Source organism: Aporhodopirellula rubra, from assembly GCF_014192335.1.
GTDB lineage: Bacteria > Planctomycetota > Planctomycetia > Pirellulales > Pirellulaceae > Rhodopirellula > Rhodopirellula rubra.
In genome coordinates, this window is sequence record NZ_JACHXU010000012.1 from 193,998 (window position 1) to 251,668 (window position 57,671).

The 57,671-nt window shown below is 56.1% G+C and carries 38 protein-coding genes (2 of these 38 cut by a window edge); 10 read left to right on the plus strand and 28 right to left on the minus strand.

Features of this window, described 5'->3' with window-relative positions; translation table 11 throughout:
- From FHS27_RS17290 to FHS27_RS17330, 9 genes are all read right to left on the minus strand, one after another.
- Positions 1–603: the 5' portion of an NADH:ubiquinone reductase (Na(+)-transporting) subunit D gene (locus FHS27_RS17290; protein WP_184306135.1), read on the minus strand. It extends 21 nt beyond the left edge of the window; 603 of the gene's 624 nt are visible here — the first part of the coding sequence; its start codon is at positions 601–603; the stop codon falls past the left edge of the window.
- Positions 604–606: 3 nt separating this feature from the next.
- Positions 607–1,476, minus strand: coding sequence for a Na(+)-translocating NADH-quinone reductase subunit C (locus FHS27_RS17295; RefSeq protein WP_184306136.1), 870 nt, complete (start codon positions 1,474–1,476; stop codon positions 607–609).
- Positions 1,466–2,722 (minus strand): NADH:ubiquinone reductase (Na(+)-transporting) subunit B, encoded by a 1,257-nt coding sequence (locus FHS27_RS17300; protein ID WP_184306137.1) that lies wholly within the window; start codon positions 2,720–2,722, stop codon positions 1,466–1,468. Before FHS27_RS17300 ends, FHS27_RS17295 begins: the two co-directional genes overlap by 11 nt.
- Positions 2,723–2,728: 6 nt before the next feature.
- Positions 2,729–4,093, minus strand: coding sequence for a Na(+)-translocating NADH-quinone reductase subunit A (locus FHS27_RS17305; protein ID WP_173405361.1), 1,365 nt, complete (start codon positions 4,091–4,093; stop codon positions 2,729–2,731).
- A gap of 382 nt (positions 4,094–4,475) precedes the next feature.
- The gene (locus tag FHS27_RS17310; protein WP_315854601.1) at positions 4,476–5,903 is read right to left on the minus strand and encodes a glycosyltransferase; all 1,428 of its coding nucleotides are present in this window, start codon (positions 5,901–5,903) and stop codon (positions 4,476–4,478) included.
- Complete coding sequence (locus FHS27_RS17315; RefSeq protein ID WP_184306138.1) at positions 5,900–7,711, minus strand: sigma 54-interacting transcriptional regulator; 1,812 nt, start codon at positions 7,709–7,711, stop codon at positions 5,900–5,902. The genes FHS27_RS17310 and FHS27_RS17315 overlap by 4 nt, the downstream gene beginning before the upstream one ends.
- Positions 7,711–8,883 carry a hypothetical protein gene (locus FHS27_RS17320; RefSeq protein ID WP_184306139.1) on the minus strand — a complete coding sequence of 391 codons (1,173 nt, stop codon included), beginning with the start codon at positions 8,881–8,883 and terminating at the stop codon, positions 7,711–7,713. The genes FHS27_RS17315 and FHS27_RS17320 overlap by 1 nt, the downstream gene beginning before the upstream one ends.
- On the minus strand, positions 8,880–9,308 hold the full coding sequence (gene aroH / locus FHS27_RS17325; protein ID WP_184306175.1) for a chorismate mutase: 429 nt from the start codon (positions 9,306–9,308) through the stop codon (positions 8,880–8,882). The genes FHS27_RS17320 and aroH overlap by 4 nt, the downstream gene beginning before the upstream one ends.
- A gap of 248 nt (positions 9,309–9,556) precedes the next feature.
- On the minus strand, positions 9,557–11,554 hold the full coding sequence (locus tag FHS27_RS17330) for a GGDEF domain-containing protein (protein ID WP_315854602.1): 1,998 nt from the start codon (positions 11,552–11,554) through the stop codon (positions 9,557–9,559).
- Between the two features lie 259 nt (positions 11,555–11,813).
- Between FHS27_RS17330 and FHS27_RS31155 the strand changes: the two genes are divergently transcribed.
- On the plus strand, positions 11,814–12,224 hold the full coding sequence (locus tag FHS27_RS31155; protein ID WP_246419976.1) for a BON domain-containing protein: 411 nt from the start codon (positions 11,814–11,816) through the stop codon (positions 12,222–12,224).
- Between the two features lie 325 nt (positions 12,225–12,549).
- On the opposite strand, the gene xylB is transcribed toward FHS27_RS31155, so the two are convergent.
- Positions 12,550–14,070 (minus strand): xylulokinase, encoded by a 1,521-nt coding sequence (gene xylB, locus FHS27_RS17340; protein WP_184306140.1) that lies wholly within the window; start codon positions 14,068–14,070, stop codon positions 12,550–12,552.
- A 136-nt stretch (positions 14,071–14,206) separates the two neighbouring features.
- Here xylB and FHS27_RS17345 point away from each other — a divergent pair, with 136 nt between their 5' ends.
- Complete coding sequence (locus FHS27_RS17345) at positions 14,207–15,700, plus strand: ABC transporter substrate-binding protein (protein ID WP_184306141.1); 1,494 nt, start codon at positions 14,207–14,209, stop codon at positions 15,698–15,700.
- Positions 15,701–15,918: 218 nt separating this feature from the next.
- Positions 15,919–16,842, plus strand: a complete 924-nt coding sequence (locus tag FHS27_RS17350) for an SHD1 domain-containing protein (RefSeq protein WP_246419979.1) — start codon at positions 15,919–15,921, stop codon at positions 16,840–16,842.
- A 96-nt stretch (positions 16,843–16,938) separates the two neighbouring features.
- On the opposite strand, the gene FHS27_RS17355 is transcribed toward FHS27_RS17350, so the two are convergent.
- Both FHS27_RS17355 and FHS27_RS17360 read right to left on the minus strand, forming a co-directional pair.
- The gene (locus tag FHS27_RS17355; RefSeq protein ID WP_246419981.1) at positions 16,939–18,582 is read right to left on the minus strand and encodes a hypothetical protein; all 1,644 of its coding nucleotides are present in this window, start codon (positions 18,580–18,582) and stop codon (positions 16,939–16,941) included.
- A 482-nt stretch (positions 18,583–19,064) separates the two neighbouring features.
- Positions 19,065–19,694 carry a PAS and helix-turn-helix domain-containing protein gene (locus tag FHS27_RS17360; RefSeq protein WP_009102395.1) on the minus strand — a complete coding sequence of 210 codons (630 nt, stop codon included), beginning with the start codon at positions 19,692–19,694 and terminating at the stop codon, positions 19,065–19,067.
- A 616-nt stretch (positions 19,695–20,310) separates the two neighbouring features.
- Between FHS27_RS17360 and FHS27_RS17365 the strand changes: the two genes are divergently transcribed.
- The 3 genes from FHS27_RS17365 (at position 20,311) to FHS27_RS17375 (ending at position 26,537) form a co-directional block, all read left to right on the plus strand.
- The gene (locus FHS27_RS17365) at positions 20,311–21,474 is read left to right on the plus strand and encodes an efflux RND transporter periplasmic adaptor subunit (protein WP_221225173.1); all 1,164 of its coding nucleotides are present in this window, start codon (positions 20,311–20,313) and stop codon (positions 21,472–21,474) included.
- 76 nt (positions 21,475–21,550) lie between these two features.
- Positions 21,551–24,841 (plus strand): efflux RND transporter permease subunit, encoded by a 3,291-nt coding sequence (locus FHS27_RS17370; protein ID WP_184306144.1) that lies wholly within the window; start codon positions 21,551–21,553, stop codon positions 24,839–24,841.
- Position 24,842: 1 nt separating this feature from the next.
- Positions 24,843–26,537, plus strand: coding sequence for an alpha/beta hydrolase (locus tag FHS27_RS17375; RefSeq protein WP_184306145.1), 1,695 nt, complete (start codon positions 24,843–24,845; stop codon positions 26,535–26,537).
- Between the two features lie 37 nt (positions 26,538–26,574).
- Here the strand turns inward: FHS27_RS17375 and FHS27_RS17380 are convergent, their stop codons facing one another.
- The 8 genes from FHS27_RS17380 to FHS27_RS17415 all read right to left on the minus strand — a co-directional run bounded on the left by FHS27_RS17380 (position 26,575) and on the right by FHS27_RS17415 (position 35,626).
- A complete protein-coding gene (locus FHS27_RS17380; protein WP_246419983.1) occupies positions 26,575–29,034 on the minus strand; it encodes a family 78 glycoside hydrolase catalytic domain in 2,460 nt (819 codons plus the stop codon).
- Positions 29,035–29,393: 359 nt separating this feature from the next.
- The gene (locus FHS27_RS17385) at positions 29,394–29,597 is read right to left on the minus strand and encodes a hypothetical protein (RefSeq protein WP_184306146.1); all 204 of its coding nucleotides are present in this window, start codon (positions 29,595–29,597) and stop codon (positions 29,394–29,396) included.
- An 88-nt stretch (positions 29,598–29,685) separates the two neighbouring features.
- Positions 29,686–30,921, minus strand: coding sequence for a DUF1559 domain-containing protein (locus FHS27_RS17390; RefSeq protein ID WP_184306147.1), 1,236 nt, complete (start codon positions 30,919–30,921; stop codon positions 29,686–29,688).
- Between the two features lie 105 nt (positions 30,922–31,026).
- Positions 31,027–32,652: a LamG-like jellyroll fold domain-containing protein gene (locus FHS27_RS17395; protein WP_184306148.1), complete on the minus strand. Its 1,626-nt coding sequence runs from the start codon at positions 32,650–32,652 to the stop codon at positions 31,027–31,029.
- Positions 32,645–33,154 (minus strand): sigma-70 family RNA polymerase sigma factor, encoded by a 510-nt coding sequence (locus tag FHS27_RS17400; protein ID WP_246419984.1) that lies wholly within the window; start codon positions 33,152–33,154, stop codon positions 32,645–32,647. The genes FHS27_RS17395 and FHS27_RS17400 overlap by 8 nt, the downstream gene beginning before the upstream one ends.
- A gap of 572 nt (positions 33,155–33,726) precedes the next feature.
- On the minus strand, positions 33,727–34,005 hold the full coding sequence (locus FHS27_RS30820) for a hypothetical protein (RefSeq protein WP_221225175.1): 279 nt from the start codon (positions 34,003–34,005) through the stop codon (positions 33,727–33,729).
- 647 nt (positions 34,006–34,652) lie between these two features.
- Positions 34,653–34,886 carry a hypothetical protein gene (locus tag FHS27_RS17410; RefSeq protein ID WP_184306150.1) on the minus strand — a complete coding sequence of 78 codons (234 nt, stop codon included), beginning with the start codon at positions 34,884–34,886 and terminating at the stop codon, positions 34,653–34,655.
- Positions 34,887–35,380: 494 nt separating this feature from the next.
- The gene (locus FHS27_RS17415) at positions 35,381–35,626 is read right to left on the minus strand and encodes a hypothetical protein (protein WP_184306151.1); all 246 of its coding nucleotides are present in this window, start codon (positions 35,624–35,626) and stop codon (positions 35,381–35,383) included.
- Positions 35,627–36,548: 922 nt separating this feature from the next.
- On the opposite strand from FHS27_RS17415, the gene FHS27_RS17420 reads away from it, so the two are divergent.
- Positions 36,549–38,096 (plus strand): sensor domain-containing diguanylate cyclase, encoded by a 1,548-nt coding sequence (locus FHS27_RS17420; protein WP_184306152.1) that lies wholly within the window; start codon positions 36,549–36,551, stop codon positions 38,094–38,096.
- A 320-nt stretch (positions 38,097–38,416) separates the two neighbouring features.
- On the opposite strand, the gene FHS27_RS17425 is transcribed toward FHS27_RS17420, so the two are convergent.
- The 4 genes from FHS27_RS17425 to FHS27_RS17440 all read right to left on the minus strand — a co-directional run bounded on the left by FHS27_RS17425 (position 38,417) and on the right by FHS27_RS17440 (position 42,230).
- Positions 38,417–38,557, minus strand: a complete 141-nt coding sequence (locus FHS27_RS17425) for a hypothetical protein (protein WP_184306153.1) — start codon at positions 38,555–38,557, stop codon at positions 38,417–38,419.
- Between the two features lie 587 nt (positions 38,558–39,144).
- Entirely contained in the window at positions 39,145–40,560 is a 1,416-nt protein-coding gene (locus FHS27_RS17430) for a hypothetical protein (protein WP_184306154.1), read from the minus strand.
- A gap of 468 nt (positions 40,561–41,028) precedes the next feature.
- Positions 41,029–41,232, minus strand: a complete 204-nt coding sequence (thiS, locus tag FHS27_RS17435) for a sulfur carrier protein ThiS (protein WP_009094900.1) — start codon at positions 41,230–41,232, stop codon at positions 41,029–41,031.
- A complete protein-coding gene (locus FHS27_RS17440; RefSeq protein ID WP_044251760.1) occupies positions 41,229–42,230 on the minus strand; it encodes a sugar phosphate isomerase/epimerase family protein in 1,002 nt (333 codons plus the stop codon). The genes thiS and FHS27_RS17440 overlap by 4 nt, the downstream gene beginning before the upstream one ends.
- A gap of 178 nt (positions 42,231–42,408) precedes the next feature.
- On the opposite strand from FHS27_RS17440, the gene FHS27_RS17445 reads away from it, so the two are divergent.
- Both FHS27_RS17445 and FHS27_RS17450 read left to right on the plus strand, forming a co-directional pair.
- Positions 42,409–42,552, plus strand: coding sequence for a hypothetical protein (locus tag FHS27_RS17445; RefSeq protein WP_184306155.1), 144 nt, complete (start codon positions 42,409–42,411; stop codon positions 42,550–42,552).
- 163 nt (positions 42,553–42,715) lie between these two features.
- Positions 42,716–43,099: a hypothetical protein gene (locus tag FHS27_RS17450; RefSeq protein ID WP_184306156.1), complete on the plus strand. Its 384-nt coding sequence runs from the start codon at positions 42,716–42,718 to the stop codon at positions 43,097–43,099.
- A gap of 233 nt (positions 43,100–43,332) precedes the next feature.
- Here the strand turns inward: FHS27_RS17450 and FHS27_RS17455 are convergent, their stop codons facing one another.
- The 4 genes from FHS27_RS17455 to FHS27_RS17470 all read right to left on the minus strand — a co-directional run bounded on the left by FHS27_RS17455 (position 43,333) and on the right by FHS27_RS17470 (position 50,467).
- On the minus strand, positions 43,333–45,795 hold the full coding sequence (locus FHS27_RS17455) for a site-2 protease family protein (RefSeq protein ID WP_184306157.1): 2,463 nt from the start codon (positions 45,793–45,795) through the stop codon (positions 43,333–43,335).
- On the minus strand, positions 45,795–47,399 hold the full coding sequence (locus tag FHS27_RS17460; RefSeq protein ID WP_184306180.1) for an efflux RND transporter periplasmic adaptor subunit: 1,605 nt from the start codon (positions 47,397–47,399) through the stop codon (positions 45,795–45,797). Before FHS27_RS17460 ends, FHS27_RS17455 begins: the two co-directional genes overlap by 1 nt.
- A 144-nt stretch (positions 47,400–47,543) precedes the next feature.
- The gene (locus FHS27_RS17465; protein WP_184306158.1) at positions 47,544–48,443 is read right to left on the minus strand and encodes an efflux RND transporter periplasmic adaptor subunit; all 900 of its coding nucleotides are present in this window, start codon (positions 48,441–48,443) and stop codon (positions 47,544–47,546) included.
- Between the two features lie 47 nt (positions 48,444–48,490).
- Positions 48,491–50,467 (minus strand): TolC family protein, encoded by a 1,977-nt coding sequence (locus FHS27_RS17470; protein WP_315854605.1) that lies wholly within the window; start codon positions 50,465–50,467, stop codon positions 48,491–48,493.
- 584 nt (positions 50,468–51,051) lie between these two features.
- Between FHS27_RS17470 and FHS27_RS17475 the strand changes: the two genes are divergently transcribed.
- Positions 51,052–57,671 carry part of the coding region annotated (locus tag FHS27_RS17475) for a VCBS domain-containing protein (RefSeq protein ID WP_184306160.1) on the plus strand (this coding region is incomplete at its 3' end). 9,018 nt of the annotated region lie beyond the right edge of the window, so 6,620 of the 15,638 annotated nt are shown.

Consider the following 57,671-nt stretch of genomic DNA (forward strand, 5'->3'; position numbering starts at 1 on the left):
AGGTTTGTTAAGTCGGATCACCCAAATCATGAATCCGATAATAAAGAAGGCACTCGGCGGCAGTAGCATCAAACCGTTGGGAGCGTACCAACCACCGTTGCGGTTGAGTTCCAAGATGGTTTGACCGAACAGCGATCCGCTGCCGAAGAGTTCTCGGAAGAACGCAACGACCACCAACACGAATCCGTATCCGAGTCCGTTACCGACCCCGTCGAGGAAACTGATCCCTGCGGAGTTCTTCATCGCGAAACCTTCCGCACGTCCCATCACGATACAGTTCGTGATGATCAGACCGACGAAAACGGACAACTGCTTGCTGATATCAAACAGAAACGCTTTCAGGAACTGGTCGACGACGATCACGAGCGATGCGATCACGGTCATCTGCACGATGATCCGGATGCTGCTCGGGATGTACGACCGAATCGCACTCACGGCGAGGTTACTGAACGCGGTCACTGCCATCACAGCGAGTGCCATGACCAACGATGTTTCCATCTTGGTCGTCACCGCGAGAGCCGAACAAATCCCGAGGATCTGCAAGGCGATCGGGTTGTTGTTGACAACAGGATCGACGAGTACGTCGATTGGTTTTTTGGACATTGGTTATGCTCCAACCTTCTTCGTCGAGTTACCGGGCTTCGAGGCCGCAGCGGTGTCACCCGCGGTCGATTCTTGTTTGATCTTGGAACCGAGTTTCTTCAAAAACGGTCCGTATCCCTGGTCGCTGGCCCAGTACTGGACGAGCGCCGTGACGCCGCGGCTGGTGATCGTCGCACCCGAGAGCCCGTCGACACTGTACGGGTCGGTTTCGGGAGCAGGTCCCTTGGCGACTTGCGCGGCCGGTTCACCGTTCTCGTCGTAAAGCTTCAACCCGTTCCACTGTTCCTTCCAGGACGGATTGTCGACTTCACCACCGAGACCCGGCGTTTCTTTGTGCTGATAGAACGTGATCCCTTGGATCGTCTCGAGATCGCTCTTGAGAGCCAAGTAACCGTACAGCGTTCCCCAAAGTCCCTTGCCGTAGATCGGCAAAACGACTTGGCGGATCGGACCTTCGCCGCCACGACGAACGAAGTAAACCTTCATCGTGTTCGGACGGCGGTCTTCGCCGGGATCATAAGGATCGGGAACAATCTCGGTGCTCAACGTCGGGTCCGTTGCGGATTCCACCAGGTCGAAATCAGCAGGATCCATTTCCTCGTTGAATTCACCGGTGTCGAGATCAACCATTTGCTCGCTCACCCAAGTGTAAAGATTGTCGATCTCTTTCTTGGACAACTGCGACGCTGGCTTTCCGAATTCATCGGTGGGCAAACCTGCCGCATCGAGAATGTTCTTTTGCTGGTCGAGCACTTCGTTGGCGAGCTGGTACGGCCGCAGTGCCACCGCGGCGGCACTCACCGCGAGTGAACACACGACACACAACAGCGTCGCGATCAGGATCGTTCCTGTAACAGAATCTTTAGCTGGCATAGCGGGCGACCCTCCGGCGGACGTTGGCTTGGACGACGAAATAATCAATCAACGGAGCGAACACGTTGCCGAACAAAATCGCCAACATGATCCCTTCCGGGAACGCGGGGTTGATCACGCGAATCAGAACGGTCATGAAACCGATCAGAGCGCCGTAGATCCACTTGCCCTTCTCGGTCATCGATGCACTAACGGGGTCCGTCGCCATGAAGACCAACCCGAAGGCGAGCCCGCCGATCACGAGGTGCCAGTAAAACGGAACTTCGAACATTGCGTTGGTTTCACTGCCGACGGCGTTGAGCAAAAGACTCGTCGCGATCACGCCACCGATGACGCCGGCCATGATTCGCCATGATCCGATTCCGGTCGCAATCAAGATGATCGCACCGACCAGACAAAGCAGAGCACTGGTTTCACCAACGCATCCTTGAATCGTGCCGAGGAACGCACTCATCCAGCTGATCTCGCCGGTCGCTCCCCAAACGTATTGAACTTGGCTGAGCGATTCGATCGCTCCATTTTCGACAACCGCCATCTGACCGAGTGCCGTCGCGCCGCTGAACCCGTCAACCGCAGTCCAAACCTTGTCCCCGCTGATATCGCCGGCGTAGGAGAAATACAGGAAGGCTCGCGAAGTCAGAGCAACGTTCAGGAAGTTACGCCCCGTACCGCCGAAGACCTCTTTGGCAACGATCACACCGAACGCGATCCCCACGGCGACCTGCCACAGCGGAATCGAAGCGGGCAACGTCAGCGGAAACAACAACCCCGTGACCAAGAACCCTTCGTTGATTTCGTGGCCTCGCAACACCGAGAAAACCATCTCGACGTGACCGCCCACGAACATGCAAACGGCATAGATCGGGATGAAGAAGATCGCGCCATAGACGAAGTTATCAACGAAACTGTTCGGGTTATGCCCCAGACCGATCGCGGTATGCACGGTGTTGTGCCAATCGTACTCAACCGGCACGCCGGCCTCATTCATTTGCACGATCGCCGAGTTCGCCTGATAGCCCGTGTTCCACATTCCGAACAACGTCACCGGGATCAACGCCACGACGACCATGATCATCATGCGTTTCAAATCGATGCCATCGCGAACGTGAGTCCGGCCTTCGGTGGTTTCACCGGGCGTGAACAAAAACGTGTCGATTGATTCGTAAACGGGGTAGGCTTTCTCTAAGATTCCCCCCTTCGCGAATAAGGGGTGAACGCGGTCGAAAGCGTCACGCAGTGGTTTCATATTGATTTAGCCTTCACGTTCGATCGTGGTCAAATTTTGTCGCAACAGCGATCCGTATTCGTATTTGCCTGGGCACACAAACGTGCACAATGCGAGATCTTCTTCTTCGAGTTCCAACACACCGAGCGACTGTGCCGAATCGGTATCGCGGACGATCAACGCACGCAGCAACTGGGTCGGCAGGATATCCATCGGCATCACTTTCTCGTACGTGCCCAGTGGCACCATCGCACGCTCACTGCCACCCGTTGACGACGTGAACGCGAACTTCTGAGACGGATTCATCGCCGACGCGAACACGCGTGTGATCGAGTACTTGTCAAACCCAGGCTTTTGCCAGCCCAAGAATTCTCGGTGGTCGCCCTCTTCGATCACCGACACCTGCTGGTGATAGCGGCCGAGATAGTTGTGAGGAACCTTTGCGGTGTGCCCGTTCAAGACCGAACCGGAGATCGGACGCAACTTGCACTCCGTATCGACGGCACCTTCGATCAAATCGTCGATGCACGCACCGAGTCGAGTTTCGATCAAACGAGGCTGAGTCACCTTCGGTCCGGCCAACGAGATCACGCGACGCGGGTCGAGTCGTCCGGTCTGGAATAATGAACCGATGGCGATGACGTCTTGATAACCTACATACCAAACTGTCTTGTTCGGACCGACCGGATCCAAGAAATGAATGTGTGTGCCCGGAAGGCCTGCGGGGTGCGGTCCAGCGAACTCGGCGAACGTCACGCCGGAAACCTCTTCGCCCGGCACCGAAGCGCCGTCGGCCTTGCAAACGTAAACGTTGCCGGCACCGAGTTGCGTGAGGGCCTGCAAGCCGAGAACGAACTGGTCTTTCCGCTCGCTCATAACGACGGCGGGGTCCGCCGCCAATGGATTGGTATCGATCGCCGTGACGAAAATCGAACTCGGCGTCGAAGCGATTTCAGGCACCCTGCCAAACGGACGCGTACGGAGCGATGTCCACAATCCACTTTCGACGAGTACCGATCGGACGGCGTCGCCACCGATCGCAACGGGATCTTTCTCGCGAGCGTTTTCGAACACAACCGCGTCATCACCATCGACGGCAATCGTGATCGCTTCGAACTTTCGCTTCGTTCCACGAACGACGTCGGTGATGGTCCCGGCGGCAGGCGAGGTATAGACTACGCCTGGAGTCTTTTTGTCTTCAAAAAGCGGCTGACCCAACGACACTCGATCGCCAACGGCAACCAACATGGTGGGCTTCATCCCGACGTAATCGTCACCCAACAAAGCCACACTGCGGACCATCGGCCCCGCTTCGACTCGCTGCTCGGGACAACCGAGAATGGGTAGATCAAGGCCTTGTTTGATGACCGTGCGGTGTTGGGTAGCGGGCATGAACGCAAACACTTTGTGAAAAATGTAACAAAGTCAGATTTGGGGAAAGCTCACCGAAGTGAGCTTTGTGCGACACTATTACACAGCAGGCGAAATTTGACAACGGCATATAACACCCCTTCGTAAAGTGATTCGGTGTGCGTCATCGCGAGGGTCAGTTGCCCGTCAATAACGGCTTCAATGGGTACTCCAGTTCACCATCGAAGGGCCAATAGCAGCCCCGAACGCAGGATTAATTTCCTGCTTCAAATTGCGCCTCATGACGGCGAAATCCCCCTTGCCAGCACAGACCACCTAAGCCCCCAACTCGTGCCAAACTCGCAACGGTTCCCGCGGCTATCACGAAAGCGCCACAACTGAATTCGCCGCATCGACGGGCAACTCAACTCAGCAAACTCGCGATCAACCGGGCCGCCCGCCGGACCGCAGGCTCACGCCGATTTGATGCCTCCCGATCCGATATCCCACGGGGCTCATCCACTCGGCACAAAACCTCGGGAACGCTCAGCGGGTCATCGCCCATTGCTAACAACGCGGCAATCGCCGAAGCGAGACCGCTGTCGCTCCGCAACGACACCCCCAACCCGAATCGTTCGACGCGTGCCGCGTTGTCAAACTGGTCGAACGCCATCGGCCGAATCAACTGAGGCACCTTCGCGTCGATCGCGCGGCTGGTCGTGCCGATCCCACCGTGATGCACGATCCCGCGGCAATGCGGCAACCATTGCCCCAGAGGCACGTAGCCGACGCTGCGAATATTGCGATGCACGACCCCACCGGGATTCGAAGGACAACACCACACAACCCCGACACCCGCGGACTCGCAAAGATCAGCGATTCGAATCACCAACGACTCATCGCCATGGTGCGCCGAACCGGTAGTGACCAACAACGGACGATCCAAAGGCAGCGACTCAGCACCGGCACTCTGATCTTGCCCGCCGCCGTGACCGCCAGCCTCAACCTCGTTGTTGACAGGCCCAACACCGTCATCGAGAGGAAACCCAACGCACTGCAGCGGCGCCGCGGTTCCGGATCGAACGGAATACTTTTCGAATATCTCGGGTGCAAACCAGGCCGGATACAAACCGAGCACTTGATCGGGCGATCGCCACCACTGCTGCATCAACCGCCGTTGAGGAGCGAGCCCCGCCCGACGTTTCCGCTCGGCGTTGACTGGACCACCGATCACCCGATCGAGAAACATGATGTCGGCCAAGAAATACGTCATCCGGTTCAGTCGGTTCCAACCTTCCGGCAACACCCCACGCGTCCACCCGCGATCGGGCAGCAAACGAGGTGGCGTCACGCTATGACGTAACATCGCCGGCGCGAGATGCACACTCGACAGACGGCACGCAGATGCCGCTGCTTGATCGGATGACGCGTCTTGAGAAACACGCGTTGCCTTCGCGACTTGGGTTTCCTGAAAGACCAGCGATGCGAAATCGAGCGGATGGGCGACCAACACAGTCTCGCCGGGCACGAACATCTGGTCGATGAACTGCAAATGCGGATGGAAGAATTTTTCGGCGACCTCCGTGAGCACGCGGCGCGCTCCCGTCCAAGGTTTCCAAAACTGAGTCTGCGAAACGACACGGTGGAACGACTCACTGTCGATCACGACATTGGCATGCAGCCCCGCCTTTTCGACCACATCGACATACGGTTCCGCGACGCTGACGTGACACTCAAACCCGATCGCGTCGAGTTCGCGGCCGATCGCGACCATCGGATTGACATCCCCGCGCGAGCCCGGTGCAGACAGAATCGCCCGAGGACGACTGCGGCGCGCGCGTGGATCGCTCACGTCCGATCGATATCGTATTCGGTAATCTTCCGATACGCCGTCGCTCGGCTGATCCCCAGCAACTTGGCCGCTTCAGGAACACCGCCGCTGGTTCGATTGAGTGCTTTTTCGATCAACCGTTTTTCCCAAACATCGATCCGAAGAGTGTCGATGTTGGACAGCCCCGCGTCACGGAGCCCCAAATCTTCTGCGACGATCTCCGGTTCATCGGCCATCACGACGGCACTGTCGATGACGTTTCGCAACTGGCGCACGTTCCCGGGCCATGCATACGTCAGCAACCGTTCTCGTGCATCCGTCGACAAGCTCAACTGCGGACGCCCATGTTGTTTCAGAAAATGCACGACAAAGTGGTCAACCAAGATTCCAATGTCTTCACCACGATCACGCAGCGGTGGCACCGGCAATTCAAAAACACTCAGCCGGTAATAAAGGTCTTCGCGGAAACGTCCGTCTCGCACGAACTCGGTGAGGTCACGGTTGGTCGCCGCGATCACGCGGACATCCACGTTCACTTGCTTGCTCGCGCCCACGGGAAGGAACGGATGTCCCTCCAAGATACGCAACAGTTTGGCTTGTCCCTCCAAACTCATTTCACCGATTTCGTCGAGGAACAACGTTCCTTGGTCGGCCTGTTCAAACAATCCTGTGTGATCACTGTCGGCGCCGGTGAACGAACCACGCTTGTGCCCGAACAACTGACTCTCGAGCAGATCGCGAGGGATCGCCGCGCAGTTCACCGTCAACATCGGCCGATCATTACGATTGCTCGCGCGATGAACGGCACGTGCAACGAGTTCTTTGCCCGAGCCACTTTCGCCGCGGATCAACACCGATCCGTTGGCGCGCCCGACACGTGCGATTCGCTCTTTCAGCTTTCGCATCACTTTACTGTCGCCGACCAATTCACCTTGGTCAGCGTTTCGGTCCGCGATGCGTTGATTCTCGACGCGAAGGTTTTCCGTCACCGTCGATTGGGTCAGCCCCATCGCGAGCAAACCGGCCGCACCGACCGCTAAATCCACGATCGAGTCCGAGTAGGCCTGCCCCTTACGATGAAAGATCAGAACGCCGAGCGATTTGTCTTCGTCAACGATCGGCACGATCAAACAATGCGTCGGCATCCCGCCGCTTTCGACCGTTCCAGGATGCTCGCTCAGATAAACCTCGCCTCCCTTGGCGACGCGTTTCAGTTGAGCGCGATCGAATTTGACCGGAGTGCTTTTTTGCGGAAACTGCCGCCGTACTTTCCAACGCCCGTCACCGCCGTCAACGGCCAACGAGATCGTCCCCGAACTGGTGCGATCGAGCAACAACTCCAACGTCGTGTCGATCACCTCGCCGGGTTTCTGACCGTTGAGCAACGAGAGGCTGAGTTGGTAGAGATCGAGCAAATGCTGTGGCTGAGAAACCAACTCACCCGCTTCACGTACGACATCCGACTCGCGTGCCTTCCAGTGATCGATGTCATGATAGAGCGTTTGCGACAGAGCTTCCGCACCGGCAGGGTCATCTGCAGTGGTGACAAGTTGCAATGAAGTCTTGCCGATCACGATTTTGGTTTGGTCGATCAAGCGTGCGTCATCAACGCGTTGACCGTTGACCAACGTGCCATTGCGGCTGTTCGTATCACGCAAATGCCAAGCGTGATCTTCGTAGTAGACGACCGCGTGAAATCGACTGCTATTGGGATCCGACAACATGATATCGCACCCGATCGCTCGTCCGATATGCATCGGACGATCGGGGTCGAGCGGATATTGAATCCCTTTTTCTTGACCGGTCTGTACGGCAAGGTACGCAGCCATCAACGCCCCTTCTGGTCGGCGGGTAGTGCAAGCATTTTTGCGAGTTGTTTTAGCGCGATCGGAAACGCCTTGGTATCACGACCGTGGACGGTCCACCATTGTTGCAGGACCTCCGCAACCTCATCGATTCCTCGGCCTAAGGTCACGTCGCACGACGACGCAGCCACGGCCGACTGCATAAACGTTTCTTCGGACTCCCACCAAAGCCCGAGCGTCTCGGCAATCGGCAACGACTCTCCTGACATCAATCCCGCCTCGGCGGCCTGGTTTAAGATCAACGGAATGCTGCCCAGAGACCACGGCAACTCGACGCTCGGCTTCGCATCGCCTCCGGATGTACCATCACCTGCACCCGAAGACGCATGACCGCTCGGCCCTTTGAAACCCGCGGACGCCGTCGACGCGCTCGAGCTCTTCGCCGTCAATCCGGACGATCCACCCGACAACGACGCGGACACCCCCGATAGATGCGTTCGCGTGTGCGTGTCAATCGCGACCTGGGTTAGTTGGTGAATCAACCGTAACCACTCCGGCACGTTGGGCGACATGTCCGTTAAGACGGCTTCGATCCAAACGCAGGACTGATAACTGCTCCGCCCCGCTGCCCCGGTGCGCAGCGGCTGAACCGCGTGGACGGTGACTCGCGTCGGCCACCAATTTTTCGGCGGCGAACCGCTCCAAATCTGCTTCCCGATCGATCGCACCATGCCGGGGCCGTATGCCTCATACGACTGTTTCAGCGGCGCGTATCGCAAACGCAGTTGATCGACAAACCGAGGCGAATCGGTCATTAACAAACGTCGACAATTATCGATCGACCGGTGAATCGCAGCCGCCGTTTGATCGGACTGCAATTGAGAATGCCCCGACCGCAGTAACGCGACTTCGCACAATTGTGGCGTGATCGGGGCGTCGTTGCCCGACGACACCAACTCGTCACGCAGATGATCCCAAAAGATCCGTTCCGAAACCGCCGCGGAGATCAGCCGTTCGCTAACACGCTCGGCTTCGCTGACGAATTGGGACATTGCCTGCGGGTCTTTGAGGATGAAGCCACCCGACGACTTCCGCCCACCCGCACTCCCCGTAGGAGCGTGGAAATTCGGTGCGGCGCATGATTGCACAGCCCGCACCAAACTCAGTGACGCCGATGCGATCCAGTGAAGTTTCAACAGTCATCTCGCAAATGTTCCTGGATCCACTGCTCGAGCTCCTCGAAATCAACCGAGGGCACCACGTTCAAATCAGGACGCAGCTTCACCGCATCACGGATATAAACATGGTGAATTTCGGACTGGGATCGATCCGTATTCCAGTGCAACAGGATCCGAATGCATCGAGGCAACGACCGCTCGACCGAAACCTCGTAACTGCACAACAAGGGCACCTCCAGCCACCCGAGCTGACGTGCCGCCAACGCGGGGAACTCGCTCTGCAAGTCCTTCGTCACTGTGAAAATGGCACTCGCGACGTCCACGGTCTGGATGTCGTTACGACGAATCATCAGCGCAAGCAACTGCGTCGTCGCTTTCAAAATTTCATCACGGTCATCAGTGTCGACTGTCGTCGCACCGCGAACACCCCGGCATACCGTCATCGTCAATGCAAGCCATTCAGGAATCAAAGCGGAAGCATGGAAACCATTTTCTCGCCCGACTGCGATGCACAACACATTTGATTCGCGGGCATCGGTGCCGCGTAAAACTCAGGCGACAGCATTCGGTTCGAGACAGGCCATGGTTGGAGAAAGATTCACCAACGACGCCAGAATACCGTCGATCTCAATTTGCGACTAGCGGTATTTTCTCATTTTGCGACATGCCGTTGCCGGCAGCATACGTGCGTTCAGGAGCCCTGAGCGACTCCCGCGGGAACGCTGTTGAGTAAGCACGGACGCGATAAGATCGGTGATTTGCCGTCCGAACCGCTGCCGCCGACGCGGGCACCGAGCATCGCGACGGCCTGAACCTGAGCGATCGCGTGATTAATCATCGCCGAATTCAGAACGGATCGCTGGCCCGTTTTCGCCGCCGAATCATCGCCGTTCTGTTCCAGTCCTAGGATTCCGATTGACAGCCGTTCGCCGCTCTGGTTTTTCTCCGCCGACGCGAGGGTCAAACCGACCGATGACGCCGCACCGCAGATCTGCTCCGCCCGCAGCAACGCTTCGCTCTCGTCACACTCTGGCATGGAAATCAGCAACGTGGAGTGATTCAGACACCCGATCCGGTCCTGGCTCCTCATCGCCGCTCGAACCAACTGCAACAACGAACGCATCGTCGAACCACCGGGTTGCCCCGACAGAGTCACCGCCATCAAACGGTTCGTCCGCTTCGGTGCCGTCTGGCTAGCCAAAACATCGACGATCCCGTCAATCATCGTCTCGCGGTCGGGCAAATACGTGAGCCCCTTGGGGCGTTCGGTATCACCGCCCTCACGAAGAGTGTCAGCCAACTTGCTGAGTTGTTTCGCTTCCACATCCTCGACTTCGCCTGACCTGGTTCGATCGACCGCACCAGCGACACTTGCTTCCACGTCCAATGCGTCCGAAGCGATTGCCGCGACGATCGGATCCTCCTCCGCACTCGATCTTCGAATCGGCGTCGGTTCGTCCGTAACGGCGCCGGCAGTTTTGCCCGCTCGCTTTCCTGCACCCGCTGGAGCAGCGGCCAATCCACTGGTCTTTAATTTGATTGCATTCGATCCGTCGGCGATCGACGCGTCGGTGCTTGATGCCGAGATGCCGGTTGTCGAGGCGTTATCAGAAACGGCGTTTGATGAATTCGTGCTCGCCTGATCGGCAATCGCGGGCAGATCCATCGGGTTTGGTTCCGTGATCGCTCCAACGCGAACGATTCGGTCGGCGTCGATATAGTGAGCACAATTCCGGCCGGCTTCCTTGGATTGGTACAACGCATCGTCGACGCGTTGCAGCCATTCGTCGGAGGACTGGTTCGGTTGCAGCACACCGATTCCAACGCTCATCGAGACTTTAAGACGTTTTCCTTCAAAGCGGATTTCGCGGCTACTGACGGCGACACGCGTCCGTTCGATCAAATCGATTGCTTCGGCATAGTCGACGTTATCGATCATCACACAGAATTCTTCGCCGCCGAACCTCGCGACCAACCCGTAGGGCTGCAACCGCGCTTCCAACATGCTCGCCACCGATCGCAACACTTCGTCGCCGATTCGGTGCCCATGTTCGTCGTTGAATTTCTTGAAGAAATCAATGTCCAAAATCGCCAACACGCCCGCACCGGAACATCCCTTGGCGTATTGCTCGTCGAGCCGTTTGTCGAACGCACCACGATTGCTGAGCTGGGTCAACGCGTCGGTCTCGGCACGCTGTTCGGCGGATTCCAATTGTTTTGTCTGTTCGCGCAGTCGTTTCTGCGATTCCTCGAGTTGCGAACGCATCGTCTCGTTTGCGGCGAGCAACTGTTCGACGGCAACCACGATTTCGGTAGGCGCCCCCGACAGATCACTCGCACTGAGCACGCCATTGACCGCGTCAACTTTAGTCTGATGCTCATCGACGTTGGCGGCCACGGTCGACGCGAATGAGCGAATTCGGTCTGCAACGGTCGCGACCTTTTCAGGCGTCAGAACCTCGCCGTCGGCGTTTTTAATGACATTTTTGCCGGAGGCGGAGCTGGCTTCACGCGACGTGCCGTCCCTGGAATCGATCGATCCGCCGTCCGAGAGTTCACCATCTTCATACCGAGTCTGCTCCGAATTGGACGACGACGGTCCACCCGCTCGGTGCAATGCGTGCATCACCCAGCCGCAACAGATCCCTGCGCCGCCACAACTACCCGCAATGATGATGTCAAGTATCACGAAACCTAATCCTGCCTAAGCAAACCACATGTGCCGTAACAAACGCCTAGTGATGTATAGCTCGCCCGGGCAGGCAGTCAAAAAGAAAGCTGAAGCTGAAACCGCAAGAATACCCAATGCTCCTATTCAACCTGTTTTAAGGGTCATTTTGTCCAACTCGCAAAAATATGTAGGTTTTGAGATGGCCAAACCCTGATTTATCTCAAATACTTGTGCGTACAAGGTTACTGGTTAACGTTCCCGCAAGGATTGGGTTTTTATGTCAACTTTTACACCAATGGCCCCTGGCAAATTTCCGGGCCATCCCGCCGACTCTCCTCCCGCCGACTCTCCTCCCGCCGATACACTGTCGACCGCAAAGAACATCTCGAACGGATCGACGGACTCCCGTGTTCGAAGTCTCGCCGCTCAAGACTGCACCCTCCGACTCGACCCCGCCGAACCGGCGACTGCAGAACCTGAACTCGCTTTAGAAACTGCAATCTCTGTGCTGGCACAAAGCTCAGTCGCCGAATTACGTTTTCTTCGAGTCGACGAAAATGAAGACACGATTCATCTGAGTGGAAGCGTCCGCAGCTATTACCACAAACAGCTCGCTCAAGAGACGATTCGCCCAATCGCCGCGGGACGACAAGTCGTCAACCGCGTCAACGTTCGCGAGCACGCCTAAATCGCAGGACGCCCGTTCGCGGAAATTTTGGGGCGCCGAAATTTTGGGTCGCCGAATTCTTCCGGTCTGACGAATGAGCGGTCTGTCAATTGAAAGTTTGCCGAGTAGAAATCGGTCGACACGCGGATTGAAGAACAGCAGATTGAAGAACACTCGCTCGCTCCCAGCCAGCCCGCGTCCCCCGATGCGGAAACCGCGCCACCCGAAACGCGGTCAGTGCTCTTACCATCTCACCGCGTCGACGAATAGCAAGACCGCCGCGACCGCGTCACATCGAACGACCGCGTCACATCAAGCGACCGAACCGGACTGAGAACACTCGCCACTACTGCATTTCAGCGAGCGTGTGCATCGACTCTTTCAGGTTGCTGTATAGATCCTGGTAAACAGGGAACAACCGGTTGTACGCAGCCTTCGCTTTCGCATCGGGTTTGGTTTCAGCAGCGACTTCGATCGTGGCCGAACACGCTGTCGTGATCGAGCGGTAAGCACCATCACCGACGGCAGCCAGCAACGCGACGCCGTACGCGGCGCCCTGCTCGACTCGTAGCGTCGTGATCTTTTTGCCGAACACGTCCGCCTGCATTTGACGCCACAACGTGTTCTTGCTGCCGCCACCGGATGCTCGCACCTGACGGACGGGCACGCCGAGCGATTCGATGATCTCGAGACTGTCACGCAAGGCGAACGTGATCCCTTCCATCACACTGCGGGTCATCGCACCACGATCGTGGGTCAGGTTCATTCCGACAAACGCGCCTCGTGCTTGCGGGTCCGCGTGTGGTGTGCGTTCACCGTTGAGATACGGAAGGAACAACAACGAACCGCTGCCGGCCGGCGCCGCGGCAGCTTCCCGAGTCGCCGCTTCATATGATTTCGCAGCGGGGACGCCTGCGAGTCCCTGCAACACGTTCTCGACCCACCACTGCAACGATCCGCCGCTGGTCAGGTTCACACCCATCATGTGCCACTTGCCGCGAACCGCGTGGCAGAACGTATGCAACCGGCCCGCCGTGTCGATACTCGGTTCATCACTGTGAACGAACATCACGCCACTGGTCCCGATCGACGTACTGAGCAAACCTTTCTTAACGATCCCGTTACCGATCGCACCGGCGGCGCAGTCACCCGCACCCCCGACGACTTTGCAGTCCGTCGTCAGCCCGAGCTTCTTCGCCGCCGCAGTCGTTAATGTCCCGGTAACTTCTTCGGACTCAACAACACGTGGCAACAGGTCCGAATCGAGATCGAGCTTACCGAGCAATTGCGACGACCACTCACGCTTTTTGACATCGAGCAACAACGTGCCGCTGGCGTCGCTGACCTCGGTAACGTAGTCCCCGATCAGACGACGACGGATTTCGTCCTTGGGCAACAAGACTTTCGCGAGCCGGTCGAAGGCACGTTTTTCGTTGTCGCGGAGCCACAAAATCTTGGGAGCTTGGAATCCCGTCAACGCGGGGTTGGCGACCATGCCGATCAATTTTTCGCGCGAGCCCGCCGCCGACGTGATCGCATCGCATTGCTCGGACGTGCGTTGGTCATTCCACAGGATCGCCGGGCGGATGACTTCATCGTTGGCGTCGAGGAAAACCGATCCGTGCATCTGGCCGGACAGCCCGATCGCTTTGACCTCCGATTTGTCGACTTTGGATTGACGCATGACCGCTTTGACGGTCTTCACGGTCGCCTTCCACCAATCTTCGGGATCCTGCTGCGTCCAACCCGGTCGAGGCTGTTCCATCGGGTAGGTGGCGTCGGATTCGGCAAGCACTTTGCCTGATTCATCGATGAGCAGAGTTTTCGTGCCGCTGGTGCCAACATCGATTCCGAGATAGTAAGACATGCGTGGGGGATCACTGGAAAATAGAAGGAGCTAAACAGGTTTGAACAAGGCAGCACTATAACGCGTAGCACGCTCGCTTTGTATGTGGGCCCCCGTCTCCCCGCAACTTTTCTCTCCGTCGATCCCTTACTTTTTCATGCGTTGCCCAGACCGCTCCGGTGAACGTTCTCGCCGATCAACATCGCCTGCCGTCCTGCCCCGCCGCGAATGGTTGGCCGGTGCGGTCTCGGTCATCTCGCTCGCCGGTTGCCGATCGCAGGAAGACGCCGAAACCTCCGCGGCACGACGTCGCAGGACCGACGTTCCGCTGCGAGTGGTCTGGGTCGGCAGCGACGCGGACGCCGAAATTCTTACCCGTGCCTGGTCCTCCATCAGCGAGCAACCGCTCGATGTCCGCGTCGTCGAACCACCTCGTCCGATCGCGGATTCGTCATCCGATCAATCGGCCGAGCCCCCCGAACTGAACGTCAACAGTGACCTGTTCGCGAAAGCCTCCGCAGCGGACGTGCTGATCTATCCGATCGCGATGATGTCGCAACTCGTCTCGCAAAAAAGTGTGATGCCGTTGCTCAATCAATCGTCCAACGCCGACACGCCTGCCGAGATCGGCGAGGAAGGCGAAAACGTTTTCGCCAGCGAAGACCGCACGACGATCCCCGTTGCGCTGCGAATCGCAACCACGTTTTCGAGCGAACGACTCGCGACCCCCATGGGCGGCTACCTCCCCGCGGTTCTGTTGGGCGAAGAGTCCAGTGGCGTTTCGCTCAGCGATTGGGATTCATACGAAGCGTTCGTCAAATCCTCCGACGGAAAATGCTGCGAACCGACCGCTCCGACTTGGGCCGGCGCCATGTACCTGTGGCGACTGGCGAGCAGTCTGACCGCGACGTGGCTCTTCGAGCGTGAATCACTTCGGCCGCTCTTTACCGAGCCCGAATACGTCGCCGTTCTCGAACAAATGCGTCGTGCCGTCAAAGCCTCCGTCGACGCAGAGAGCGGACGCACGCCCGGCGAAATCTACACCGCCGTCGCCAACGGCAAACTGCGAGGCGGGATCGGATTCCCTCAACGCAACCGAGCCTTCGCGACCGACGATGCCGATACCGGCGAAACGGGCGGCCCCATCACACTGGCATCGCTGCCGACCGGATCGAGCAGCCGACGCGCCGAACAAACTCAACTCGGCCTCCGATTGGACCCGAGTCGCGGAATGGTCGATCCCTTCATGTTGGTCGGATCAATGGCCTCATCGTGTCGCCAAACCGCCGCCGCCGATACCTTCATCAACTGGCTCGCCGGCGGCGAAGGCAGCGAACCGCTGTATCGCGGCATCGGCGAATTCGTCGACACCAAGACAGTCCCGAGCGAATCGTCCAACGACCCCTTTGAGAACTATCGCAGTTGGCTGAGCAAACAGTTGTCCGACGCGAGTTTCGTTCCGACGCTGCAACTGATCGGCGCCACCGAGTATTACGCGGCCCTCGACAAATCCGTGCGGGAATGCGTCCACGGTGACCAACCCGCTAAAGATGCCTGCCAAGAAATCACCGACCGTTGGGCACGACTGCATCGCAAATTCGACCTGCCGTCGCAGCAACGCAATTGGCGGCGAGCCCAAGGGATTTCATAAAATTCACGCAAACCGTCGAATCCCAGTTCGCACGTCAATCGCACCGGTTCGCACGCCGAATCGCCCCAGCTACTGATCCCCGAACTTTCGCACACGGAACAATGCGTTGCGACGTTGGCTACAATAGCCGAGCCATCGACTCGGCTCGTGACTTCGCGAGCCCCGTCAGACTCAGGCATCGCGATACAAATTCAAACATCTCTTCAGACGATTCTTTCATGCGTACTTTTCTTTGCAGATCCCTTTGTCTCGGGCTAACTCTTTGCATGGCCGCGGCGACGCAGGCTCGAGAATGGTCCTCGCCCAACGGATATTTCCGCGTCGAAGCCGAAGCAATCGCCTTTGACGACAAGACCGTGGTTCTGAAAAAACCGACCGGCGAATTGATCGCCGCCGAATTGGCCGAACTTAGCGAAGCGGATCAGGAATACGTTCAATCCCGCGAAGCCAAAGAGGCGTACGCGAAATCCGTCGACCAAATGCAAACCTGGACCGCCGCCGACGGCATGAAGGTCCGCGGCCGTGTCTTGGCGTATGGAAAAAAAGACCTCACCGTTCGCCGGCAACTCGGCAAAATGATCGTCGATGACAAGCGGTTCGCCGCCATGGATCCGCTCCATCAAAAATTGACGCTCAAGATCATTTCCAAAATCGTCGGCCAAGAAATCACAGACGAAAAATCGGTTGAGGAATGGGGCAAAACCCTCCGTGCCGACACTCGCACGTTTCCTCTCGAAGGCGTTCTGATGGAACTCGAAAGCGGTGACGAGATCGGCGTGCCATTCTTCCTCTTCGCCAAAGAGGAACAGGAACTCCTTCAACCAGGCTGGAAGGCGTGGCTCGAAAATGAATCAAACACAGAAGCTCAACAGCGAGAAAGTTTGATGATGCAAACGCAAGCGATGGAATACCAACGCGACCGCGAGAACCGCAACCAAATCGAGGCCGTCAAACTCGGACTCCTCGCCACGGCGACGGGAGTCATTTCCATTTGGGAGGTCATCCTCGAACCGGCCCAAGGCAACTACTATCGCCGAACCAGCGTCATGGTACCGGCGCAGAACAGCCAGGCGGCCGAACAAATGGTGATGCAGAAGTATCCCGGATTCCGAGTCGTCGGCGTTCGTCGCGCGAGTCGATAGACACACGCCAGACTTCTCTCGCCCGCGCTGTTGTCACCGGCACAATCGCAACTGGGCAACCGTCGTCATGCATCTGCTGACGACGATGACGGATCGTTAGTCGAGAATGCTCTCGATATCGCGGATCATTCTCGCTCGCTCGGTTTCCGGCAGCGCGTGCAGCCCGTCGTATTCGATCCAACCATTGGACACCCCAACCCCGGCCCCGACCTGACGGGCGAGTTTCATCTGCGGCTCCCACATGTGCCGAAAATGCCACGCACACGGCCGCCATGCTTTATCGCCAAGGGCCGCGAGATAACGCACCGGTGCTTGGCTGTACAACGGATTGCCGAGCGATGTCCCATAAGCGTGGTCGCCGACGTCGCCATCCCCCCAAAGACAGAACGCGGATCGAGAACAGTCACTCGTGAACACCGCTTTGTCGTTCCCGAACGAGCGAACGAGAGCCCGCAGGTCTCGGAAGAACTCGATCGCGTATGACGAAAGTGGGCCGTATCGGTCGGCGGCCTCGTCGTACCCGATTCCCGCGAACGTCTCGTCAACACAAATGGCGTCGGGCTCGAGAATCTCCATCATCCACCGGGCCTGCTGCAGCAGGTGATCCCGCCACGGTTTATACGCGATCGACATCCACCAACATTGCCCCTCGACGTCCGGCCCGGTCCACGGAAAACGCATCGGCTTCCCATCCGTTCCGACGCGGCGTCCTTCCGCAAACCGCGGAAACAACTCCGATGCATCGTCGATCAGAGTCAAATGCATGTAGATCGCCGCTTTAGCACCCGCGTCGCGAGTGTCTTTGATCCGCCGCCGCATGATCTCGGTCGACATCGAGGCTGGCCCCTGCTTCGAACCCGGCATCGCATTCCACGTCGCGCGATCAGGCCGAATGAAATCGCCGAGGTGCGGGTAGTACCCATGTTGCGTTGCCATGCCGACATGGAATTCGGCAAAATGTTTGCTATCGGCGTCATAGCCATTGCCGCGAACACCGTTTTCACCTTCCGCCGACGACAAAAAATCGTAGTAGTGAACCTTGAATTGTCGCGTCCAATCGATCGGCTCGAACTCCTCCTCGTGACCGAATTCGTGAAATGCCTTCCACGCTTTCGATGCATCACCCTGATGCAACACGAGCCAGCATGACTCGGTAATCGATTGACCGGGTGCTAACTCAATCACTCGCCCGGCCGTCCAAGCTCGCTGGCCGTCGGATCCAACCGTTGACCGGAATCGCATCGGAGAATCCGACGCTGAAAACAGCCCCACGTGCCATGACGAAGACGCCGCCGAAATGTCAACGACCGGCACCAACAGCAACGCCCTCGTTTGGCGTTCGTTCGGAAAACTTGCCATCGGTTCGAGATAATGGCAATCGAAATCCTGCCCGTCCAATTCAACGTTGCAGTCACCGAGAAACTCGCTCATCCCCAACGACGAGAACCGCTTGTCATGAGCGAACCCCGCCACGTTCAGCGGCAAATAGAGGTATTGATGGCGAGTCGAAGGATCAGGAGAAGCCGATGTTGAAAACGACACTTCAACGGACTGAACTTCCGCAGACGTGTTCTGAATCTCGAGCGATGCCTCTAACACATTCGCCTGCGTTTCCGATGGACTCTGGTGCAAATGATGGCGATGATGAAAACGAACGGGTCCGGCCTGACCTAACAACGATGGTTGTTCCGCTTCTTCTTGATCCGTCTTTTCAAACAAACGGACACGAGCTGAAATCAATGGACTTCCATCACTTGGATGCAACAAAGACCTTCCGTCACAAGACACCGAAGTGTATTGATTACTAACCGGATCCAGCGTCCACTTAATCACTCCATCTTTAGGTGATTTCGCACCAAAGACAGGTGTTGTAAGCATCGATCCAGAGACACTCGATGCGCATGCAGAAATTAAAAAGTCGCGGCGTTTCATGGGCGGGTTCCTTTGCACACAAACGCCCGCAGTGCTGACGTTTGAAAAGGTCGATTAAGGTGGGTCGAGACAAGTGAAATGCTCATCCACACCCAACGACTTAGCAACCCCGTGCGACAAAATCATCACCGAAGCACACGCCCAAAACAAATCCCAAACCTCAAAACACTCTATACGTTCACCAACCCCAAAAACCAACAAAGGGCCACAGACAAACTCAACTGTCACCTACACCTCCCCACTTCGATCTCTCCGAGATACGCTCGTGAGTCATGGGTAATCAATAAGGTTCAACACCCAGGCAATCGACGCAACTTCGTCGCATCAAGATCCAACCCCATTTCCGTGATCATGGCCACCAGTTCCGATTGCCCGCGCAATTTTAACTTTTGCGTAATCGACGATTTGTGACGTTCGATCGTCTTCGGACTGCGAAACAACAACTTCGCCACCCGCGGAACACTCAGTCCGTGCCCCAACAACACCGCAACCTCGAGTTCACGCCGGGTCAAAACGTCCAACGCCCCCAGGCCGATGTATTCCGAATGGACTTCCTCGATCGGTTCCTGTGTTTCGATTTCGTCGTGCCCCGTGCTCGTCCGCGAAATCACAATCACTCGGTTATACGGTGGTGTTTTATCGCGAATGGGCCAAACGTTGGAATGGATCCGCTTGCCGTGATAAACGTGCGTGATCGACAGCGGTTTGCCTTCGTCGAGCACTCGGCCGATCATCGCCATCCGCTCGGCGGCGTACTCGGGCGAATGAAAATCACTGATTTTCTTGCCTTGATAATCAATACCCGTGCATTGCGAAAACAACACCATTGCGGTGTCATTGACGAACAACAACCTTCCCTCCGCATCCGTGATACTGATCCCCACACCTGCCGTTCGCGTCACCGCGGCCCATAACGACATGGGATCAATTTGGGGAGGATCAATTCGGTCCTGTCGGGCCGAATGATCAGACACGGTGCGATGCGATGACGTCTCGGACATAGAACCAGGACCGATCGTATAAAATATGAAAAAGCGACAAGAGATGAGGCGATCGACTCATAGATTACCCCGGCCAGCCCCCCAATACTACAGATTCGTTGAGTTCACCAGGACGACTCTTCTCGCGTTTTTGGGATCACGGGTCTGCGCACCGAAACAATCGTTACTTTGTTTCGGTATCAGCCCGCGTCCAACACGACCAACCGATTGCATACGACAGTTACGGCGAAAACCGTCGGTCGCCGCATCGGCTGAACTCGATCAGCCTAGGCATGCTCATAAAAACAGTGTGCCAGAACGATCGATTTGAGGATCGCGTCCTCATCGTGGCCGGAGTTGCCCTGGTTGGCTCACGACCTGGCTAATCATGGAGGGAACAACCGAGCCACGGAAGGCACTTTTTTTCAGCGGGGCCACCCGATCCGTCACCTTCTTGGCGTCGCCCCACTCGAAGGCGTCCGCAGATCACACTATCTTCTCTACAGGTAATCCCGGGCGTCTTCGATGAGTGACGTCATACGTAATGTAGAGATCGATGATGAAATCGGACCACCTCCTAACCTGGACGCTCTTGTTCAGCCTCCCTTTACTGAGTGCATGCGGCGGATCCAAGAACACCGACGCCGCCGCAGAACGACCACCGCAAAAAGTTTCGTACGCGGTCGCGACGCAAGACGAGGTCACCGATTACGTTGAACTCGTCGGGCGACTCTCCGCGGACGAAAGCGTCGTGATCCAGTCGCGAGTTTCAGGCTTCCTCCTCAAGACGCACTTTGTCGACGGTCAACGTGTCAAAGAAGGCGACCTGCTGTTCTCGATCGAACCTGACGAATACGAAGCGATCTACAATCAGGCACAAGCACAGATTTCGGTTGCGGAAACACGTCTCGAACTGGCTCGAAAAAAATTCGCCCGTTCGCAAAAGCTGATCGATGGCGATGCGATCTCTCGTGAAGAGTATGACGAAGATCAAGCCGCCGTGGCTGAGGCAGCCGCCCGCGTCATCGCCAGCAAAGCCGACGCGGCCCGTGTCAAACTCGATGTCGGTTACACCAAAATCGTTTCACCGATTACCGGACGTGTTGACCGCGCATTACTCGACGACGGCAACTTCGTCACCGGTGGGTTGGCCGGCGGCACGGTTCTCACCACGGTGGTGAAAGATCACCCGATCAAAGCGATCGCGAACCTCGACGAAAACGTCCGATTGAAATTCATGCGTCGACAACGTGAACTCGCAGGCGACGATTTCAAAGAAGCCAACAAACTCGATGAGTTGCACATACCGTGCTACTTGCAACTGCAAGACGAAAAGGGGTTCCCACACGAAGGCACGCTCGAGTACTCGGAGATCCAAGTCAACGAACGCACCGGCACGTCACAAATCCGCGGCGTCTTTGACAACCAAAACGGACTGCTGACGCCTGGCATGTTTGTGCGTTTGAAAGTCCCGGCGTCCGACGCACACCCGGCCGTTCTGATTCCGGACACCGCCGTTGGAAATGACCAGGCGACAAAATTCGTCTATGTGATCAACGAAAAAGACGAAATCGAACATCGCACCGTCGAGATCGGTGACCGACGCGATAACCTGCGAGTGATCTTGTCCGGCGTCAAATCGGAAGAGTCCGTCGTGGTCGCGGGAATGCAGTTGGTGCAACCCGGGATGAAAGTCACTCCCGTCCTGCAGGGCCAATAGAGGCTGCAGTCAAGTGTTCTCGGGATCGCACCGAGAACGAATCACGTCCGATGGCCCTTCCGACTCCAATACGATCATGTCACAGTTCTTTATCCATCGCCCGATCTTTGCCTGCGTCATTTCGGTATTGATCGTCCTGGCCGGCGGTATTTTTGTTTGGACCCTGCCGATCGCGCAGTACCCGGACATCACTCCACCGTCGGTATTGGTGACCACGAAGTATCCCGGTGCGAGCAGCGAGGTCGTCGCCGAAACGGTCGCCGCACCGATCGAACAACAGGTCACGGGCGTGGAAAACATGCTCTACATGTCCAGCCAATCGACCAACGATGGCGGCTATTCGTTGACCGTGACGTTCGAAGTCGGCGCCGATTTGGACATGTCTCAGGTGCTCGTGCAAAACCGCGTGAACCTGGCCACGCCGGTTCTGCCTGCCGAGGTAAAAAGCATCGGCGTCTCGGTGGTGAAAGCATCGGCCAGCTCGCTGTTGGCCGTGTCTTTTTTCTCGCCCGACCAATCTCGTGACCAGTTGTACCTGAGCAACTTTGCAACCATCCGCGTCAAAGACGAACTCGCTCGACTCTCCGGCGTGGGGAACATCTCGATCATCGGCCAACGCGACTACAGCATGCGGGTTTGGTTGGATCCCGATCGCATGGCCGCACTCGGCCTGGCCGCGAGTGACGTGATCGCGTCTCTGAAAGAACAAAACATTCAAGTCGCCGCCGGGGCTCTCGGCAGACCACCAGTTCCGACGGGCCAAGATTTTCAATACACCCTTAAAACGCTCGGCCGTTTGTCGACCGCCGATGAGTTCGCCGACATCGTTGTCAAAACGGGCGATGACGGGCAGATCGTCCGGCTCAGCGAATTGGTTACCGAGAAACGCACCGATGAAAACGGCAAAGAGTTCGGCGGCATCGGTTTCGGCTCCGGTTTCGAAGACACCAAGTGCAACCTCGACGGCGTCCCTGCCTCGGGACTGATGATCTATCAATTGCCGGGATCCAACGCGCTCGACACCGCGAACCTGGTACGGGCAAAGATGGAGGAACTGCGTGCGACGTTCCCGTCGGGTGTCGATTATTCGATCAGCTATGACACGACGCCGTTCATCAGCGAATCGATCATGGAAGTCTTCAAATCGCTGCGGGACGCGATCCTGTTGGTGGCGATCGTCGTCCTGGTGTTCCTGCAATCCTGGCGTGCGGCAATCATCCCTTTGATCGCGGTTCCCGTTGCGATCATCGGCACGTTTGCGGTGATGGCGGGCATCGGCTTCAGCCTCAACAACCTGTCGCTCTTCGGGTTGGTGCTGGCGATCGGGATCGTGGTCGATGATGCAATCGTGGTGGTCGAAGCGATCGAACATAAACTCGAACATGGCGCCGGTCCGGTCGAGGCGGCCGAGCAAGCGATGCGTGAAGTGACCGCCCCGATCATCGCGATCTCGTTGGTTCTGATGTGTGTGTTCATTCCGTGTTTGTTCATCTCCGGAATCACCGGGCAGTTCTTTCAACAGTTCGCGGCGACGATTGCGGTCTCGACGTTCTTCAGTGCCGTCAATTCTCTCACGCTCAGCCCGGCGCTGAGTGCGTTGCTGCTGCGTCCGAAATCGGAACAGAACGATTGGCTCTCTCGCGGGATGAACTTCTTGTTCGGTTGGTTCTTCAACCTGTTCAATCGCTTCTTCGGCGCCGTCTCGGAGATCTACGCCACCGCGGCCGGTTGGCTCGTTCGCCTGTCGCTCGTCGTGATGCTGATCTACGCTGGCCTGTTGTGGGGAACGTACAAAGGGATGACCACCGTGCCGACGGGTTTTGTTCCGGCACAGGACAAAGGGTATCTGCTCGTCGACATTCAACTGCCCGACTCGGCCTCGCTCGAACGAACCGATCGCGTCGTGAAAATCCTCAGCCAAGCGTTGCTGGGTGATCGCAGTGGCGACAGCGGTCAGTTGGCCCAAACCGTCGCCAATGACCGAGCGAGCGATGGCGAACACGGGCACGAACCGTCCGACGAAGCACACGCAGGTAATTCGGGTTCGATGCCGGGCGTCGATCACACGCTCGAGATCGTGGGACAATCCTTCGTTCAGAATGCCGTCGGATCGAACTTCGCATCGGTGTTCGTGATCCTCGATCCGTTCCACGAACGTGAAGACGATTCGCTGTATTCCGAACAAATCGCGACGCGGGTTCGCCAGGCGGCGGCAAAGGAAATTATCGACGCGCGAGTAGCCGTGTTCGGTCCGCCCCCGGTCGACGGCCTCGGCAGCGGTGGTGGATTCAAAATCATGGTCCGCGACATCGGACAAATGGGACTGTCCGAACTCGAAAGAGTCACGACGGCGGTCTCAGTCGCCGGAACAAAGGAACCGGAAATCATGGGAATGCAAACCGGATTCCGCGCCGACACGCCGCAAATGTTTGTCGACGTGGACCGCGCCAAATGCAAGGCCATGGACATCTCCCTGAGCGAAGTCTTCACGACCCTGCAAACGTATCTCGGCGGATATTACGTCAACGACTTCAACGCATTCGGACGGACCTGGCAGGTGAACTTGCAGGCCGACCCGATGTATCGCCTCACGCCGCAGCAGATCACCGATCTCTATGTCCGTAGCAACAACGGCGACATGGTTCCGCTCGGCACGTTGGCGAAGGTCACCGACACGACCGGCCCCGCCGCCGTGCAGCGTTACAACGGCTTTTCCGCGGCCGCGATTAACGGTGTGGCCATGCCCGGCGTCAGTTCAGGTGACTCGATTAAGACGGTCGAAAAAGTGGTCGCCGAGACCCTGCCTTTCGGATTCGACACACAGTGGACCGAACTGACGTACCTGCAAATTCAAGCCGGCAATACCACGTTAGTCGTGTTCGCGTTGGCTGTCGTGCTCGTTTACCTGGTGCTGGCGGCCCAGTACGAGAGCTTAAAATTGCCGCTGGCCGTCGTGATGGTCGTTCCGATGTGCTTGCTTTGTTCGGTCATCGGCGTGGCCCTGGCCGGGATGGACATTAACATCTTCGTTCAAATCGGTTTTGTCGTTCTGGTCGGTTTGGCGAGTAAGAACGCGATCCTGATCGTTGAGTTCGCCAAAGAGCAACAGGAACAAGGACTCAGCAAATTCGACGCAACAATCATGGCCTGCCGATTGCGACTCCGGCCAATCATCATGACATCGCTGGCGTTTATCCTCGGCGTCGTTCCACTCGTCCTGGGCAGTGGCGCCGGTGCCGAGATGCGATCCACTCTCGGTGTTGCCGTGTTTTCGGGGATGCTCGGCGTGACGTTCTTTGGCATCTTTTTGACGCCGGTGTTCTATTACATTCTCGCCAATCGGACTTCCCCTTCGCAGGAAAGTTAGTGTGTTTCACCGAACCGTCGCTAAACTGAAATCATGGACGCAATCCTACTGGGACTCGTTTTCGTTTGTGGGCTTGGTCATCGCGACGCTGTTCTTTTGCGGATCGGTAACGCCCTCGCTCTTGCCGAGACCGTATTTTGTTCAGGGCGTACTGTCGGGGTTCTCCCTCGCGATTGGGTACGGCGTTGGCGTCTTCTTAGTTTGGATGTGGACGTTTTTGGAACTCCCACACCCGGGCGAGGCGTCCGCGAAACGCTCGAAACTGCTCTCCGTGGTCGCAACGAGTCTTGTTTTCGTGTTCTACATTTGGCGGGCAACGGAGTGGCAAAACTCGATCCGTGAATTGATGGAATTGCCGCCGGTCGAATCAGCCGATCCGTTTCGATTCTTCCTGATCGCGATCATCGTTGCCTGCGTGTTGGTAGCGATCGCGAGAATTCTGATCTACGGCGGTCGCAGGCTTTCAAACGCGTTGCAACGTTTCGTACCGCGCCGGATCGCGATCACGGTCAGCACCCTGGTCGTTTTCATCGTGGCGTTGTTTATCGGCAACGGCGTGATCGCCCGCGGATTGCTGAACGTCGCCGACCGATTTTTCTTGAAGGCCGACCTCTTAATCGATGACAACATCGAACGACCGACACGCGCGTTGGCCTGCGGCAGTGAAGAGTCGTTGGTGGAATGGGAACTGATCGGACGACGCGGCAAAGACTTTATCGGCGGCGGCCCAACCCGTGAAGAAATCAGCAAATTCACCGGCGACGAGGCGATGCATCCGATCCGCGTTTGCGTCGGCATGCGTTCAGTCGACGGAGAAAACGGTCGCGCTGAATTGGCGTTCGAAGAACTCAAACGGGTCGGCGCGTTTGATCGAAAAGTGCTGATCGTCGCAACGCCCACAGGCACCGGATGGCTCGACGAAGGTGCCGTCGACACGATCGAGTATCTTCACCGGGGCGACACCGCAATCGTTAGCGCGCAGTACTCGTATCTCCCTAGTTGGATCACGATTCTCGTCGATCCCTCGCGATCACGCCGATCGGCGACCGCGTTATTCGACAAAGTCTACGCACACTGGACCACGCTGCCGAGAGAAACACGCCCGCGGTTATATCTGTTCGGCCTCAGCCTCGGTTCGTTCGGATGCGAAGACGCCGCCGATCTGCTCGAAACGTTCCAAGACCCAATTAACGGTGCCGTCCTAAGCGGGCCGCCGTTCCCCAGCCATCAATGGCAAACCATTGTCGCTTCACGCAATCCCGATTCGCCGATTTGGATGCCGACGTTTCGAGACGAGTCGATCGTTCGCTTCACGGCACAAAAGAACAGCCTCAACACTGGAAAACCCTGGGGGCCGATTCGAAACGTTTATATCCAACACGCGAGCGATCCGATGGTCTGGTTCTCACCATCGTTAGCGTGGCACCGACCGCAGTGGCTGACCGAACCACGAGGCCCCGACGTCTCGCCCGCGTTGCGTTGGTACCCAATCGTCACGTTCCTGCAAATCGCGTTCGATCTGCCGATGGCCACCAGTGTCCCGATCGGATACGGCCACAACTACTCGCCATCAAACTACATCGACGCCTGGGTCGCCGTGACCGAACCGGACGGATGGTCCCGTGACGAACTGATCCGGTTGAAAGAAGAGTTCCTACCCGCCGCGAATGAGGCCGAGGTTGCCGACGACGATTGAAACGGCACGTTGTAATGATGTGGCATCTGATGCCGCATCAATCATCAGAGGCGGCATCGTCAAAGTGCGAGGCACCTTTATCGATCGTGTTTTTCAATTGCGATTGGGTGAGCACTCCATCCCATACCGCCACGTCGTCGATTTCACCTAACCAATCGCCACCATCACTTACCGAAAGAGCCCGATCAGGACGTCGCCCGATGGTGAAATTTTTCATCGAGGCATGCGAGGTCGCCAAAACATCCTCGCCAACAAGGACGCCATCGACGTAAAGCTTCAATCCGTTCGCCTCACTGACAGTCATGGCCACGTGCGTCCAATCTCCGAGCGTGATGGTACCGGGGATCGACGCGACCTCTACGATCACGCCCTTGCCTGGTAACACCGTCGCCGACACCGAGCGGTCAGGTTCGACTCGGATGAACGCGCCTGCTTGATTCGACTTCTGAGTTCCCGCGATGTAGGACTTGTCCGGAGATTGACTCTTCAACCGCACCCACGCCGCAATTGAGAAGTCGGTTTGCGGAAACGGATTCTCGCTCGTTGAAATGAAGCCTCCCTCGTCCTGGAACGTTGCCGCTCGCCCCAATTTACCGGGGACAAAATGAACAATTCCGCCTACCAACCCATCTCGGGAACCAACCGAATCATCGGCATTTCCGTCAAGATTCCAGTGTCCAATTAAATTTGCGGGAGGCCCCGTCACCACGACGTGCTCACGCCGCTTAGGCCGATACCTCACCGTGAACGTCACGTCACCTTGAACCGTTTCGTCCAAGATAAATCGACCACCAACGCGTTTCGTATCCATCACCTGACCTTGGGACTCAACCACTCGCGCCACCTCCGATGCGGGCAACTCGATTTGAGCGGTCATTCCCGGAGGCAACGCAACGGACAATTCCAACAACTCATTTTCAAACGTCCAATCGATTTTGATTGGTCCGCGTGGTGTCGGCACTTTACCCTTGGCATACTTCAATCCGCCGATGCAGGGTCGAATGCGGGCAACTTCCCATCCTGGAGTCAGGGCTTCGGCACCAAGAATGTATCGCGGCAATAGGTTGGCGGGCGCGGCACCCCAGGCGTGATTCCAATCCTGGTTGGGTTTGTAGTTCTGATCCCATGCTTCCCAGGTGATCGTGGTTCCCGCTCGCACCATATTTTGCCAACTCCGTCGGTTCGGAGCCGTCATCATGGCAACCGCATAGTCATCAGCGCCGTTTTTAAACATCGCTTCCATCAAATATTGGGCCGCATAAACGGAACACCTCATCCCGCGACTTCCCAGCCATTGAGCAATCTGCTCTCGGCTGGATTCAGGCGCTAGCCCGAAAGCGAGGGGAAACAAATTCGCGTGAACCGATTGATGCTCCGTCCCAACACCATCGCGATAACGTCCTGACTCGGCATCAAAGAGCTGCCTCTGAAATTCCCGATAACTCCGTTTCCCGTGTGCAGTGAATTCCTCCACGTCATCATCGATACCGAGACCATGAGCCATTTGAATCATTAACGCGGTTGCTCTCAGGTGAAACGCATTGACAACCGTATTGATTTCCTTGAACTCATAACGATCCCGCTCGCCTGCCGGCCAATCAACGATGTCAGTCCGCTTGATCTGCTGGGCATTGCTATGGATCAATCCATCGGAACCGCGTCGATCGAGCAGCAGTTTCGACTTCACGGACTCGTACCGCTCGGCTAACCACTCGGTGTCGCCCGTTCGCATCCAATCCGCATGCAACATGAACACCATGTGCGGCGCCCATTCCGTCGGCCACGTGCCATGTTTCATCAGATGGTCGAACGTATCTCGGGCCATCTGAACGTCGTGGTCGCAATAGTAGTGACTGAGTTGGTTCAAATAGGCATCGGCTTCGTACGGAATGCGTTCACGATCTCCGTCGACATAAACACCAGCAAACGTGGTGGCTTTGATCGAGTAGCGACACAGTCCCCAGATCTGATTGAGCATCTCATCAGACGATTCAAACGCAGCGGCATTGTCATCCCACGTCGCCGCATACGCCGCTCGCCGCGTTACGTGTTCCGGGCGCAGCTCGCCATCCCAGCCTTCGATCTCGAGCCAACGAAACGGTGCAACAACACCCCACTCTGCCGGCGTCAAAATCGCGCCACGTTTCTGCTGAGTGTTACGCCCGTCAGGCTTGGGCGCCGCAATCACCGAGGCACCGCCATCAACCGTAACGATCGTTTTCAGGTATCGAACCGTACCAGGGGGTGTGCGGTCGATGCGTCCTTCCGCAAACGCCTCACCAAAATGAACGACAACCTCACCGCGTACGCCCGGCGGAGGATTCAGCCGCACATTACCAAACGCAACGCGACCAAAATCGACAAGGTACGCACCTGATTCCATCTGCACGATGTTGACCGGACGCTCATCAACGAGATGCACCGGCGCGGCAGATGTGCAAGGAGTGATGACCAACCATGAGAGAATCGTGGCTACGCTAACAAGTGGGGATCGCATGTGACTCGGTATTCCTCAATATTCGCCGTAAGATAATGGGCTTCGCCGCGGGGCATCGGCTTCCCACGCAGGGGCATCGGCTTCCCACGCAGGGCATCGGCTTCTGATCAGAGCGATGGATACGGGTGACCGACCTCTGGTCAACCCGTAGCGATATTCTAACCATTTCCGAATCACCGCTTGCAACACCTGCTTACTTGTCACAGGCAGCGATCCAGCAAGGCATCTCCCCTGACAACCATCCTCAAACGGATCCAGCATTTCAAGCAATGGCGAGCCAGTCTTAAAACAGCTGGACGTCGCGAGAATTCAGTCCCTCGATGCCTGGCGATATCCGCTATTTCGTTTTAGCAACTGCGTTAGTTAGACGCGTCTGTTGCATCACTCGGCACTTCGGTGATCGTCTCGTCCAAGTCCAAATTAGTATTATTAGCGTCGGGGTTGTCGCTGAGATATTGTCCAATTTCATCACTATTGGTCACAACACCGGGCTCGCTACTATCACAACCAACAAACGCGATCGAACCCGCTACAAAAAACATCAATACGAAATTGCGAAACATGTCTAAATTCCTTTACTACGGTCAAGCTTGAAACAAAAGGGCCGGGCGCACTTGCGCCCGGCCTCGAGAAAGGCGAACTGCGTCCGCCTCAGAATTCTTCTTCGATAACCTCTTTGCCCGCTCGCGTGCCCAAGGCTCCCCAAAGACCAAACGGACTTGCGGAACCAGGAGGCAGGTTGTTGCTCGGGTCATCGCCCACGTGTCGACTGGTCTGGTTGCCCGCCTCGATTGAATCGGTAATAAACTTAACCGCCCCATCGCCCATCAGAATATGGCAGCCGCCTTGGTGACGACTTCCTGCGGGATAAAGGCCATCGGATAGTTCGTTTTCACTCCCATTCGAATCAACACAGAGGTTGCTGTTTGGCGGCGTGACGATGGTCAGGTAACCGTAGACACCACGTCCCATCGCCCACTTGTAACCGCGTCCGGCTTCTTCGGCACCACCGAGGGCGATGCTAGTGAAGTTGGCTCCCGATCTCCAAAATTGCGGACGTTGAGGATCGATGTCACCATCACAAGCTTGGTTCCCACCTTCGTTTCGCGAAACAACAACACTGGTGCTTCCCGATACGAGACGGGTTCGCGTGTCATTGTCGCCCAGGTCCGTCACGATTTCGCCCGCACAAATTGTGTTGGCCAAACCATCGAGAACGTCGCGAAACTTCATCACGTGACGTGAACGAAAGAACCCGCGATTCGAAACACGTGAACGTTGGCGATACGTCGCCACTTGCCACCCCGTTCCGGATTCGTTTCCGCGATCGTCAATGTTGCTGAGCAGTAATGCCGTGGCATCGCCGAGACTCGCGGCGTAATTGGTACGCCCTTGCGCGGGCAAACCGCGTCCTGGATCACTCGGGCATCGCAAGCCGGGCACTTCAGTCAACCAAGGCGTATACGGATCAGTCGTACCGTGGTTCGCGATCGTAAAGCGAGGCTCGCTGCCCATCGGAGGATGGACCACGGTGCCGCCGGGCGCAATGTAAGAATTGCTAATTTGCTCCCACAACCCTTGCTGCTCCATAAAAGGAGTTAACCCGACCAACCAACTCAATTCGAGCACGTTGTCTGGAAGAGGCTTGGCCGCACCGACCTTTTGATTGGTGCCACCGTTTTGCATCGGCAACTGATTGTAGGCGGAGTGATAGTTGTGGACAGCCAGACCAATTTGCTTGAAATTGTTGCTACAGCTCATCCGCCGAGCCGCCTCACGAGCGGCCTGAACAGCCGGCAACAGCAAGCCGACCAAGACGCCGATGATTGCGATCACGACCAGCAATTCGACGAGGGTAAACGCGGGACGAAGAACAGAACGCTTCATGGTAAAGATTCCCAAACGAGGAGAGAGGATTGGTGAAAACACACCAAAAGAAAGAAATCGGTTCGAGACGAGTCTCGAGTACGAAGGATGGTTATCGGTGGGCATTTATTTTTCCTTTGTTGCTGAAAACTCGCTGAATCGTCCGGCACCGAGACGCATGACCAACTCCAATTCATTAGCCGTTAGTGCGCCATCCCATACCGCCACATCGTCGATCTTACCGCTCCAATAACAATTCGATCCGCCGATTTGCACCGGATCAGGCCGTCGCGCGATGGTGAAGTTGCCGGCCACGACATGCGATTTGCCGGCGTCGCCAGACCCGACGAGGCCGCCATTGAAGTACAGCTTTAACCCGTTCACCCTGCTGACGGTCATTGCGACATGCGTCCATTGCCCGATCACACATTTTCTCGCCGACGAGGCCGCTTCGATGATCACGTTGTCATTCGGGAGCACCTTCGCCATCAAAGTCAGATTGGGTTCCACACGCAAAAACGCGCCCGCCACGGACGACTTCTGAGCCCCCGCGATGTAGGCTTCCGTCGTTGACATTTCGTCCATCGAAACCCATGCCGCTAAGGTAAAGTCCGTGCGAGGCAGTGGGTCGGCACCCATCACGATGAAGTCGCCGTCACCGTCAAATGCTGCGGCTTGCCCCAATCGTCCGGGCACAAATGAAACGTCCCCACTCACGTTGCCGTGGTGCACTCCAACGGAATCTTTTACGTTCCCATCAAACGTCCAGTGCGCCACCAACTCGGCCGCGGATAGCGAGACCGTGGTTTGATCACGCGGCCTCGATTGCCATAATCTTCTTATCGACAACGCGTGTGAGTGATTGTCGGGATCGTGCAGCGAAACGACCCCGACCTCTCCATCCATCGTCGCCGCCTGATTCGCCGTCAACCGAACCGGGTCCGCAGGGCGATCCTCGATCGACTCAGACGACAAGAGCTCCACGACGCCTGACAAGACGACAACATTGAGTTCGCCGCTCGGTTGCACCTCAACACCAAATCGCGTGCCCAGATCAACAACTCGCGACTTCTCGGTACGAATCGTAAAGCCCTTCGACTCGGGCGTTTCGCATTGAGCGACCAGCTTGCCAACCTTCAGGTATCCCGAGTTGACGCTGCCCGGTTGGCTGCCGACCCAAAACTCAACGGGGCCTTGTAACACAACCTCAGCCCCCGAGTTGTATCGCAGCTCCGCGACGCCACTTTTAAGGACCAGTTTCTGCCCCGCATTGATCCCCGTATTGATCGGTGGCGAAAACCCGTCCCAATCCGGCAGATCCACACCCACCAAACGCGCGATCGGACCAGATGTCGCGCTCGCGACGTCGCCGCGATGCGCATCAGATCGTGGCGAGAAACGAGTCCCCCAGTACCCACCACACACACCCAACAGAACCGCCGCGGCAAAGTAAGCGAGTCGCAACGGATGGCTGTGCCAATCAAAGACACTCCATGCGGCCCTCGGCAATGACACAGGGTGAGAAGCCTCACTCTCGGCTAACGCTTCACTCGGACGCAGACCGCCCCCCGCCCAAGTCCGTATGTTTGTCGCATCCCACAGGCAGGCCCGGTAAAAATGATTGATGTCCGGACTGCTCGCAACAAGCCGGCTCAACTCCTCCGACTCGTCTTGCGTCAACTCATCGTGCAGAGAGCCTTCAACGAGTCGGATGATTTCTTCTTGCAATTTTTGCGGCAGAGGATCATTCACTGGAAGCCTCCGCCATTGCGAGCCCGTCAACGCACCTCACCAATGACAACCGAAGTCGCCGAACCGTCTGCCTCACGCTATCAAAACTGCGACCGACATCGGCGGCGATGTCCCGGCGGTCCTCCAATCCCGAATAATATCGCTTCAACAACTCACGATGACCGGCACTGAGCTTTTGCAAGCAGATCAATAAGTTCCGCTGTCGAACCTCAACCTCGTCGATGTCCTGCGTGAACTGCTCAGCAACTGCATCCAAAAACTCATTCGTCATGCGTGAGCCTTCACGCTCGGACTTTTTTCGGTGAGCGAGAACCAAATAGTGTGCGATCGTCCGCGCCCAAGCACCAAAATCTCGAGACGAATCGTATTGGTCGAATTGCTGCCAGAGGCGAATACGGGTCTGCTGTGCGATATCGTCCGCATCCGACCAACGAGGCACTAGCGCCAGAATATAGGCATACAAACGCCGCTCCTCATTGCCGAGCAAGCGTATGAATTCCAAAGTGCGATCGCTTTCAGCGGCGCGAGGGCTGTCCCCGATCTCCACCATTCATTCTCCCGTATCCGAGTAACCCGTAGACTTGCAACTAAAAGTAATAAGCCCAAAAAGGCATTCTGTGACGCGGAACTTTCCCCAAATTATCCTTTTCTCTGAAAACCCCTTACAGAGGCCCCAACGTCACCCGCCGAATAGGCGGCAACATCGAAGAGATTGTCGATCAGCCGAGTGAACACTTGCAAACTATCTCGCACCTTGGCGACGGCCTGCATCCGCGATCACGTACCAATGGAAGCTAGGCAACAACATGACCACGCGTGGTCCAGACCCGTTTCTCGCAAGAATTGCCTTAAAGATTTTCAGTAGCGATCTGGACCGTGAGGCCAACGAAGATAGCACCATCGATCCGGTTCAGAATCGGTTGACCACCCGCAGATTTCATGAACCACGTGTTCCGCTGCTTACCAAGGCGACGACACCTGCGAAGACAACGAGTGCGACCAGGATAAACACGCACCAAGAGCGATTAACTGCATCGCGACCAATCTTCTCGGCAACGACGACACCGTCCCACCTCACGCGAAACGACAGCCACGCGAGATCCATCGGGTATCCTGCCCCGACAAACTTGAGCAATGCGACCACGTCGATGCGCATATGAGCGTCACAACGCCAATCGCTACCGCGAACGCGTGAACAATCACCCCCGTGCACAATCCGTCCGTGACGAGCAACCTCGCAGGCAATCCGCTCATCGCTGATTGAGCGAGCACGAAAACATTGTCGAGTCCGGCCGCCAACGCCAAGAGCACCGTTGCAACAACGAACCCCAACAGGGATTCAAATGAGAGCATGAATTCGAGAGATCGTTTTCGCACACCTATCGCCGACACCCATTGACATCATAGTGAAAAGCCACGACAAGCCATTCCGGCTGCTTACGAGAAACGTTGGCCACAGGATTATTCGAATTCGTCCTCACGCCGAGTGTAGAGCGAATTGACGTAGCGACGGGACTGCGTAATTAAAACGGCAGCGGGCAATAGACAATACATGGCAGCCCCTATCACCGAAACGATCAACGACGACCAATCACGCGACTGCGCAACCCAAAAACAAGCACTGACCGCTGAAAAGCCACACATTGGTCCAAACAGTAACCAGACACCAATCAAGGTCAATCGGTTCGGCGGTGCAGACGCGAGTGCACTGTACTTCGGAACAAAATTATCATGCCACACATCCTGGTTAAGTCGCTCACCAATCGGTACATAGCCACTTCTCGTCGGGAGCAAAGGTGAACGAGCGACAAGAGGATGCGTATTCTTAGAGCTCATGCTACAGCTAGTATCTCTCGATGAATCATTCGTTCTACGCCAATAACCGAACCAAGCGAACCGTATCCCGTTAACGACCTCGACTTCCCCACGCTCGCGGCAGTTCGCTCAATCAGCAAATTCGCCAATAGGCTCTTCTCTCCTACATACGAACGCGACAACCGCTAACGGACCTTTTGCTCGCCGCGATGATTTCGTTCAAATTCGTCAGCCATCATTCCGGCGTCCACCTCAGGATCGATAACTGCATCTTGAATTTCCGTTCCACCAGCAGGAACCGACTCGCCCGACAACTCGGTCGCCGATTGTGGATTAGGGCCTGACTCGCTGCGAGAACAACCACCCACGCCCACCAGCATCAGCGACAACAACTGGGCCGATAAGAATCGTTGATTCATTTTAATTCGCCAGGAAAAGAGATTTCAGATGGATAACGAAAGCACGATACGTGTGGAGACGAATGACTTCAACCTCGAGATTATCAGCGGCACTCTCCGCTCCACGACACCGCGCGTCAATCCGTCACAGTGTATCGGGAAGCAACCGACAGCATCTTACCACTTCACCGAATCCGAGATCGACGGACTACTTGGATTTCCAGACCCCAGTCCGGATCAAGATGCAACGCGACGCGGTTCCGGCAATGCCGCAATACACCCTCCTGGCAGAAGGGTCGAGCGAAGCGTGGAGAGGTCGAACGCTGATCAACCTGACCAGCATCACCCCATTCCCGGTTCACGTAGTAATTGACCACGAAAAGCCCGAACGAAACGAAAGCACAGCCGGTCGGAACAGCGCCCCGCTTGGTCCGCCCAACGACGATGAACGTGTGCGATTGAAACCAGCGGAAAACGTGAGCACGAAAGCAGACCGGATCAAGCCGTAATGCGAATCAGCCAAAGATTCGTGCCCATATGAGAAGGTACAGATTGCAAACCAGGGTTGACGCGAAATAGGTCGCCAATCCGAACAAGACATACATTGATGGCCCCGAACTACGGCGTCCAAGATAGCGAAAAACCACATAGAACGCCGCAAAGATGACAGCGCCATGCAGTCCTCCCATGAACACGCTCGCCTTGGGTCCCAAAACGGAAAACGGCATCAATAACAACGCCCACGGAGGAGGAACGTACATTGCTAAATTCCTTGAGAGAGAGAGGGCGTTGGTAATGTCAACCGCAACCGGCATTACCTCGTCGCGCGACAAATGGGTAGAAGATTCAAGTGTCCAGACAACCTTTCTTGGCCTCCAATGCCATCCATCTGCCATCATCGTCCCGTTGTCTGTGAAATGGATTTGCACCTATTCACACGATTCCTAATGCGCGGGAAATTACCAGGCGTGAACTCAAATATCGAAAAACACTTTTTCAAATCACTGCAACGGAGACGATGCGGACGTGGAAGCAGAATTTTTTGTTACGGCAGCGATTTCACTTTGCCTATACAACCGAACAAATTACAGGCAGTTGACGCCGAAATTGGCGGCGACAATCGTTGACCGCTCGCCGAGGCATGAGTGCAATTCGCTACCAACCACATGTAGCGAGTCATGGATAGATGACCAACGACCCCCAATGACAAAAACACCAGCGATAGGCGAACGACACTCTCGCGACCGATTACATCGTTCTCCCGCGCTGGATACGCCAGACTGCCGCACGACATGTACACGAAATTCCATTTCTAGCACGTCTAATATACCACCTTGTTTTTCTCATTATTTGGATTGAAAGCTCTATAGCGATTGCAGCGTCACAGACAGGTGTCATCGACGGGGCAACGGCTTAAAGGGTCCCATCATGCGAGTAAAATTGGACAATTTCTTCACGCTAGTAAGGTTGGGGCGTTCTTAGGGGGTAGAGTTCCATCGAGCGCAGTTTTCAGAAACAACCGTTGACGGTCCGCCCGACGATGAACTCCCTGACCTACGACTTCTGTAACGGGAAAAGATTCGGGGTGTAGCAGGTAATTGCTATTAAGGTTCGGAGGATTTTTTTGAAGTCAGAAAGCGAACCTCGTAGAACCCGTACACCCCTTTTAGAACCGGCTGACAAATGGACGAAACAGCGACAAAGAGTAGCGAGGCACTAGCATCGCTGCTGAGCCAGGAGACACTTTGGCGAAGAATTGTCGACAACGCGCCCGCAATGCTTTGGTGCATTGACCATCAGGGGATGCCCGTTTTCTACAATCAGAAGTGGATGCGTTTTGCCGGCTTGAGTGACGGATGTGATCTCGGCGATGCCTGGATCTCGAAGCTACACCCTGACGATCACGACTGGGTACTTGAGTCCTCAGGAAAATCATTGAGGAAACGCAGGTCCATACATTTGGAGTATCGCCTACAGAGATTTGACGGCGAATATCGTCATGTACTCGACATGGGAGAACCGCAATTCGATGCCGATGGTGACTTCATCGGCTATATCGGAAGCACTGTTGACATTACGGAACAACGAAAAGACGCAACGGAACTGGAACGTACAAACGAGCAATTGAATCGCACCGCTCGTGAAATCACGTGGTTGAACGAACTGAATGATCACTTGCAAGTATGCAAGACGATCGATGAAACAGTCCCGATTTTGAAACGCTATGGTGGCTTGCTGTTTCCTGATGCATCGGTTTCGATAGGTTTGATCAGCGAGTCAAGAAACGTTGTTGAACCATTTGTATCTTGGGGGGAATCAGCAACGCTGAATCGCATGTTTTCACCCCACGAATGCTGGGCGTTGCGACGCGGAAAACCACATATTGAGTCCCCCTGCGAATCCGGTTCGCTCTGCCCGAATACCAAAACGTGTTCCATCAAATTTGGCTACGCTTGCATTCCGATGATTGCCTATGGCGAAGTGCTAGGCGTGATGAACGTATGCTTTCACAATAAAGGCATTGAAGACGAAACCCGAGGCGGGCTGAACAGCTGCCTAGCGAAAACCACTGCAGACCAAACAGCCTTGGCAATTGCGAACCTGAAGCTGCGGGAAACGCTACAGCATCAATCGACCAGGGATCCACTCACACAACTATACAACCGCCGATTTTTGCTGGACAACCTAGATCGAGAAGTTTGCAGAGCAAAGAGAGACGGCAATACGGTTGCGGTGTTGATGCTGGACATTGATCATTTCAAGCGATTCAACGACACCTATGGACACGAGGCAGGAGACATTGTGTTACGTGAAGTGGGTTCGCTGTTGCGTCAATCAGTCCGGAGCGTGGATTTGCCATGCCGCTATGGAGGAGAAGAATTCATGATCGTGTTGGTCGACACTGATGAAGCCAGTGGAATCGCTCGTGCGGAGGACATACGCAAAAAGGTATCCAAACTGGCCATTGAACTTGGCCGTAAGCCACTTGGAAATGTGACGGCTTCGATAGGCCTTTCTTTCTACCCCTCCGACGCGGACACTATCGAAAAGATGATTTCAACAGCAGATCAGGCGCTTTATGCGGCAAAAGCTGCGGGGAGAAATCGCGTTGTCGAATTTCGGTCCATGGTTTCAAAAGGAAATGAAACCTCCTCGAAAGTCGTGTCCGCCTCTGCACTGCCACACGTAGGATTTGGCAGTAACCAAGGACTCAGCGGAATCGTCAACTGATTCCTAGAGTTGGGATGGCATCTTCTGAAGAATCGCCATCAATTGCGTGCGTTGGCGTTTAGCCGCTCGAGTCCAAGTGGCAACTCAAACTGATCTTTGACCGGTGCTCGCCAAGGCGGAAACACATGTGCTTGCAGCGGTCAATCGTGTCGGGCTGTTTGGGTCGCCTGATGAAAACGCAAAACTCTCGCCGAAAATCGCACGGTCAACTTCATCGGCGTCCCTGCCTTTGCTTCGACGTCACCCTGGAACTCGAGACCTTTCCGAGCAGGAACACGAGTCATGCTCCGCGTAGAGGATGTGGTTCTGCGGTGTTCGCCCTAGTCGGAAAATATGAGGCTGATCTTGGCACGCGGATAGCTATCTCGCATTGAAACCGGGTTGCCGGCTTCCGATGCCAGGATTGCGATGAGACAGGTCTCGTGTTCACCGGACAGTTTTTCCGATCGATCTGCGGTCATTGGAATCAGTGTTTTCTGGGGCCCGGGGATTTCGCTCAGCGGTAATGAGATGATCAAGGTGACCGGTGGTTAACACCACCGGCAATCGTTGTGTCGACCTTTCAGGCCTGGAGAGACTGCAGGTGGGGTTGGTTAGTGAAGGGGAGTTGTGGGGACAAATTGCGGAGCAATTTGGCGACTAGGGTTGCTCGGATTTTGGGTCGAGGTGACCGGTGGTTAACACCACCGGCAATCGTTGTGTCGGCCTTTCAGGCCTGGGGAGACTGCAGGTGGGGTTGGTTAGTGAAGGGGAGTTGTGGGGACAAGTTGGGGAGCAATTTGGCGACTATGTCTGCTCGGAATTTGTGTCGAGGTGACCGGTGGTTAACTCCACCGGCAATCGTTGTGTCGGCCTTTCAGGCCTGGGGAGACTGCAGGTGGGGTTGGTTAGTGAACGGAGTTGCGGGGACAAATTGCGGAGCAATTTGGCGACTAGGGTGCTGCACCTCGCGTTTGGGTTCCCGCATGCCGTTCTTGTTGAACGGCTCAGCTCGCCTGAACGTGGTCCACCGTTTTGCTACGGTGGGTACGGTAAAAGTAGAGGTGCTTTAGAACTGCATCTTGTACTTGTCGGTCATTTGCCGACGTATCGATGCGGTCATCTTATCGATCTGTGAGAGCACGCCGCGGAAATCAGCGTAGGCGTTGCCTCGTGCGTACGCGTCGGTGACGCGTTGATAGTCGGCGGACGAGTTAGGGTCGTAGTAACCGTATCCGTAACCGTAATACGTTCCGCTCGAGAGTCCCTGACTCGCTTTCGTCTTCCCGGCTTCAATGTTACCCGAGCGTACCGTTAACGCATTGCCTCGCAGCAACTCAGCGACGTCACTGCCGTATTGCACCATCACGGGATCAACATTCAGGGTTCCCATTTCGTCGAGACGGCGAGCCTGTTGATCGTTCCACTTTGCCAGTCCGCCCGTCGTCTGCGATTTGTGTTTGCGGACCTGCTCGATCGACTTGTTAACTTCCTCAAAGTAATGCTTCGTCGTGTAGGCCACCTGTTCGCTCGCCGAGCCCGGCGAATCGGTGAGTTTGAGCAAGCGATCCGAAACGTTGTTCGCTTCATTGGACAGCGTGAAGATGTTCAACAAACCACCCAAAGAAGCTTCCGTGATCGCGCCGCTGAATGCGAGTTGGTTGCCTTCCGATTTGACTTCCCACGACAACACTTCGGGGGCGGCGGTGCCATTGCGTTCGAGAATCTCCGCGAGCAACTCATTGGCGATCTGCTTGAGGCTGGCTGGTGATTTATCAAAGTCGAGAGTAAAGATGCACTGCTTCAGACTCTTGCGTCCGATGATCACGCTGAACCCTTTGATCGACGCCAACGTACTGGCCACGGCGTCGGGTTGGTTTGATTTCAACGACGTGAACTTTTCGAGCTTAGCGGCCAAAGGCACGGGCGAGATAAGATTGCGTACGTCGGCGGCAATCATGAACGAGAGATACGACTCGTTCTGTTTAGACAATTCCGCCAAATAGCTCGAGTCGTTGATGTTCGCGTCGGACTGGATCCAGCGAGACAACAAAGATCGGTTTGCGGGACGTAGGAAACCGAGGCGATTGTTTTCCAAAGGGATCAAATAGGACTGGCGTGGCGACCACACGATCGGTGTTCCGATGATCGAATCGACATAGCCGTCGACCGCAGCGGCGATCTTCTCTGCATCGGGGGCCGTTTTCGTTGTCACGTATCCGGCTTCCCAGCGAGGACGTAGCGACGACAAATCTAAATCCGAAATCAGCCAAATATCGGCGACTTGCTCGGTCAACCGCGACGAAAACTCCGCGTCGCTCATCAATTGATTGAGCGAGGGAACGTGAACGTATGCGATCGCGTTGGCGGGCGACGGCGACTGTTCGAGCAGTTTCGCGAGCTTGGTATCTTGGGCATTCGCGGAGGCAAACAGGCTCGCGCAGACGCAGATCGATGCAAAAAGCCGTGCAAAATTTGAAAACATCTTCTCGGAGCCAGGGTGCAGAGGTGTCGGAATGGATCGTGACGGTCGCCACGAGTCTACTTTCACGCCCTGCCCCAATCAACCAACGCCCGGATGCCTTCCGCGAGGGTTCACGCGAGATCCACACGCTCATTTCACGCAGCGGGGCTCCCGTTGTTTTAGTGGTGGAGGTGCGGAGTCGCACCGCTCGGTGAATTTACACGGTTGATGCGTTAACTCCCTACTCACACCTCCGCCGCACCACTCGACCGGCAATCTCGGCCGAGCGCGTCGGCGATCAACCTTCACAAAGAATTTTCATCGCAGTGCCGTTTTTTACGATGAACTTTTGTCGAGATGCCGTTTTGAATCCGATTGGCGATGCGGTTCGCGACTTACCGTAAACGGCATAGGTTCGTGGGAGGCTGCGTCTACCTGGATTGTGCACCACCGCCGGACGACGGTGGCTACATTTAATACGGAATCGGTCTAACCGCCACCGACGAGGGTCACGACCTCGACACGATCGCCTTCGTTGACGACGTATTCGCCGTGCTGTTCACGCGGAACGACGTCCTCGTTCACTTCCACGGCAAGATAGTTTTTGGGCACCTCGACGCTCTTGATCAGCTCGTCGATCGACATCGGCCGATCGACTTCGGTAGGTTTCCCGTTGACTGTGATCCGAATCATGAGGCTTCGTCAAAGGCGGCGTCGAAGGCCACGTTGGACGGCGAGAAGTCAAGCTTCTTCGTGAACGCACATGCTTCGCGAGCACCAAACGTCCGTTCCATTCCGGAATCTTCCCATTCGATCGACAACGGACCTTGGTAGTCGATTACGTTGAGAGCACGGATGATTTCTTCGAAGTTCACGCCGCCACGACCGGGGCTGCGGAAATCCCATCCGCGTCGTGGGTCGCCAAAGTTCAGGTGGCTGCAATTGATGCCCGATTTGCCGTCGAGGGTGACAATCGCGTCCTTGATATGGACATGGTAAATGCGATCGGGGAATGCACGAATGAATTCAACCGGGTCGATTCCCTGCCAAATCAAATGGCTCGGGTCGAAGTTAAACCCGAACTCGGGGCGATGGTCGAGTGCTTCGAGGGCCTTTTGAGCGGTGTGAATATCGAACGCGATTTCGGTGGGGTGAACTTCCAGAGCAAATCGAACACCGCACTGGCCGAACACGTCGAGGATCGGATTGAAACGCTCGGCGAGCAATTCGAATCCCGCGTCGATCATCTTTTGCGGAACCGGTGGGAACGAATACAGCAGATGCCAGATGCTGCTGCCGGTAAATCCATTGACCACATCGACGCCGAATTTCTGAGCCGCACGTGCGGTGTTGGCGAGCTCTTCGGCCGCCCTTTGGTTCACGCCCGCCGGGTCACCGTCACCCCAAACATAGTCGGGAAGGATCGCTTGGTGGCGTTCGTCGATATTGTCCAGCACGGCTTGGCCGACGAGGTGAGCACTGATTGCCCGGCACTGCAGATTGTTTTTTTCGAGCAACGCGTGGTGTTTGTCGCAATAATCGTCTTCGGCCAACGCTCGGTCGACTTCGAAGTGATCGCCCCAACAGGCCAATTCGATGCCGTCATAGCCGAAGTCCGCGGTCATCGCAGCCATTTCGTTGATCGGCAAATCGGCCCACTGACCGGTAAAAAGTGTGACGGGACGAGGCATTGAGGATGCTCCTGAGATTGAAAACGGGTTGAGCGAGTGATACAGCGTGCGGCGATCATTTTGCGCCACAATTACCCTTAAGGGCAATCAGGGGATAGAATGGTCGCCGGTGGGCCCCCCAATTCCCCCGCATCGATTTCCTACGGTAACCGAAACCGAACGAGAGGATCGCATCGTCATGCTGTTTCAGGTACTGCCCAACGAAAAAACGCAGTTGGAATACGAGAAACATGCCGTGTGGATGCACTTTGTCGATCCGGGTTGCCCGATCGAAACGGACCAGCGGGGCGTTGTCCAAAACGGTTCGATCCCAAAGTGCTAAATCGCCCTGGGAACGTGTCCGAGACAATGGTGTCATCCCCATGCATCGTTACTGTTAAGCTGCCCGAGTCGCTCAGCTTCCTCGCAAAGGGTCGGAACACAATTGCAGTGTCCACGCCCAATCCTATTCAATCTCATCCTTGTCTCGAATTCGGAAACCTCCATTGAAAAAGACTGTCGTTTCGTCCGTTTGTTGCCTCGCCCTCTCTCTGACCCTCGGATGCGGAATCGAGGAGGCACTCAGTTCCCCGGAAACCATCGAGCAACCCAAGACGACCAACGTTTTGGAAAATGCGACGGAAGAAGAAATCCAAAAGACTCGCGACCTGATTGCGGAGGAGGAAGCGAAAATGGAAGAGTTCTACAACGCCGGCCCCTACAAAGACGCGATGGATCGAAAAAATGCGTTGGCCCGCGAAGAAGCAGAAGCATACCGAGCGGAAAACGCAGACAGTGATGCTTCCTCCGACCCAATCACACCTCCCAATGAGCTGGCCTTGCCGGTTGGTTCAGCCGGTCCTCGCGATGCACTCGCTCTGCCCGAGTGAGCAGGTGGAGCATCGCGTGAAAGCGTGAAAAATCACCTTCATCATGCGACAATAAGCAGCGAATTTTCAATGCGGCGAACAGTGACGCGGCTGACATCGACACGGCTCACACAAACGATTCGTAAAAAGTGGAGCAACGAGGAGTCGGCGAGAGGAGACGCCGTCTTATTGAGCGAAGCGTTTGGAAACCCTGCGTCCAGCCCGGTACCGGAACAGGGAGTGTGGCCGGAAACCTAACTGCCGCCTAGCCAGATCCAAAACCGGCGTGCCAGCGACCGTTTGTCCTGAAGTGCGAGGTATCCGACTTCGCCGCACCGTACCGCGTCCGCTTTGCTGGGCGGCAATTCGATGATGGCCTCAAAACGAGGCGAGATCCACTCAACGGTTGGGGCACCTTGTCGGGCCGCCGTGTTCGGAACGACCGGTACCGGACCTCCCGCACTCGCCGCGAGTGCCGGATGCGATACCGTGACACTGCCTCGAGGACGCATCTCCGTCGGAATGATGTCGAGCCATTGGCCACCGCGGAAGCAAACTCGAAGAGGCTGCTGTTTAACGAACGCCTCGCGATACGCGTTCATTTCCTCTTCACCGATCGACAATAGCAATTCTTTGTGCGACCGGTTCCCGATTCGTGTCAACTCATCGCCGACGGAAACGAATTGATCATTGAGTTGATGGATCAGCGGCGTCAAAATCTCACCATCACGCGTCGCTTTCACTTTCAACGATGCAACCTGTTCGTCCAACTCGACGAGTTTGCGGCGGAGGCTTTCACTTCGCTGAGTCGACGCCTCGGCGAGTCCCAACAATTCACTGTGTTCGTTGCGTTGCCACTTGATCGCTTCGGCTTCCAACTGAAACTGAATCTCATCGCGTTGAACTTCGATCTCCTCGTTCTCGATCTGCATAACCACTTGGCCCGCCCTAACGAACTCTCCCGTATTCCAATAAACGTGGCGTACAAACCCGCTCACCGGAGATCGCAGGACCTCTTCGCCGGAGAATCTCGCTACGACGGGAACCTCGACGATTAGCGGCGAGGGGAGCGCCAAGAAGAATTGACCGATCGTCATGATTGTTAAGGCAACCCACGCGATCCGCCGACGGTGTGAACCACGCGAGAATGATTCGCCGGATCCGGTATATGTCCAAATCCGGTAGCACCATCGTGTCGCGGGAATCACCGCCCACAACATCAACGCACAAGCGGCGACTAATAATCCGAGAGGCCCAGCCCACATCGACACCACAATTACCAAACCGCCCATCCAGACGAATTGGAAGACAATCGACGCGGCGGCGTGCAGGGTCGCGAAACCACTCCGCCATCCAGACAGATGACTCGCCGCCGGAACGAGTCCGAACAAACGATGCTCGATACGTCCGCCCAGGAGTTTGCGTCCTTGCTCGCGGAGGTTGGGAATGTCAACGAGATCCGAAACCACGTAGTAGCCGTCCAACCTGAGCAACGGGTTGGCGTTGACGAGCAGCGTGGCGGGTCCTGCGAGAAAAAAGACTTGCGCCGCAACGTGAGCGATCACTCCACCGGGAAACAACCACCAAACCCACAACGCGATGCTGGCGCAGATCAACTCGAAGTACACGCCCCCCAACGCGATCGCGACACGAGATCGCCGCTGAGGCAATTTCCACGCGTCCGTTACGTCGACGTATGCCAAAGGTGCGAACAAAAAGAACATCACACCGGCCCGACCTACGCGGACTCCATAATGACATGCCGTGCAAGCGTGTCCCGTTTCGTGGATGACCTTCAATACCATCCAGGCACCAATCATCACCAACCATTGGTTGGAATCAAAGATCCGCAGCAATTCTCCACTCAACCTCGAATGCTGCGACGCGGCGAACAGCATCGAGACGACAATCCCAACGCAGGCTAACACCCTCACGTACCCGCCGAGCAATGGTCGGACGATCGGCGTCACGCGTTTGGCCCAAGGAGCGGCGTGCAAAAGCGGCAACCGGAGACTGATCACGTAGCTGCACCAGGTCACCAGCGAGGCGAACAGGGCAGCCACACGACTTTTGGCTTCCGTCGCACCCTCGGGACTCGGTCGTTGCTGTCGTGGTTCGGTCTGTTCTTTGTCAAACAGAGTCTCCACAGAACTCGGCTGCGATTCACTCGCGAGGGCACGCTCGATTGATGGCGTTTCGACTGTGGGGTCCGCAGCGGGGGATTGCGTGATCGCGATTTTTTGTGCGACGAGAACACCGATGAAGTCGGCAACATCCTGCGGCGTCCAATCCAACCCGTCATCACTGAGTTGCTGAACAATTTCGGTGACCGATCGTGTGCCATCGAGCATCATGGCGACGTGGTATTCAGCGGCACCAAACTGAAAATGGACTCCGGTCCCCGCGTGCACGCACCGGGCCATCGAAATACCAGCGATCTCGATCGGCGTAAACTCGACGTCGGGATCGATTTGGATCATCGTCGGCGAAGCAGGCACAGGCTGCGGCGTTGCCTCGGCCGTTGCGTTCGTTTCCGCGACGCGGCTCGCGGATGAATCATTCGGTACAGAATCGGGATTCGGCGACGCCCGATTGTCTTTCTCCGGCGCAGCGTCAGGCAACACCGACCATCCCGCTTTCGCGAAGAAGGGCTCGCTTTCATTATTCGCAGTCACGTCGCGAGACGTTTGCGAATCACTGCCTGTTGGCTCGCGCATTACCATCCGACCACCCAACCGATCTTGCGCAGCGGAACACGAACCCACTTCCAAACCCAGGGACGCGTCGGCCCGAGAACAACGGCTTCACCCCGCATCCCCACCCGCAACTCGGTCGCGGACGTCTCATCGTTAGTCATTTGCTGCGACACGAACATCGGCGTTTCGGGTTCGAGGAACATGTCATGATCAACGGATACCCGTTCGTCCATCGTTGGCATCGGTGTTTTGGCGATGAAGACGTTTTCGTCGTCACGGATGGTTGCCGATGGCCAAATTGATCCGATCTGTGAACGGAAATCGGTTCGCCCCACGGCGGGAAAGTAGAATTCGACGGGCGCGTTGTGTTCAACGAATCCGATCTCAACTTCTGGAATTTCCAGCTCGACCTCCAAACTGCCGTTGGGTGCGATTTCAAGCAGCGTTTGACCGATCTCCAACGGCGTCCCGAGTGAATGCTGCAGGTCGCCTTGAATCACGACTCCATCAATCGGACTGGTAACAATCAATTGACTCAGACGTCGAGTAATTAACTCACGGCGGCGCGACAGTGATTTACGTTTCAGTCCTGCTAATTGAGCTTGCGCGATCTGCCCGCTCGCCAATCCGATGTCTTCGTCCTTGGTCGCTTCAGCGATTTCCGAAGTGATCGCTTCGAGTTCGATGCGTAAGGGCCGCCCGTCGAGTTCGATCAACGGATCGCCCTTGGAAACACGATCCCCCGGTTGAACGTGGGCCACTAAAAGTGTCGCGTCAATCGGCGCGGCAACCCGGCGTGAATTCATCGCCGTGACCGTCGCCGCGGCAGGAATGCGATAGGAAACGGGAATGCATGCCAACATCAGAACCAGCAGTGCGGCGATACCGAACGTTCCCCGCTTGGACCACCACCGCGACAACACACTGGCGATTCGTCCGAGTTGGCCGCTGGCAGGACGACTAAAAAAGACCGTCGCCGTTGCATCTACCGCTTCTTTGGGCAACATCTCCGCAAAGCGTTTCAAGACCGTGTTGTCGCCCTGAGGCGGACGAATCCAAATGCGACCGAACGATTCAACACCACTCCGATTAGCAGCATTCGAGTTGGCAGCATTCGGGTCGACACCCGTCTCTTGATCGGCACCGGCATCCTGTGATTTTTTTGGAATCAATTCCACAACGAGGTTTGCCGACTCCCAGCGAACGATCGCCTTCAATTCTTCGGGCGTCGGATTCTTTTCGAGACGGCTCTTCAGCGATTGATAGATCGAATTGTCCGCACCGAGCCAACCAAGTCGTGAGTCGAGCAAACGCGACAACCGCCCGCCGCGTTCCGCGTCGCCGCCACGGATCCCCCAACCCAATCGCACCGTATGATCGGGAAGCCTTTCCGCGATCTGAGTAACGATGCATTGAGCCGCCACGTCTCGATCCGGAGACGCGGCGATCCCCGTCAGCAGCGGATGCCACAAGAGTTTGAACTGACGCGCCGCCATCGTTGCTGCCGTTCGCAGCGCAATCATCTCTTGCTCCGGCGCAGACGGATGCACTTTCCTGCCGTCTTGTGGATTCGACTGAACCACCGATTGCACGTCAGCACTGCCGTTTGCCGCACCACTGCGCATCACGGGCGATGCGACGGGATTGGCCGTTGCTTTTGGATTGCCGTGAGTGACAGGTGAGCTGGAATGCATGATACGTTGTACCTTCGGAAGTCGTTTTTCGAATTCTGCTGGATTGATTGGGATGACCGGAGAGCGGACAGGTTCTTAGCGTCTCGTCGCGCCGCGCAGCGATGCTTGACCAGGAACAACATCCGGCAGTGTTTGCCCCGGTGTGATCCGCATCGACAGTCGATCTCCGGGGCGGAGTTGGTTTTCGGGATTCGGAATCAAAACACGGATCAACACCGTGCCGCTTTCGCCATTGATCGCCGGTGCAATCGACTCGATCTCGGCGTCGACGGTTTGCCGTGCCGCGCGAAAGTAAACTTGGGCTGCCATTCCAGGCCGCATCGCAAACGAAGACTCCGCCGGCACGTTGAAGACTCCGATCAACACATCCGTTCGAATCAAACGCAAAATGGCGGCGTTCCCGGGAGTGACCGCGGCGCCCGCATCAAGGCGTTTCGCCGCAACAACCCCATCAAACGGCGCGAGAACTCTTCGCTGCTGAACCTGCAATTCCAACCGTTTGAGTTCGGTTTCGCGGAGCCGTTTCTGTTCCACTGCGATTTGCAACCGGGCGTTGGCCATTTCGAGGTCCATCTTTGCCCGGCGGAGTTCCTCGGCGCCGGCCATGCGATCGGTGTGCAGCGTTTGCAACTGTTCGACACGATAAGTCTGCAGTGTTCGCGCGGCTTCGGCGGACTTAACTTCACCTTCCATCGACGCTTGCATCATCGCTACCTCAGCCGCGGCCCGCTGGATCCCGTCGTCGAGCTGCGCGAGCAGTTGTCCCTCACGGACCAATTGCCCGAGTTCCACCGGAACCGCGACCAGTTGGCCGAACTCATCGGTACTGAGTTCAACATCACGAATCGCTTCGGCGAATCCTTCGTAGCTGGTGTGAGTCAACGCGGTCGGATCCGCCGCGTTGACCGGCGATGTTGCGGCGACCATCGTGACGAAGACGCTCATCAGGATCGCCGCAGGGTACAGACGATTCATTTTAGCTCTCACGTTAATGTTCTGAATGTTCTCGGACATGTGCAAACTCACGGGGAGATTTCTCCGTTCAGGTTGTCGTTGAGATCGAGTTCGATCATGCGTGGTTCCGCAATCAACGATTCCCCGGATTGATCTTCGTCGTTCGGCGATTCGGGCAACGGTTGGGCCCACGTTTCGAGTGACAGTTGGCGTTCATCGATCGGCGCCGTTTGCAGGACTTCTACCCCGATACTGTTGCCCGGTCGGATCGGCTCGACACCTTCGCGGATGAGGAAGGTTCCCATTGCTTGTTGAAGAGCAATGAGTTCGAGGATGTAATTGACCTGCGCCGACACGTAGGATTGCTCCGCTTCGGTACGTCGTTTCTGCGTCTCGAGGAGATCTTCGAGAATCAGGGCCGTGGGGCCTCCGTCGCCGGCGAGCATCTCCCACCGTTTCGTCGCAACGGCTTCTTCACGCACGGCGGCCGCCAATGTCGCTGCTTTGCTGCGACGAAGATCCGCACCGGCTTTCACACGAATAACCGACGTCTCGATCTCTCGTCTCGCCGTCAACAACGCATCGCGTAATTCATCACCACGTTGGCGATACCTCAATTGGGCTTCGCGATGCCGACTCTTCGCCGCTCGCCTGCCCCACGGAAGGTTGTAAGTCAACGCCGCCGTGATCCCCGGCCCGCCGTCGGTGTACTGGTTCACCCACGATTGCCCGATGTTGTTGTTCGAGCTGAGCCCAGCGAGATAGGCTTCGATGACCGCATTGAGCCGTGGCATCAATTCATTGCGAGTCACGTTGACATCGAGTCCCGCCGAGGCGAGCTGTTCAGTCGCGGCTTGAACATCACCGCGGTACTCAAGACCGCGAACAATACAGTCCCGCACATTGATTGGTTCTTCAGGAAAGTTCGGCTGTGCGGTCGGAATCAGTTCGATCGAGTCGTCGAGGGAAATCAACAGTGGACTGCCCACCAACGTTTTCAAACGCACTTGCAAACGCTGCACTTCGGCGCGGAGCTCGATCCTGCGGTCATTGTCCGACGCCAACCGACGTTGGATCTTGATCTCCTGCAACGGCCCGGAATCGTAATCCCCACGTGCCGAAACGATCGCCCCGATTCGCTCGCCACGTTCGATTAACGCGAGTTGCTGAACATAGTGACTGCGTCGTTCGTGCAATCGCCAGAACGCAGACAGTGTTTCAACAAGGTGCCCCTCGAGATCCAACCTCAACTGTTGCCACGCGATCCGACTGTCGATCGACGCAGCAGTAACCAATCGCGTGTTATAGACCTTGCCACTGGTCGCCATGAGCGGCTGCGTGATGCTGAGGTTCAGCCGCGAATTACCTTGGTGAGCCGGATCGAAGAAAATACTGTTACTCGTCAGCGTTCCGACCTCTTGGCTTAAATCAATCACCGTCCCTTGACGCGTCAGCTTTCGCACTCCGGCGTTGGCGGTCCAAGAATCTTGAATCAAGCGAGGTGGTCCGCCGGTCGTCAAGGTGCTGCCGACCGGATCGTTGACACGGTTCACTCCCGTTTCGAGCAGGACGGCAGGATCGAACGCGGCATCTTGTTGAATGATTTTCTCGTAGGCGATCGAGGTCCGATTGCTGATCGCGGAAATCCGCGGGCTCGATTGCAACGTGTCGGTCAACATTGTTGCCACGTCAAACTGCAAATAGTTCGGCGCGTCGAGCAGGTAACCGTGCACACGCTCCTGCCACCACGGTTCTTCTCCGATTGCCGCGTCCGGTGTCGCGGCGGATCTCTCTGCCGGTGCGATCGCTGCATGGGGTGGTGTCGCTCTTGCAGGCGCGACCGGCATTGCCGTCGCCGTCCACCTGTCCGTCGGCGGTGCTGTTGCCGGAATGCTCCACCGTTGGCCAACGGACTCGTCCTGCACAACCGTCTCGACCGGCGCGATCGCTGAATTTTCTTTCTGCGACACGGCCGCTAAGAAAGCTTCAAACGATGCATCCACGTTATCCGTATACGGTTTTACGATCTCGTGAGACGGACTCACGTTGCGATCGGCGCGCGCATCCCCGGACGCAATCGTTTCAGATCCTCGCCTTCCCCAGAATGACGTTCTCGATCGTGCTCCGGAATCGGCGGCGTCTGCCCCTGACGCCATCCAATATCCAGCCAACACGGTCGTAGAAACGGCAAACATTGCCACCAGAAGACGTTTTGAGCTTCGTTTTGTCACGTGCGCACGTGATCCCGATGCGATTCGCAGGAATCGCACGAGTCGGTAATCGCGGCGAGCGTGCCTTGGGCGAAGCATCCCTATCCGGTCGAAAAGGTGATTAGGCGTCATGAGACGCGAAGAGATCTAAGAACTGCAGCAATGCCGCTGCGGGCAGTCGTACACGAAACCTTCACATAAGCGCAAAACTAGTGCACGACTGTCTCTTATTCGGGCCACACCTAGGGTCGGGTTGCAACGATGATTCCGAAATGACGGGCTGAACTCAAAGGAGCTGGTTGTTTTCGGAATTATCCGAACGGGCTGCCTGACCTGAATAGTTTCCGCATTTAACGCCTCTCGCCTGTTTTCTCATGAGCACGCAAAGATATGCCGTTTAGGTCAATGAGGTAACATTCATGACCAAACGAAACTTCCATTTCTTTCGACTCGAAGATCGCGTGCTCCTTTCCGGTGAAGGGCTCGATCCAACGCTCGAAATGATCCCCGATGGCGACGCCATGGCCGATTTGCAGTCGGACGTCGATGCGTTGCAGACCGACCTTGACGCGATCGAAGCCGCGGTGCTGGCCGCCGCTGGCGAAGCGTTGCCCAACGATACCGACGACGGACCGTCCGACGTCGAAATTTCGGACATCATCGATCCCGCGACGGGCATCGATTCGTTAGACCCGGCACGTCCGATCGAAGTCATTTTCATTGATGCGGGCGTGGAAGATAGTGAATCACTGATCGCGGGACTGCGTGACAACGGCGAGAACGGCACGCAGTGGGTACTCGTGCATTTGGAGAGTGATTCCAACGGGATCGAGCAGATCACATCAACGCTCAGTTCACTCTCGAGTGTTGACGCCATTCATTTGCTCTCGCACGGTGACGGCGAAGGTGTGCAACTGGGCAACGTGAAACTCGACCAGGAAACATCACTGGAGCACGCCGGTGACATCGCGTCGTGGGGCCATGCCCTGGACAACGACGCTGACTTGCTGATCTACGGTTGTGATTTAGCGAGCACCACCGAGGGTCAAGACTTGATCGAGATGCTGGCGCTGGTTTGCAACTGCGACGTCGCGGCCAGTGACGACGCGACCGGACATGCAGACTTGGGTGGTGACTGGATTCTCGAATACTCCGTGGGCGACGTGACGACAGAGGTTGCGTTCGGATTCGCGGCTCAGGCGTCGTGGTTTGATACCCTGGCAACGATCACGGTCACCACCACCGATGACGAGAACGATGGTAACACTTCAAACATCACCGCGCTCGAAGGATCCCCGGGCGGAACGGGGATCTCGCTTCGCGAGGCGATTAGGGCGGCCAACAACACGGCCGGCGCTGACACGATTGTCCTGGGGGCCGGAACCTACGTCTTGGACATCACGGGCCAGTTCGAGAACGCATCCGTGACGGGCGACCTAGACGTTACGAGCCAAATCACGATCACCGGTGATCGCCTTGACACGACTATCCTCGATGCATCCTCGCTCGGCGATCGAATCTTCTACATCACCAACGCCGGTGTCTTAACAATCAGTGACATGACGTTGACAGGCGCGTCATCCGGCACCGAGGAAGGGGCAGCCGTCTACAACGAAGGCAATTTCTCGGCGACCGATGTAGCCTTCACCAACAACACCGTCGGAAACGTCGGGGGCGGTGCGATCTATTCTCGAGGAACGACGACACTTGATCGCACCTCATTGATCGGGAATACCAGTGGTGCGAGCGGTGGTGCGATTCACGTTTACAACGGAACCACCACGATTACCAACTCGACGATCAGCGGCAACACCACGGAATACTATGGCGGTGGTCTCTACGCCGAAAACGCAGGCAGCACGGTAAACATCGTGCATTCAACGATCGCTGATAACACGGTGCTAAATACCAACGGTTATGGGGGTGGTGTCTACGTTACCGCAGCAACGGTCAACACCGAAGCTTCCATCTTTGCGGACAACACGTCCAATTTGGGTGGCAGTGACATCAACGGCACGATTGTCAGCGGCGGCTACAACATCATTGAACACAACAGTGGTTTCAGCGGCACCGTGGGAACCGACATCGTGGGCAGCGATCCATCCTTGGCTGCGTTAAGCATCGATGCCACATCGGGGCAATCTGTCCATGTGATCGACAACAGCAGCATTGCCTACAACGCAGCGACCAGTTCGTCAACGGTGGAAGATCAACGCGGCGTCACACGTGACGGCTCGCCTGACATTGGTGCTTACGAACAGGAAGCACCACCAGAGTTGCTTGCGCACTATCAATTCAATTCTGGTTCGGGAGCCACTGACAGTAGCGGCAACGGCTTGGACGGAGTCCTTCAAGGTGACGCGTCGGTTGACACCACCAGTGGAACGAACCAAGTCGGTGACGGAAAACTGACGCTCGATGGAACGGGTGACTACGTCGACCTATCGGCAAACATCGGGAGTTTTTCGGGCTTGAGTTCCGGAACCGTTGCTGCCTGGGTCAAACTTTCCACATCGGGATTCTCAACCATCTTCGACATGAGCGACGGTGCGACCAGCAACTTCGCATCGCTATGGGTTGAAAACGGCAATCTCATTTGGGCGGTCAGCTCGGGCGGCACAGCCCTCATGCGTGCGACCTCGACGGCAACGATTAACGACGACACTTGGCATCACGTGGCAGTCACCACCAATGGAAGTGGCACTAAACTCTATATCGATGGGGTGCATCTGACCGGCGGTGACGTGACCTATTCACAAGGCGACGCAACGACGACAACCTTTTTGGACGACCTAGCTGGTGCCTCATCCGTCAAACTGGGTGCTTACGACACGGGTTCTGTTGGCGGTGAATTCACCGGCCTGATCGATGACGCGAGAGTGTACACCTCCGCCCTCAACGACTCGGACATGACGGCTCTCTATGCCTACCGATCCGAAACTCCCACCGATCTCACCATCACAGAAACGAATGATGGCGGTTTGAGCATCAACGAAGACGGCGGAAACGACGCGTATTTGATCGCGGAGGATGGACTGGGCATCCCAACCAACCTTACAAAAATCACCTACGAAGTTCAATTTTCGGCAACGCAAACGACATCATTGACACCTCTGATCTCTTACGCGACCGGAGCAGATTCCAATGAATTCATGGTCAGCTTCCAGGACAACGGCAACTTGCATGTGTTCATAGGAGACCATCTCACATCCTCCGCGATTGACTATCGCACGATCACCGACGGAACTCAACATTCACTGGCGTTGACATGGGATTCGTCGGGCGGAGACTGGAAAATTTTTGTCGACGGATTGCTGGTTGACAGTGGAACCGGATTTGCCACTGGAAATACGATCGACAGTGGAGGCACATTAGTATTCGGCCATGAACAAGATTCCCTCGATGGCGGTTACAGCAGCGGACAATTGTTCTCCGGCAAACTCTTTGACGCGAGAGTATTTGACGACGTTCGGACTGAATCGGAAATCGCACAAAGCTATCGAAGCGAACTCCCACACGATGAAGCCAACTTGATCGCAAACTGGCGATTCGATGACTTGTCGAGCAACGGGATCGCAACCGAATCTGTGTCGGGAAACAATTTAACGGTGAAACATGTTGCAGGTGGCGGTTTCACGAACAGCAATCCCACGCTAACTCTCAGCGTCAATGAAAACGCTGCGCAGGGAACAGTGATTGGATTTATCGACGGCTCTGATCTAGAGAGGACGGCCAAAATTTCATCGCTCCTGGCCGCGGATGCAGATCTACGATACTCGGCTGAAACGGGCAAATTTCACAAGCTTATCAGCACGACCGATACTTGGGTAAACGCGCAGTCCTCTGCCATTGCCATGACGTTGGGCGGCGTCTCTGGCCAACTGTTGACAATCGATTCGGCCGCTGAAAATGAGTTAGCTACTTCGTACGCAATCACCGCAGGTGGACACATCTGGCTTGGCTACTCAGACCAAGTTGTCGAGGGAGAATTCCGAGAGTACACCGGCACATCCGCTGGACGTGTCATTTGGCGTGGTACGGCGTCCGGTACTGCAGTAGACGGCGTCTATACAAATTGGCAGGCGGGAGAACCTAACGATTCTGGCGGCAGTCAAGATTTTGGAAAACTATACACGACCGGCACCTGGGATGACGAAGGTAGCGGATCGACATTTCGATCGGTGGTGGAATGGGATGCCGACGCCGTTTTGGACAACGACAATGCGCTGACCTATTCAATTCAATCGCAAACCGTCCCAGGTGCGTTCGCGATCAATGCCAGCACGGGAACAATAACGGTTGCCGACGGATCGCTGCTGGACTACGAGACCAACGCGACTCACTCGTTGACCGTTCGCGTGTCGGACGTCGATTCGAATACCTACGATGAAGTTTTCACCATTTCATTAAATGACTTGGTCGAGTCCAACAATGCGCCAACCGATCTGTCGAGCGGCATCGAGCTGAATGCCGACGGCGGCAACGACGCCTATTTGGTCGCCGATGATGGGGGAGCAGTATTAGCAGGTCTAAGTCAACTCACTTATGAAACAACCTTTCAAGCTGAAACCAACACCGACACAATTCTGGTTTCCTACGCATCCACCTCGACTCAGCACAACGACTTTTTGATCGAACTCAACGGCGACGGTACAGCCAGCATGCTGATCAACGGTAGTGCCGTTATTGCCTCGAGCATTGACTACAATAGTCTAATGGATGGTGAAACTCATCACCTTGCGTTCTCATGGGATAACACCAATGGAAATTGGGCATTATATGTTGATGGTGACCTAACGGATTCCGGTTCTGGTCTTGCCACGGGACAGACTTTGCGAGGTACGGCAGGAACGAGCGAGCTTGTATTCGGGCAGGAACAGGACGATCTACTTGACGATTTTGATTCAAGTCAAATTTTCTCTGGCACGATCTACGATGTTCGAATTTGGAACGAAGTCCGCAGCCAAACGGAGATATCCCTTAACTACCAAAACAAAATCAGCGGCGGAAGCATACCATCTGGCCTGATCGCAAATTGGCAGATGGATGGGTTCAATGGATTCGGCGAAGTAGTCGACATCGTCAGCGGCAACAACCTAAGCGTCGGTCACGCGACCGGCCCTGGCTTCATCGCCAGCACGCCAGTCGAAGACCTGCACATTGCCGAAAACAGTGCCGATGGCACAACCGTTGGCTATGCCATGCCGAGCGATCCGGATGTAAGCAATGACATCGTCAGCGATGGATTGTTCACGGAAGCGTCCCCGTCGACCAGTCAATACGGTGTCTCAGGTACGTTCGGCGATTGGACGGTCTCTCGAGCTACTGTTGATCTGTTCTCCATCAGCGATTGGCAGTCTCCGCTTGGTGGACGTGTTGTCAACTTAGACGGCTCTGCACCAGGAACGATTGAACAAACGCTGACCACCGTCGCGGGGCAACAGTACCAAGTCGTCTTCTCCTTATCAGGAGACTTTAGCGGTGGCGAAGCGGTGAAAAACCTACGAGTGAGTGCGAGCGGGACGAGCGCCAATTTTGAAGCGACTCAAACGAGCAATTGGTCGTGGGGTGAAACCGGTGCCTTTGAGCAGCGCAGCTTTACCTTCACAGCGGACGGCAATACCTCGTTGCTCCAGTTCCACTCGCTCGAAGGCGCGTCGAGCACCTACGGTCCCTACATTGCTGATATTCAAGTCATCGAAATCCCCGCCGCAGTGACGGCGATTTTGGACAACGACGCTTCTCTGTCTTACGACGCCGGGACCGGAAAATTCTACCGGGCGGTGAACTCATCGATTACTTGGTCGGCCGCACAAACCGCAGCCCTCAACGCGGGCCTCAACGGTATCCAAGGTGAACTGGTGACGATCGAATCACAGTACGAGAACGATCTGATTGTCACCCTATCGCAAGGGCTTAGCGACGACGCATGGCTCGGTGCGTCTGACCAAGACACCGAGGGAACGTGGAAGTGGTACGACGGCACAAACGCAAACGAAACCTTTTGGATTGGCGACGCTGGGGGTACCGCTCAAACGGGACACTACACCAACTGGTCGACCATCGAGCCTAACGATTCGTTTGGAGAAGACTTCGCAGAAATTAGAAAAGCTACCGGCGAATGGAACGATCTCAACGGGGGCGGAACCAACGCCTACATCATCCAGTGGAATGCTGGCGAAGTCCTCTCCAACTTCACGTTCAGCCTGACCGATGACGCGGGCGGTCGCTTTGCGATCAACGAGAGCACCGGCGAAATAACCGTCGCGAACGGAACGCTGCTCAACTATGAAGCAGCAAACTCGCACAGCGTTGTTGTGCAAACGACAGATGCAACGGGAAATTCCTATAACGAATCCATGTCGATCGCGGTCGATGATGCCAATGATGCGCCAGTGATGTCGCCATATGCCCCGACGTACAACACAACCGAAGACGCCGCTGCATTCAGCGCAAACGTATCCGCACTACTCGGCTCAAGTGTTAGCGATGCTGACACAGGAGCGGTTGAAGGGATCGCAGTCTACGGCCAAACCGGCAGCACGGGAACGCTGGAATTCAGCATCAACGGCGGCAGTTCATGGCAAACGTTCAGCTCTCTCTCTGAAACGAATGCCACGTTGCTCCGCGCGACGGACCTGTTTCGGTTCACTCCCGATGGAGTCTCGGGCGGAACTATGACGCTGGATTACTACGCGTGGGATCAAACCGATGGAACCGCCGGCTCCGGCGCCGATGTTTCTTCGCGAGGCGGTACAACGGCCTACAGCACCACCGATGACACCGTCACGATTAATGTTTCGGATATCAACGATGAACAAACGGTCTCCACCAATGACGGTGCGACGTTCGACGAAGGCTCGTCGGGCAACACAATCACTTCCGCCATGCTAGAAACCACGGATATCGACAACACCACCAGCGAATTGACTTACTCGGTGACAGGAAGCCCCAGTCACGGCCAATTGATGGTTGATGGAATATCCGCAACAACATTCACGCAAGCCGACATCAACGCGGGCCGAGTCACGTACAACCA

What these genes read in the sequence shown, in the direction of transcription:
- FHS27_RS17295 (WP_184306136.1), bottom strand. Translation starts at nt 1,476, where the DNA reads ATGCCAGCTAAAGATTCTGTTACAGGAACGATCCTGATCGCGACGCTG.
- FHS27_RS17300 (WP_184306137.1), bottom strand. Translation starts at nt 2,722, where the DNA reads ATGAAACCACTGCGTGACGCTTTCGACCGCGTTCACCCCTTATTCGCG.
- FHS27_RS17305 (WP_173405361.1), bottom strand. Translation starts at nt 4,093, where the DNA reads ATGCCCGCTACCCAACACCGCACGGTCATCAAACAAGGCCTTGATCTA.
- FHS27_RS17315 (WP_184306138.1), bottom strand. Translation starts at nt 7,711, where the DNA reads ATGGCTGCGTACCTTGCCGTACAGACCGGTCAAGAAAAAGGGATTCAA.
- aroH (WP_184306175.1), bottom strand. Translation starts at nt 9,308, where the DNA reads ATGACGGTATGCCGGGGTGTTCGCGGTGCGACGACAGTCGACACTGAT.
- FHS27_RS31155 (WP_246419976.1), top strand. Translation starts at nt 11,814, where the DNA reads ATGTCAACTTTTACACCAATGGCCCCTGGCAAATTTCCGGGCCATCCC.
- xylB (WP_184306140.1), bottom strand. Translation starts at nt 14,070, where the DNA reads ATGTCTTACTATCTCGGAATCGATGTTGGCACCAGCGGCACGAAAACT.
- FHS27_RS17345 (WP_184306141.1), top strand. Translation starts at nt 14,207, where the DNA reads ATGCGTTGCCCAGACCGCTCCGGTGAACGTTCTCGCCGATCAACATCG.
- FHS27_RS17350 (WP_246419979.1), top strand. Translation starts at nt 15,919, where the DNA reads ATGCGTACTTTTCTTTGCAGATCCCTTTGTCTCGGGCTAACTCTTTGC.
- FHS27_RS17360 (WP_009102395.1), bottom strand. Translation starts at nt 19,694, where the DNA reads ATGTCGTTATGGGCCGCGGTGACGCGAACGGCAGGTGTGGGGATCAGT.
- FHS27_RS17365 (WP_221225173.1), top strand. Translation starts at nt 20,311, where the DNA reads ATGATGAAATCGGACCACCTCCTAACCTGGACGCTCTTGTTCAGCCTC.
- FHS27_RS17370 (WP_184306144.1), top strand. Translation starts at nt 21,551, where the DNA reads ATGTCACAGTTCTTTATCCATCGCCCGATCTTTGCCTGCGTCATTTCG.
- FHS27_RS17380 (WP_246419983.1), bottom strand. Translation starts at nt 29,034, where the DNA reads ATGCGATCCCCACTTGTTAGCGTAGCCACGATTCTCTCATGGTTGGTC.
- FHS27_RS17385 (WP_184306146.1), bottom strand. Translation starts at nt 29,597, where the DNA reads ATGTTTCGCAATTTCGTATTGATGTTTTTTGTAGCGGGTTCGATCGCG.
- FHS27_RS17390 (WP_184306147.1), bottom strand. Translation starts at nt 30,921, where the DNA reads ATGAAGCGTTCTGTTCTTCGTCCCGCGTTTACCCTCGTCGAATTGCTG.
- FHS27_RS30820 (WP_221225175.1), bottom strand. Translation starts at nt 34,005, where the DNA reads ATGCTCTCATTTGAATCCCTGTTGGGGTTCGTTGTTGCAACGGTGCTC.
- FHS27_RS17410 (WP_184306150.1), bottom strand. Translation starts at nt 34,886, where the DNA reads ATGAATCAACGATTCTTATCGGCCCAGTTGTTGTCGCTGATGCTGGTG.
- FHS27_RS17415 (WP_184306151.1), bottom strand. Translation starts at nt 35,626, where the DNA reads ATGTACGTTCCTCCTCCGTGGGCGTTGTTATTGATGCCGTTTTCCGTT.
- FHS27_RS17420 (WP_184306152.1), top strand. Translation starts at nt 36,549, where the DNA reads ATGGACGAAACAGCGACAAAGAGTAGCGAGGCACTAGCATCGCTGCTG.
- FHS27_RS17425 (WP_184306153.1), bottom strand. Translation starts at nt 38,557, where the DNA reads ATGACCGCAGATCGATCGGAAAAACTGTCCGGTGAACACGAGACCTGT.
- FHS27_RS17430 (WP_184306154.1), bottom strand. Translation starts at nt 40,560, where the DNA reads ATGTTTTCAAATTTTGCACGGCTTTTTGCATCGATCTGCGTCTGCGCG.
- thiS (WP_009094900.1), bottom strand. Translation starts at nt 41,232, where the DNA reads ATGATTCGGATCACAGTCAACGGGAAACCTACCGAAGTCGATCGGCCG.
- FHS27_RS17440 (WP_044251760.1), bottom strand. Translation starts at nt 42,230, where the DNA reads ATGCCTCGTCCCGTCACACTTTTTACCGGTCAGTGGGCCGATTTGCCG.
- FHS27_RS17445 (WP_184306155.1), top strand. Translation starts at nt 42,409, where the DNA reads ATGCTGTTTCAGGTACTGCCCAACGAAAAAACGCAGTTGGAATACGAG.
- FHS27_RS17455 (WP_184306157.1), bottom strand. Translation starts at nt 45,795, where the DNA reads ATGCGCGAGCCAACAGGCAGTGATTCGCAAACGTCTCGCGACGTGACT.
- FHS27_RS17460 (WP_184306180.1), bottom strand. Translation starts at nt 47,399, where the DNA reads ATGCGCAGTGGTGCGGCAAACGGCAGTGCTGACGTGCAATCGGTGGTT.
- FHS27_RS17465 (WP_184306158.1), bottom strand. Translation starts at nt 48,443, where the DNA reads ATGAATCGTCTGTACCCTGCGGCGATCCTGATGAGCGTCTTCGTCACG.